Origin of the sequence: Kitasatospora sp. NPDC015120 (assembly GCF_043080305.1) — a bacterium.
Taxonomy (GTDB): domain Bacteria; phylum Actinomycetota; class Actinomycetes; order Streptomycetales; family Streptomycetaceae; genus Kitasatospora.
On sequence record NZ_JBIBVJ010000011.1, the window covers coordinates 115344 to 172191 of the forward strand.

General features: G+C 73.2%; 54 protein-coding genes and 1 pseudogene (2 of these 55 only partly in view). 33 read left to right on the forward strand and 22 right to left on the reverse strand.

Annotation, left to right across the window (positions count from 1 at the left end):
- From ACF1AK_RS23755 to ACF1AK_RS23765, 3 genes are all read right to left on the reverse strand, one after another.
- On the reverse strand, positions 1-246 hold the beginning of the coding sequence (locus ACF1AK_RS23755; protein WP_391500830.1) for an HRDC domain-containing protein. Its footprint begins 999 nt before the window's first position; only the first 246 of its 1245 coding nucleotides appear in the window; its start codon is at positions 244-246; the stop codon falls past the left edge of the window.
- Positions 247-409: 163 nt separating this feature from the next.
- Positions 410-1126 carry a LuxR C-terminal-related transcriptional regulator gene (locus ACF1AK_RS23760; RefSeq protein WP_391500831.1) on the reverse strand — a complete coding sequence of 239 codons (717 nt, stop codon included), beginning with the start codon at positions 1124-1126 and terminating at the stop codon, positions 410-412.
- A gap of 317 nt (positions 1127-1443) precedes the next feature.
- A complete protein-coding gene (locus ACF1AK_RS23765) occupies positions 1444-2106 on the reverse strand; it encodes a DUF3000 domain-containing protein (RefSeq protein WP_391500832.1) in 663 nt (220 codons plus the stop codon).
- Positions 2107-2365: 259 nt separating this feature from the next.
- On the opposite strand from ACF1AK_RS23765, the gene hemE reads away from it, so the two are divergent.
- Entirely contained in the window at positions 2366-3379 is a 1014-nt protein-coding gene (gene hemE, locus ACF1AK_RS23770; RefSeq protein WP_391500962.1) for a uroporphyrinogen decarboxylase, read from the forward strand.
- Positions 3380-3447: 68 nt separating this feature from the next.
- On the opposite strand, the gene ACF1AK_RS23775 is transcribed toward hemE, so the two are convergent.
- Positions 3448-4467: a DUF4349 domain-containing protein gene (locus ACF1AK_RS23775; protein WP_391500833.1), complete on the reverse strand. Its 1020-nt coding sequence runs from the start codon at positions 4465-4467 to the stop codon at positions 3448-3450.
- 136 nt (positions 4468-4603) lie between these two features.
- On the reverse strand, positions 4604-5044 hold the full coding sequence (locus tag ACF1AK_RS23780; protein ID WP_391500834.1) for a DUF523 domain-containing protein: 441 nt from the start codon (positions 5042-5044) through the stop codon (positions 4604-4606).
- A 380-nt stretch (positions 5045-5424) separates the two neighbouring features.
- On the opposite strand from ACF1AK_RS23780, the gene ACF1AK_RS23785 reads away from it, so the two are divergent.
- Genes ACF1AK_RS23785 through hemQ form a run of 3 tightly spaced genes read left to right on the forward strand, consistent with a single transcriptional unit; the run spans position 5425 to position 7775 of the window.
- On the forward strand, positions 5425-5595 hold the full coding sequence (locus ACF1AK_RS23785) for a hypothetical protein (RefSeq protein WP_391500835.1): 171 nt from the start codon (positions 5425-5427) through the stop codon (positions 5593-5595).
- Positions 5596-5616: 21 nt separating this feature from the next.
- Positions 5617-7053, forward strand: a complete 1437-nt coding sequence (hemG, locus tag ACF1AK_RS23790; RefSeq protein WP_391500836.1) for a protoporphyrinogen oxidase — start codon at positions 5617-5619, stop codon at positions 7051-7053.
- Positions 7050-7775 carry a hydrogen peroxide-dependent heme synthase gene (hemQ, locus tag ACF1AK_RS23795; RefSeq protein ID WP_391500837.1) on the forward strand — a complete coding sequence of 242 codons (726 nt, stop codon included), beginning with the start codon at positions 7050-7052 and terminating at the stop codon, positions 7773-7775. Before hemG ends, hemQ begins: the two co-directional genes overlap by 4 nt.
- A 57-nt stretch (positions 7776-7832) precedes the next feature.
- On the opposite strand, the gene ACF1AK_RS23800 is transcribed toward hemQ, so the two are convergent.
- The 3 genes and pseudogenes from ACF1AK_RS23800 to ACF1AK_RS23810 form a co-directional block, all read right to left on the reverse strand.
- Positions 7833-8609, reverse strand: coding sequence for a TIGR04222 domain-containing membrane protein (locus tag ACF1AK_RS23800; RefSeq protein ID WP_391500838.1), 777 nt, complete (start codon positions 8607-8609; stop codon positions 7833-7835).
- Between the two features lie 86 nt (positions 8610-8695).
- On the reverse strand, positions 8696-9772 hold the full coding sequence (locus tag ACF1AK_RS23805; RefSeq protein WP_391500839.1) for a TIGR04222 domain-containing membrane protein: 1077 nt from the start codon (positions 9770-9772) through the stop codon (positions 8696-8698).
- A 124-nt stretch (positions 9773-9896) separates the two neighbouring features.
- A pseudogene (locus tag ACF1AK_RS23810) lies at positions 9897-11266 on the reverse strand (DUF692 domain-containing protein).
- Positions 11267-11533: 267 nt separating this feature from the next.
- Between ACF1AK_RS23810 and ACF1AK_RS23815 the strand changes: the two are divergent.
- The 8 genes from ACF1AK_RS23815 (at position 11534) to ACF1AK_RS23850 (ending at position 19268) form a co-directional block, all read left to right on the forward strand.
- Positions 11534-12457, forward strand: a complete 924-nt coding sequence (locus ACF1AK_RS23815; RefSeq protein WP_391500840.1) for a GNAT family N-acetyltransferase — start codon at positions 11534-11536, stop codon at positions 12455-12457.
- Between the two features lie 170 nt (positions 12458-12627).
- Positions 12628-13374 carry a hypothetical protein gene (locus tag ACF1AK_RS23820; protein WP_391500841.1) on the forward strand — a complete coding sequence of 249 codons (747 nt, stop codon included), beginning with the start codon at positions 12628-12630 and terminating at the stop codon, positions 13372-13374.
- A gap of 142 nt (positions 13375-13516) precedes the next feature.
- Positions 13517-14524, forward strand: coding sequence for an MBL fold metallo-hydrolase (locus ACF1AK_RS23825; protein WP_391500842.1), 1008 nt, complete (start codon positions 13517-13519; stop codon positions 14522-14524).
- A gap of 75 nt (positions 14525-14599) precedes the next feature.
- Complete coding sequence (locus tag ACF1AK_RS23830; protein WP_391500843.1) at positions 14600-16603, forward strand: ATP-binding protein; 2004 nt, start codon at positions 14600-14602, stop codon at positions 16601-16603.
- A gap of 11 nt (positions 16604-16614) precedes the next feature.
- Positions 16615-17067 (forward strand): roadblock/LC7 domain-containing protein, encoded by a 453-nt coding sequence (locus ACF1AK_RS23835; RefSeq protein ID WP_391500844.1) that lies wholly within the window; start codon positions 16615-16617, stop codon positions 17065-17067.
- Entirely contained in the window at positions 17064-17426 is a 363-nt protein-coding gene (locus tag ACF1AK_RS23840) for a DUF742 domain-containing protein (protein ID WP_391500845.1), read from the forward strand. The genes ACF1AK_RS23835 and ACF1AK_RS23840 overlap by 4 nt, the downstream gene beginning before the upstream one ends.
- On the forward strand, positions 17404-18039 hold the full coding sequence (locus ACF1AK_RS23845; protein ID WP_391500846.1) for an ATP/GTP-binding protein: 636 nt from the start codon (positions 17404-17406) through the stop codon (positions 18037-18039). Before ACF1AK_RS23840 ends, ACF1AK_RS23845 begins: the two co-directional genes overlap by 23 nt.
- Positions 18036-19268, forward strand: a complete 1233-nt coding sequence (locus ACF1AK_RS23850; protein ID WP_391500847.1) for a cytochrome P450 — start codon at positions 18036-18038, stop codon at positions 19266-19268. Before ACF1AK_RS23845 ends, ACF1AK_RS23850 begins: the two co-directional genes overlap by 4 nt.
- Before the next feature lie 74 nt (positions 19269-19342).
- Here the strand turns inward: ACF1AK_RS23850 and msrB are convergent, their stop codons facing one another.
- The 4 genes from msrB to ACF1AK_RS23870 form a co-directional block, all read right to left on the reverse strand.
- Positions 19343-19747, reverse strand: coding sequence for a peptide-methionine (R)-S-oxide reductase MsrB (msrB, locus tag ACF1AK_RS23855; RefSeq protein WP_391500848.1), 405 nt, complete (start codon positions 19745-19747; stop codon positions 19343-19345).
- Positions 19748-19768: 21 nt separating this feature from the next.
- Complete coding sequence (murC, locus tag ACF1AK_RS23860) at positions 19769-21172, reverse strand: UDP-N-acetylmuramate--L-alanine ligase (RefSeq protein ID WP_391500963.1); 1404 nt, start codon at positions 21170-21172, stop codon at positions 19769-19771.
- 122 nt (positions 21173-21294) lie between these two features.
- Positions 21295-21756, reverse strand: coding sequence for an indole-3-glycerol phosphate synthase (locus ACF1AK_RS23865; protein ID WP_380288579.1), 462 nt, complete (start codon positions 21754-21756; stop codon positions 21295-21297).
- A gap of 141 nt (positions 21757-21897) precedes the next feature.
- Complete coding sequence (locus ACF1AK_RS23870) at positions 21898-22665, reverse strand: pyrimidine reductase family protein (protein WP_391500849.1); 768 nt, start codon at positions 22663-22665, stop codon at positions 21898-21900.
- Positions 22666-22729: 64 nt separating this feature from the next.
- Between ACF1AK_RS23870 and zapE the strand changes: the two genes are divergently transcribed.
- The 4 genes from zapE (at position 22730) to ACF1AK_RS23890 (ending at position 27990) form a co-directional block, all read left to right on the forward strand.
- Positions 22730-23782: a cell division protein ZapE gene (gene zapE, locus ACF1AK_RS23875; protein ID WP_391500850.1), complete on the forward strand. Its 1053-nt coding sequence runs from the start codon at positions 22730-22732 to the stop codon at positions 23780-23782.
- 36 nt (positions 23783-23818) lie between these two features.
- Positions 23819-25918 carry an excinuclease ABC subunit UvrB gene (gene uvrB / locus ACF1AK_RS23880; RefSeq protein WP_391500851.1) on the forward strand — a complete coding sequence of 700 codons (2100 nt, stop codon included), beginning with the start codon at positions 23819-23821 and terminating at the stop codon, positions 25916-25918.
- 268 nt (positions 25919-26186) lie between these two features.
- Complete coding sequence (locus ACF1AK_RS23885; RefSeq protein WP_391500852.1) at positions 26187-26768, forward strand: TerD family protein; 582 nt, start codon at positions 26187-26189, stop codon at positions 26766-26768.
- A gap of 229 nt (positions 26769-26997) precedes the next feature.
- The gene (locus tag ACF1AK_RS23890; protein WP_391500853.1) at positions 26998-27990 is read left to right on the forward strand and encodes a TerC family protein; all 993 of its coding nucleotides are present in this window, start codon (positions 26998-27000) and stop codon (positions 27988-27990) included.
- A 93-nt stretch (positions 27991-28083) separates the two neighbouring features.
- Here the strand turns inward: ACF1AK_RS23890 and ACF1AK_RS23895 are convergent, their stop codons facing one another.
- The gene (locus tag ACF1AK_RS23895; RefSeq protein WP_391500854.1) at positions 28084-28833 is read right to left on the reverse strand and encodes a GntR family transcriptional regulator; all 750 of its coding nucleotides are present in this window, start codon (positions 28831-28833) and stop codon (positions 28084-28086) included.
- Between the two features lie 103 nt (positions 28834-28936).
- Between ACF1AK_RS23895 and ACF1AK_RS23900 the strand changes: the two genes are divergently transcribed.
- Together ACF1AK_RS23900 and ACF1AK_RS23905 are read left to right on the forward strand one after the other, a co-directional pair.
- The gene (locus tag ACF1AK_RS23900; protein ID WP_391500855.1) at positions 28937-29200 is read left to right on the forward strand and encodes a hypothetical protein; all 264 of its coding nucleotides are present in this window, start codon (positions 28937-28939) and stop codon (positions 29198-29200) included.
- Entirely contained in the window at positions 29197-29415 is a 219-nt protein-coding gene (locus ACF1AK_RS23905) for a hypothetical protein (protein WP_391500856.1), read from the forward strand. Before ACF1AK_RS23900 ends, ACF1AK_RS23905 begins: the two co-directional genes overlap by 4 nt.
- Positions 29416-29457: 42 nt before the next feature.
- Here the strand turns inward: ACF1AK_RS23905 and ACF1AK_RS23910 are convergent, their stop codons facing one another.
- Entirely contained in the window at positions 29458-30111 is a 654-nt protein-coding gene (locus ACF1AK_RS23910) for an MBL fold metallo-hydrolase (protein WP_391500857.1), read from the reverse strand.
- 57 nt (positions 30112-30168) lie between these two features.
- Entirely contained in the window at positions 30169-30915 is a 747-nt protein-coding gene (locus tag ACF1AK_RS23915) for a maleylpyruvate isomerase family mycothiol-dependent enzyme (RefSeq protein WP_391500858.1), read from the reverse strand.
- 279 nt (positions 30916-31194) lie between these two features.
- Here ACF1AK_RS23915 and uvrA point away from each other — a divergent pair, with 279 nt between their 5' ends.
- From uvrA to ACF1AK_RS23970, 11 genes are all read left to right on the forward strand, one after another.
- Positions 31195-34125 carry an excinuclease ABC subunit UvrA gene (uvrA, locus tag ACF1AK_RS23920; protein WP_391500859.1) on the forward strand — a complete coding sequence of 977 codons (2931 nt, stop codon included), beginning with the start codon at positions 31195-31197 and terminating at the stop codon, positions 34123-34125.
- A 112-nt stretch (positions 34126-34237) separates the two neighbouring features.
- Positions 34238-34672 (forward strand): Rieske (2Fe-2S) protein, encoded by a 435-nt coding sequence (locus tag ACF1AK_RS23925; RefSeq protein WP_391500860.1) that lies wholly within the window; start codon positions 34238-34240, stop codon positions 34670-34672.
- A 51-nt stretch (positions 34673-34723) separates the two neighbouring features.
- A complete protein-coding gene (uvrC, locus tag ACF1AK_RS23930; protein WP_391500861.1) occupies positions 34724-36793 on the forward strand; it encodes an excinuclease ABC subunit UvrC in 2070 nt (689 codons plus the stop codon).
- Between the two features lie 199 nt (positions 36794-36992).
- The gene (gene rapZ, locus ACF1AK_RS23935; RefSeq protein WP_350567636.1) at positions 36993-37823 is read left to right on the forward strand and encodes an RNase adapter RapZ; all 831 of its coding nucleotides are present in this window, start codon (positions 36993-36995) and stop codon (positions 37821-37823) included.
- A 138-nt stretch (positions 37824-37961) separates the two neighbouring features.
- Positions 37962-39035 (forward strand): uridine diphosphate-N-acetylglucosamine-binding protein YvcK, encoded by a 1074-nt coding sequence (yvcK, locus tag ACF1AK_RS23940; RefSeq protein WP_391500964.1) that lies wholly within the window; start codon positions 37962-37964, stop codon positions 39033-39035.
- Positions 39026-40006: a DNA-binding protein WhiA gene (gene whiA / locus ACF1AK_RS23945; RefSeq protein WP_209411690.1), complete on the forward strand. Its 981-nt coding sequence runs from the start codon at positions 39026-39028 to the stop codon at positions 40004-40006. The genes yvcK and whiA overlap by 10 nt, the downstream gene beginning before the upstream one ends.
- A 306-nt stretch (positions 40007-40312) precedes the next feature.
- Positions 40313-41317, forward strand: a complete 1005-nt coding sequence (gap, locus tag ACF1AK_RS23950; protein ID WP_391500862.1) for a type I glyceraldehyde-3-phosphate dehydrogenase — start codon at positions 40313-40315, stop codon at positions 41315-41317.
- 151 nt (positions 41318-41468) lie between these two features.
- Complete coding sequence (locus tag ACF1AK_RS23955) at positions 41469-42671, forward strand: phosphoglycerate kinase (RefSeq protein ID WP_391500863.1); 1203 nt, start codon at positions 41469-41471, stop codon at positions 42669-42671.
- A gap of 7 nt (positions 42672-42678) precedes the next feature.
- On the forward strand, positions 42679-43464 hold the full coding sequence (tpiA, locus tag ACF1AK_RS23960) for a triose-phosphate isomerase (RefSeq protein WP_391500864.1): 786 nt from the start codon (positions 42679-42681) through the stop codon (positions 43462-43464).
- An 87-nt stretch (positions 43465-43551) separates the two neighbouring features.
- Positions 43552-43788: a preprotein translocase subunit SecG gene (gene secG, locus ACF1AK_RS23965; RefSeq protein WP_391500865.1), complete on the forward strand. Its 237-nt coding sequence runs from the start codon at positions 43552-43554 to the stop codon at positions 43786-43788.
- Positions 43789-43945: 157 nt separating this feature from the next.
- Positions 43946-44281 carry an RNA polymerase-binding protein RbpA gene (locus tag ACF1AK_RS23970; protein WP_380288538.1) on the forward strand — a complete coding sequence of 112 codons (336 nt, stop codon included), beginning with the start codon at positions 43946-43948 and terminating at the stop codon, positions 44279-44281.
- A 63-nt stretch (positions 44282-44344) separates the two neighbouring features.
- Here ACF1AK_RS23970 and pgl read toward each other — a convergent pair whose 3' ends face one another.
- The 5 genes from pgl to tkt all read right to left on the reverse strand — a co-directional run bounded on the left by pgl (position 44345) and on the right by tkt (position 51147).
- Positions 44345-45133, reverse strand: coding sequence for a 6-phosphogluconolactonase (gene pgl, locus ACF1AK_RS23975; RefSeq protein ID WP_391500866.1), 789 nt, complete (start codon positions 45131-45133; stop codon positions 44345-44347).
- A complete protein-coding gene (gene opcA, locus ACF1AK_RS23980; RefSeq protein WP_391500867.1) occupies positions 45130-46206 on the reverse strand; it encodes a glucose-6-phosphate dehydrogenase assembly protein OpcA in 1077 nt (358 codons plus the stop codon). The genes pgl and opcA overlap by 4 nt, the downstream gene beginning before the upstream one ends.
- Positions 46203-47759 (reverse strand): glucose-6-phosphate dehydrogenase, encoded by a 1557-nt coding sequence (gene zwf / locus ACF1AK_RS23985; protein WP_391500965.1) that lies wholly within the window; start codon positions 47757-47759, stop codon positions 46203-46205. Before zwf ends, opcA begins: the two co-directional genes overlap by 4 nt.
- Before the next feature lie 58 nt (positions 47760-47817).
- Entirely contained in the window at positions 47818-48957 is a 1140-nt protein-coding gene (tal, locus tag ACF1AK_RS23990) for a transaldolase (protein WP_380288532.1), read from the reverse strand.
- A gap of 93 nt (positions 48958-49050) precedes the next feature.
- Positions 49051-51147: a transketolase gene (gene tkt, locus ACF1AK_RS23995; RefSeq protein ID WP_391500868.1), complete on the reverse strand. Its 2097-nt coding sequence runs from the start codon at positions 51145-51147 to the stop codon at positions 49051-49053.
- Between the two features lie 498 nt (positions 51148-51645).
- Here tkt and ACF1AK_RS24000 point away from each other — a divergent pair, with 498 nt between their 5' ends.
- Positions 51646-52587, forward strand: coding sequence for a heme o synthase (locus ACF1AK_RS24000; protein WP_391500869.1), 942 nt, complete (start codon positions 51646-51648; stop codon positions 52585-52587).
- A gap of 78 nt (positions 52588-52665) precedes the next feature.
- On the opposite strand, the gene ACF1AK_RS24005 is transcribed toward ACF1AK_RS24000, so the two are convergent.
- Positions 52666-53307: a DUF2461 domain-containing protein gene (locus ACF1AK_RS24005; protein WP_391500870.1), complete on the reverse strand. Its 642-nt coding sequence runs from the start codon at positions 53305-53307 to the stop codon at positions 52666-52668.
- A gap of 72 nt (positions 53308-53379) precedes the next feature.
- Between ACF1AK_RS24005 and ACF1AK_RS24010 the strand changes: the two genes are divergently transcribed.
- Positions 53380-53718, forward strand: a complete 339-nt coding sequence (locus ACF1AK_RS24010) for a hypothetical protein (protein WP_391500871.1) — start codon at positions 53380-53382, stop codon at positions 53716-53718.
- Positions 53719-53794: 76 nt separating this feature from the next.
- On the opposite strand, the gene ACF1AK_RS24015 is transcribed toward ACF1AK_RS24010, so the two are convergent.
- Positions 53795-54784, reverse strand: a complete 990-nt coding sequence (locus ACF1AK_RS24015) for a heme A synthase (RefSeq protein WP_391500872.1) — start codon at positions 54782-54784, stop codon at positions 53795-53797.
- 258 nt (positions 54785-55042) lie between these two features.
- Here ACF1AK_RS24015 and ACF1AK_RS24020 point away from each other — a divergent pair, with 258 nt between their 5' ends.
- Together ACF1AK_RS24020 and ACF1AK_RS24025 are read left to right on the forward strand one after the other, a co-directional pair.
- The gene (locus ACF1AK_RS24020) at positions 55043-56431 is read left to right on the forward strand and encodes a choice-of-anchor A family protein (protein ID WP_391500873.1); all 1389 of its coding nucleotides are present in this window, start codon (positions 55043-55045) and stop codon (positions 56429-56431) included.
- Positions 56432-56759: 328 nt separating this feature from the next.
- Positions 56760-56848 carry the start of an LAETG motif-containing sortase-dependent surface protein gene (locus ACF1AK_RS24025; RefSeq protein WP_391500874.1) on the forward strand. Its footprint extends 679 nt past the window's final position, so only the first 89 of its 768 coding nucleotides appear in the window; it begins with the start codon at positions 56760-56762; its stop codon lies beyond the right edge, outside the window.

Here is a 56848-nt window from a genome sequence, read left to right on the forward strand (position 1 = left end):
GATCGGGTCGATCAGCGCGGTCCCGGCGCCCGCGCGGCGCAGCTGGATGAGGTACGCCCGCTGGCCGTAGCGGTAGCCGGAGGCCCGCTCGGCGTCGACGGCGACCGGTCCGGTTCCCGCGGCGAAGGCGGCGATGGTGGCGGCCAGCGCCTGCTCGTCCGCCACGACCGGAGGGATCCCCTCCTTCGGTTCGAGGAGCGGGACCGGGGCTGCTTCTTCTGGGATGGCTGCTACGGCGTCGGTCACCCCCCAAGGGTACGACGGTCCCCGCGACCGGGAGTGTTGTCGGACTGGTCAGACCGATGGAGGAGGACCGCCGGCCGGCCCCGGGGTGGAGCGGGCCCTGACGGCAGCACGGCGCGGCGGCCCCGGAGGAAACGTTCCTCCTGGGCCGCCGCGCCGACAGGGATCAGTGGATGATGCCGGTGCGCAGCGCGACGGCGACCATCCCGGCGCGGTCGCCGGTGCCGAGCTTGCGGGCGATCCGGGCGAGGTGGCTCTTCACGGTGAGCGCCGACAGGCCCATCGCCACGCCGATCGCCTTGTTGGACTGGCCCTCGGCCACCAGCCGCAGCACCTCCACCTCGCGCCCGGACAGCTCGCGGTAGGCGGCCTGCTGGGCACCCGGCGCACCGTGCGTCCCCGGGGCGCCCGGCGCCCCGTGCGCGCCCGGCATGCCCGGCATTCCGGGCCGGCGCATCCGTCCGGCCAGCCCGGCGGCGCCGAGCGGCAGTCCGGGGCGGCCCGGCATGGCGACATTGGTGCGGGTACCGGTGACCACGTAGCCCTTCACCCCGCCGGCCAGCGCGCTGCGCACGGCGCCGATGTCGTCGGCGGCGGAGAGCGCCAGCCCGTTGGGCCAGCCGGCCGCGCGGGTCTCGGCGAGGATGGTCAGTCCGGAGCCGTCGGGGAGATGGACGTCGGCGACGCAGATGTCGCGCGGGGTGGAGACCCGGGGACGGGCCTCGGCGATCGAGGACACCTCGATCACGTCCCGGACGCCGAGCGCCCAGAGGTGACGGGTGACGGTGTTTCGGACGCGGGGATCGGCGATGACCACCATGGCGGTGGGCTTGGTCGGGCGGTAGGCGACCACGTTTGCGGGGTGCTCAAGAAGGACCGACACCAGGCCTCCTGCGGGAGTGGCGGACGGAACCCCGAGGGGGCGGTCGGAGTGTTCCGCGTTCGGAAAGGGTCACAGTCTGCTTCGGCAGCATCTGTGCCCGGCTTTAGCGAAAGATCACGATCTAGTGAGTCACAATACGGACAAATCGCGCAGATGACTGATGAGACATGCCTGGAAATCGCACAAAATCGATCAGACTCGACGCAAAGCGGTCAGTTCCGAGCGCTTTATTGACGGAGAGCCGCACCGAAGTCACACTCTGTCAGCCTTGGGGGTGGCGCGGCGCGCACCGGTGACGATCCGGCGGGCGCCACTCCTCAGTGCGAACGGGGGCGTCGCCGCGCGGGCATCGGGACCACTCCACCGAGTGACGTGACGTCCGCCGGGGAGTGCGGGGACGGCGCGGCCGGCGGCAGGCCCGCGCTGATGCACAGCAGGTCCCCCCAGGCCGCGAGGTGCCGCTCGAAGCGGCCGTCGGCCGGCGTCCAGGACGCCCGGATCTCGATCTCGGTGCTCGACGCCCGGTCCGCCAGTCCGCCGAAGTACTGGGAGGCGCACAGCGTCACCGTGCCGGAGGGCTCCGCGTACCCGGCGCCGTGCGCCTGCAGCGCGTCCAGCAGCCAGGCCCAGCCCACCTCGGACAGCATCGGGTCGCCGGCCATCTCCGGCTCCAGCTCGGCCCGGGTCATGGTGACCACCCGGAAGTCCCCGTTCCAGGCCTCCTGCCCGTCCGGGTCGTGCAGCAGCACCAGCCGGCCGTCGGCCAGCTCCTCGCCGTCCACCTCGACGGCGGCGGTCAGGGCGAACGCGTGCGGCGCCAGCCGGCGGGGCGCCGGGGCGGGGGAGAGGGCGACCTCGGGGCGCAGCCGGGCCTCGGAGAGTGCCTCCACGGCAGCCCGGAACTCGCTCGGCGCCGCCTCCCGACCCGTTCCGCCACCTGCTCCGCCACCCTGTGCGGGGTGCCCTCCGACCGCTGCCATGACCCGAAGACTAGGTCGAAAACGCGGGTAATCGCCGCAACTTCTTCCCGCGCGGCGCGCCGGGGCGGCAATCCGGCCAGATCTTGGAGGAACCGACGAGGCCACCGGGACGGACGGGTCCGGGCCGCGTGCGAAGATTTGGAGCGTGAGCGAGACGACGGCAGACACCACGGCAGCCACCCCGGCAGTCCCCCCGACCGGTGCCACCCCCGGTCAGCAGCCCGACGCGCGCCGCGGCGCCGCGTACGACTCGGCGTTCCTGCGCGCCTGCCGGCACGAGCCGGTACCGCACACCCCGGTGTGGTTCATGCGGCAGGCCGGCCGCTCGCTGCCCGAGTACCTGAAGGTCCGCGAGGGCATCCCCATGCTGGAGTCCTGCATGCGGCCCGAGCTGGTCAAGGAGATCACCCTCCAGCCGGTGCGCCGGCACAAGGTGGACGCGGCGATCTTCTTCAGCGACATCGTGGTGCCGCTCAAGGCGATCGGCATCGACGTCGACATCAAGCCCGGCATCGGCCCGGTCATCGCCGACCCGGTCCGCACCGCCAAGGACCTGGAGCGGCTGCGCCCGCTGGAGCCGGACGACGTCCCCTACATCACCGAGGCCGTCGGCCTGCTCGTCGAGGAACTCGGCAGCACCCCGCTGATCGGCTTCGCCGGTGCCCCCTACACGCTGGCGAGCTACCTGGTCGAGGGCGGCCCGTCCAAGAACCACGAGAACACCAAGGCCATGATGTACGGCGAGCCCGAGCTGTGGGCCGCCCTGGTCGACCGGCTCGCCGACATCACCTCCGCCTTCCTGAAGGTGCAGATCGAGGCCGGCGCCTCCGCGGTCCAGCTGTTCGACTCCTGGGTCGGCTCGCTGGCCCCGGACGACTACCGCCGCTCGGTCATGCCGGCCAGCACCAAGGTGTTCGACGCGGTGGCCGGCTACGGCGTGCCGCGGATCCACTTCGGTGTCGGCACCGGTGAGCTGCTCGGCCTGATGGGCCAGGCCGGCGCGGACGTGGTCGGCGTCGACTGGCGGGTGCCGCTGAACGTCGCCGCCGAGCGGGTCGGCCCCGGCAAGGCCCTGCAGGGCAACCTCGACCCGGCGGTGCTGTTCGCGCCGACCCACGCCGTCGAGACCAAGGCCCGCGAGGTGCTGCACGCCGCCCAGGCGCTCGGCACCAGCGGTCACGTCTTCAACCTCGGCCACGGCGTGCTGCCCAGCATGGACCCGGACGCGCTCTCCCGCCTGGTCGCCTTCGTGCACGAGACCAGCGCCCGCTGATCCGCCGCGACGGCGGCGGGCCCGTCCGGGGAACCGGAGGGGCCCGCCGCCGTCGTCGTTCCCGGCGGTCAGGGCATCGGCTGCTCCTCGTCCCGCTCGTCCTCCTCGTCCTCCTCGTCCTGCTCGCCCGCCTGGACGGCCGGCTTCCCGGCGGCCCGTGCCGCCCGCGACCACCGCCGGCGCGCCGCCCACACGGCCGCCGCCACCGCCACCAGCACCAGCAGGAACGGCAGCACCGCGGCCACCGCCACGACGAGCCCGCGCGTGATCAGGAACAGCACGTGCCAGCCGCCGCCCAGCGCCGAGCCGACCGACGCCCAGAAGCCGTCGTCATCCTCCCGCGGGGCCGGGGCGTCGGGCGGGGTGTCGTTCTCCTTCTTCCGCACGTCCAGGGTGACGGTGGACAGCGAGGTCCGCGCCGACAGCTCCTTCACCTGCTTCTGCAGCGACTCCAGGTCCGCCTCCCGGCGGCTCAGCTCGCTCTCCAGGCTGACGATCTCGGCCAGCGTCTTCGCCTGCGCCATCAGCGCCCGCACCCGGTCCACGCTCGCCTGCTGGCTCTGCATCCGGCTGTTGACGTCCGCGACCTGCTGGGTGAGGTCGTCCGCCTGACTGCGCCGGGAGATCACTTCGCCGAGCCCGGCCAGCTGGTCCAGCGTCTGCTGGAACGCCGCCGACGGCACCTTCACCGTGATCTGCCCGCCCTGCCCGGTGCCGGACGACCCGGCCGCGCCGGGGCCGCCGCCGGGTCCGCCGCTCACCGTCTCGCTCGCCACGTAGCCGCCCGCGGCGGCGGCCAGCGCACGGGCCCGCGCCAGCGCCGCGTCCACCTCCGCCGTCCGCACCGTCAGCTGCGCGGAGTACGCGATCTGCCGGGCGTCCACCGTGGGCGCTGCCGAGGCGGCCGCCTGGGGCGCACCCGGCACGGCGTCCCCCTTGGCCGCCTCCCCGCCGGCGGCCCGGGCCGGGGCGGCCGCCGACATGTCCTTGGCACTGCCGCGGTCCCCGTCCGCGCTGCACCCCGCGGCCAGCGCCGCCGTCACGGCCACCGCCGCCAGTGCCCCTGCTCTTCGCCGTGCTCGTCCCACCGTCCGGCCCTCCCCTTGTCGACTGCCCGGCGCCCCCGTTCGGAGGGCCCGGACCATTCGACGGGCAGCGGCCCGGATCGGATCCGCCCGGGACGTCGCGGCTTGATCACGGATCGGCCGCGGACCGGACAAGGCGTCAGACGGCGTCGACCGCGATTCCCGCGCGCCGCAGCAGCGCCGCCGTCACGCCGTCGCCGGGCCGCAGCGTGCCGCCGAAGGTCCCGTCGTACACCTGCCCGCAGCCGCAGGATGGACTGCGGGCCGTCAGCAGCGCCCGCCGCGCCCCCGAGGCCTCGGCCGCGGCGAGCGCCGCCCGGGCCCCGGCCGTGAACTCCTCCGTGCAGTCCGTTCCGGCCGCGTCCACCACCCGCGCCCGGCCGTCCAGCACGTCCGCGCCGTCCCCGCCGACGATCTCCGCCGCCGGCCGCGGCGTCGGCAGCCCGCCCGCCCCCTCCGGACACACCACGACCGCCCGCCCCCCGGCCACCAGGTCCTCCACCACCCGCGCCGTCCTCGCCCGCCCGTCGTACCGACACGGCACCCCGGCCAGACACGCACTCACCAGCACCTTCTCCATGCGGGTGAGCCTAACGAGCCCTTGCACCCGCCCCGGAGCCGCCACCGGTGACCTCGGCCGCGTGCCGCAGGCGCCGCGCCGCACCGGACCGGACCGGTCGACGGGGCACTGGTTCTCCCACCGCCCCCGCCGCGCCCCCGGCACGGCAAGGCGGGGTCGTCGCCGACCGCGGTGGCGCAACCGCCCCGGACCCGGTCGTGCGGTCACCACCGCCGCGTACGACCCCGCTCGGACCTGCTGCGCGGCTGCCGACGCGCTGCTCGCCGGCGAGGCCGTCCCGCCCGAGTCCGAGGAGCGGGACCGATCCGCCGAGCTGCGGGAGTGCGCCGAGGCCGGACCTCCCGCACGACCGGCCGGTCGAGGAGGAGGGCGGCCTGCCGGTGGTCCACGTCCACGTCCACGAGCGTGACGCCGACGTGCCGGCCGGCGCCCCGGCCGGGATCTTCCGCAAGAGACCGGAGCGGCCGGTGCCGCTCACTCCCGGCATCGACCTCGCCGCGCTCGTCCCCGGCCCCGGGCGAAGGGTGCAGCGGATTGAGGCAAAGGTGTAAAGACCTGCGAGACTGCGAGGCATGGCGCAATCACATGTCGTGGTGATCGGTGGCGGTATCGCGGGACTGACCGCTGCCGCCGTGCTCGGCGGGGGCGCGGGGGAGCCGGCCCGGGCCCGGGTGACGCTGCTGGAGGCGTCGGAGCGGCTGGGCGGGAAGCTGTGGGGCGGGGAGGTCGGCGGGGTCCGGGTGGACCTCGGGGCCGAGTCGATGCTGGCCCGGCGTCCGGAGGCGGTCGAGCTGGCGCGGGCCGTCGGGCTCGCGGAGCGGCTGGAGCCGCCCACCACCGCCAAGGCCGCGATCTGGACCCGCGGCGGGCTGCGTCCGCTGCCCCGCGGGCAGGTCATGGGCGTCCCCGGGGACCTCGCCGCGCTCGCCGACTCCGGCGTGCTGAGCCCCGAGGGGCTGGAGCGGGCCCGGCACGAGGTGGCCGGGGACGCGGTCGGGGACGACGTCGCGATCGGCCGCTACGTCGCCGAGCGGCTCGGCCGCGAGGTGGTGGACCGGCTGGTGGAGCCGCTGCTCGGCGGCGTCTACGCCGGGCACGCCGACGAGATCTCGCTGCGCGCCGCGGTGCCCGCGTTGCTGGAGGTGGCCCGGGGCGGCGGTTCGCTGATCGAGGGCGTGCACGAGCTGGCCAACCGGCCGAAGACCGTCGGCACCCCGGTCTTCCAGGGCCTGCAAGGCGGCCTCGGCACCCTGCCCACGGCGGTCGCCGCGGCCTGCGCGGAGGCGGGCGTCGAGCTGCGCACCCGCACCGAGGTGAGCGGGCTGCGCCGCACCGCCGACGGCTGGCGGGTGACCACCGGCGACGGCGGGACCCTGCACGCGGCCGCCGTGGTGCTCGCCGTGCCCGCGCCCGTCGCCGCCCGGCTGCTGCGCGCCGACGTGCCGGCCGCGGCCGCCGAGCTGGACGGCGTCCAGTACGCCGGGATGGCGCTGGTCACCCTGGCCTTCCGCCGCACCGACCTGCCCGAGCCCCCGGCCGGCAGCGGCTTCCTCGTCCCGCCGGTGGACGGCCGCCGGATCAAGGCCTCGACGTTCTCCTCCAACAAGTGGGGCTGGCTGGAGCGCTCGGCCCCGGACACCTTCGTGCTGCGCACCTCGCTGGGGCGGCTGCACGAGGACGAGCCGCTGGAGCTGGAGGACGAGGAACTGGTCGCCCGTTCGCTGGCCGACCTCGGCGAGGCGATCGGACTGACCGCCCGCCCCTACGACACCGCCGTCACCCGCTGGCGGGCCGGGCTGCCGCAGTACCCGGTCGGCCACCTGGACCGGGTCGCCCGGATCCGGGCGGCCGCGGACCGGGCCGGTGCGCTGGCACTGTGCGGGGCGGCGTACGACGGCGTGGGCATCCCGGCGTGCATCGCGAGCGCCCGGGCGGCCGTCGCCGGGCTCGACAGAGTGCTGACCCCGCTGACCGGGGCGAACGTCACGGAGAGGACAATGGGCGCATGACTGAGACCGTTGAGCAGCAGGCCGCCGAGCAGCCCGCGAAGAAGAAGGCGCGGGACCTGAACCAGGTCATCCGCTACACCATGTGGTCGGTGTTCAAGCTCAAGGGCGCCCTGCCCGAGGACCGCACCGGTCTGGCCGCGGAGGTCGACGAGCTGTTCGCCCAGCTCGCCGCCAAGGACGTCACGGTGCGCGGCACCTACGACGTGTCCGGTCTGCGGGCCGACGCCGACCTCATGGTCTGGTGGCACGCCGAGGACTCCGACGACCTCCAGGAGGCGTACAACCGCTTCCGCCGCACCGGCCTGGGCCGGCTGCTGGAGCCGGTCTGGTCGAACATGGCGCTGCACCGCCCGGCGGAGTTCAACAAGTCGCACATCCCGGCGTTCCTCGCCGACGAGCGCCCGCGCGACTACGTCTGCGTCTACCCGTTCGTCCGCTCCTACGAGTGGTACCTGCTGCCGGACGCCGAGCGGCGCGCGATGCTCGCCGAGCACGGCCAGATGGCGCGCGGCTACCCGGACGTGCGGGCCAACACGGTCGCCTCGTTCGCGCTGGGCGACTACGAGTGGCTGCTCGCCTTCGAGGCGGACGAGCTGCACCGGATCGTGGACCTGATGCGCGACCTGCGCCCGTCCCGCGCCCGGCTGCACGTCCGCGAGGAGGTGCCGTTCTTCACCGGCCGCCGCAAGCCCGTCGCCGAGCTGCTCAACGGCCTGGTCTGAGCGCACGACGCACCCGGGCAGGGGCCCCGTCCACGCCGGACGGGGCCCCTGCCCGCTTCAGTGCCGGCGCAGGGCCGCGCGCAGCCGGGCGTCCGGGAGGGCGGCGGGGCCGTTCATGGCGACGGCGGTGAGCAGTTCGCGCTCCTCGTCGTCGGTCAGCCCGTGCTGGCGCGGCGGGCGGACCTCGCGCAGCACCTCCTGGCCGACCGGCGAGGCCCAGCGGGTGTAGGGGTAGACGTCGATGCGGGCCATCAGCAGGGTGCCCGAGGTGAGCACCAGCGGCAGCGAGAACCAGGCCAGCGGGGTCAGCGCGTCACCGTCCAGCAGGCCGCCGACGACCAGCGCGACGACCAGCAGCACCAGCGAGAGCAGCAGCGCCTGCCGGACCTGGCGGACCACCAGCACGGTGTGCCGCTGGACGGCCGCCGGGGTGGCCAGCCCGGCCAGCGAGAGCCGGCTGCCGATCTCCAGCACGGTGGGGTGGGCGGCCATCGCCGCCCGCAGGTCGTCGGTGCGGCACTGGCCCTCCGGGCCGACGGTGGCGATCACCGCGCGCTCCAGCCGGCTGCGCCCGCGCGGGTCGACGACGGTGGTCCAGCCGGTGTGGGCGAGGTGCAGCCGCCCCCGGGAGGCCATCAGGACGAGGGCGAGTTCGACGACCCGGTCCGGCCCGCCGGCCAGGTAGGCCGTCTCGTACAGCCCGATGCCGACCGCCTCGGCCGGCCGGAGGCCTTCCTGGCCGGTGAACGCGTCGGCGGCGGCGGTCATCCGGACCAGCCGGATGCAGGAGAGCACCGCGGCGACGCAGGCCGGGAGCAGGAAGAGCAACCACATGGGCTTGTTGTAGTCCCGGCCGCGCCGCACGCGGAACGTGTTCCCGGAGCGCGATACCGAACTGTGACGTCCGGTGCGCCCGTCGGTCAGGAGCCGCAGCCTCCGCCGCAGCCGGACCCGCAGCTGGAGGACGAGGACGACCCGCAGCCGGAGGACCCCGAGGAGCAGCTGGACCCGGAGCCCGAGGAACTGCCGCCGCAGCCGGTGCTCCCGCCGCAGCCGGAGCCGGAGGAACCGGAGGAACCGGAGGAGTCCGAGGAGTCCGAGGAGCCGCACCAGACCGTCGGACCGGAGCTGCAGGAACCGCCGGAGGAACCGCCCGTCTGGCCGGAGCCGGCGGAGGACGCGGACGCGCTCGCCCGGCCGGTCTGGTCGGCGACCGCCGAGGCGAGCAGCGCCTGCTGGAGCTCCTCGTCGGCGAACTCGGCGGCGCCGACGGCGGCCAGGCCGCCGAGCGCGATCGCGCCGAGCAGGGCGGCGTCGGCGTTCCGGGCGCCGTTGCGGGGCGTCCACGGCTTGCCGTCGTCCACCAGCCCGAGCTGGCGGCGCCCGGCCGGGGTGATCCGGCCCTTGGGGGGCCGGGTGGAGAGCAGGGAGACCAGGCCGACGCCGAGCAGCACCAGCGGGATCCACAGCGCGGGCCGCTCGCGGCCCGGCTCGTCGGAGGCGAGCAGGTGGGCGGCGGCGGTGAAGGCCGCCGAGACCAGCAGGGCGAGCCATATCGTCCGGTGCGCGCTGCGCGCCCGGCGCAGCTTGACGGGGTTGCGCAGCAGGCCCCGGCCGGCCAGCTCGTCGCCGATCGCCTGGACGGCCGGCGAGCGCATCACGGCGGTGCGCAGTGAGCCGAGGTCGCGGCTGCGGGTCGGGCCGATCGCGTCGACGATCTCGCGCTCGACCTTGTCGTACGGCTTGTCGGTGGTGAGGGTGACCAGGCGGGCGCGGCTGACCACGACGTGGCCGGCCCGGTGCATCCGGACCAGGGCGGTGTCGAAGACCCGGCCGGGGCCTCCGGAAAGGAAGGCGGCGTCGAGCAGCGGGATGCCGCGGCCGGGCAGCCCCTTGGGGTGGGGGACGCGCTGCGCGTCCTGGCGGGCCCGGGAGGCCCGGATGACGGCGCCGGCCAGCAGGACGCCGGGGATCAGGTAGTAGGTGTCGTGCCACATGGGCGGTTCCCCCGGTGGTGAGAGGTGGTTCCGGCGCGTGCGGCGCCGCGGGTCGGGCGGTTCGGGCGGTTCTGGGGTGCGGGTGCGCGGGTGGCGGACCGGCCCGCGGGGGCGGGGCGTCGCCTCAGGCCTCGCGGGCGGGCCGCAGGGCGCGCCTCAGCCGGGCGAGCGGGCCCGGCGGCCGTTCCGGGGCCGGGTCGAGCCACCGTGCCAGCGACCGGCGGGCGGCGGCGTCCAGGCCCTCGCCGTCGGCGAGCGCCCAGGCGGCGAAGGTCCGGGCGTCGGCGTGGTAGCCGCCGGTCTGCGGGTGGCTGCGGGCGTAGGTGAGGAACAGCGGGCCGTACCGGGTGCCGAGCAGGCGGGGCAGGTCCGGGGCGACCTTGGCGGCGGTGTCGCGCCGCTTGGCGGCCAGGCCGGCGGCCTGCGCGCGCACCTGGGCGGGGTCGAAGCCGGGCGGCACCGGGCCGCCGGCCACCAGGGCGGTGAGCAGCGCGGTCTGCCGGGCGGCGAGCCGGGCGCGGGCGGCGTCGGTGTCCCGGACCGCGGCGGGGACGGCGGTGCCGGTCATCGCGCACCCCCGTCGGGCGCCCGGCCGCCGTCCAGCACCCGCCGGATGGCATCGAGTTCGGCGGCCAGCTCGGCGGGCGGCGGGAACGCGGCGTCGCGCTCCAGCAGCACCCCGGGCGGGGCGACCCGGGCGCACAGCTCGGCCAGCACCTCCAGCACCGGTTCGGTGACCGGGTGGGCGTGGGTGTCGTGCCAGACGCCGTCGACCATGGTGCCGCCCGCGACGTGCACGTAGGCGAGCGCCTCCAGCGGCAGGCGGTCCAGTTCGGCGACCGGGTCGAGGCCGAGGTTGACCCGGTTGGTGTGCAGGTTGGCGACGTCGATCAGCAGCCGCACACCGGTCCGTTCGACCAGTTCGGCGAGGAACTGCCCCTCGGTCAGCTCGTCGTCCGGCCAGGCCAGCTGGGCGGCGACGTTCTCCAGGGCCAGCGGCACCGGCAGCTGGTCCTGGGCGATCCGGACGTTCTCGGCGATCACCCGCAGGGCGTCGCGCGAGCGCGGCACCGGCAGCAGGTGGCCGGCCTCCAGGCCGCCGGCCCGGACGAACGCCAGGTGCTCGGTGACCAGCGGGGAGCCGAGCGCACCGGCGGTCCCGGCGAGCCGGGCGAGGCGGGCCGGGTCGGGCCGGTCGGCGCCGCCGAGGCCGAGTGCGACGCCGTGCGGGACCACGGTCAGGCCGCGGTCGAGCAGGATCCGCAGGGATTCCGGGAGGTGGCCGGCGCAGACGTTCTCGGCGACCACCTCGACCCAGTCCAGGCCGGGCTGCCGTTCGACCACGGTGTCGATCTCGCTGCGCCAGCCGAGGCCGACGCCGAGCCGGCGGGCGGCCCCGGTGCCGGGGGCGGTGCCGGGGGCGGTGCCCGTCGTCGGTGCCGACGTATGCGGTGCGGATGCGTGCGGTGCGTCGTGCAGGGCGGGGGAAGTCATCGGTGCGCCCCCTTCGGAGGGCCGGGTGGGAAGGCCGTCGGTCGGCCGGGCTTCGTCGCCGGGGCCGCCGGGCTGTGCTGGTGAGCATCTCCCCGGGTGCCGCGGCTGCCAAGCCTGGACCGGTCATCTCAGAGCATTACTTGAGCTTGGCGTCGCGTCAATGAGCGATCAGTCCCGGGCGGCTGCGGCATCACCGCAGGTGGGGCCCGGTCCGACGGGAAAATCCAGGGGCGGACGGGCCGCCCGTCGGGCTACTGTGACGCTCCTATGACATCTTTGACGATCCGTGACTTCCGCCCCGAGGACGCCGACGCCGTCGCGGCGGCCCACCGCGCCGGGCGTGAGCACCTGGTGCAGACACCGGAGATGTTCGCCTGGCGCGCGGCCCGGCAGGCGAAGGGCGCCCACGACCGCGTCCTCGTCGCCGAACTGGACGGCCGGGTGGTCGGCGCGGTGCGCTGCGGGGTGGTCGTCGGCACCAGCACCGTCGGCGCCGGTCACGCCAACGGCAGCGTGCTGCCCGGGTACCGGCGGCGCGGGGCGTTCACCGCCCTGCTGGCCGCCGCCGAACGGCACCTGGCCGGGCACGGCGTCACCGAACTGCACAGCTGGGTGGACGACGAACCCGGCTCGCTCGCCTTCGCCGCGGCCCGCGGCTTCACCGCCGGGCGGACCGCCCACTTCGCGGGGCGGGACCTCACCGTGCCGCTGCCGCCGGCCCCGCCGCTGCCGGCCGGCGTCGAGCTGCGCCCGGCGAGCGACTTCGCGGCCGACCCGTACCCGCTCTTCGAGATCGACGCGGACGCGGCCCGGGACGAGCCGGGCGAGGTCGTGATGGACGCCGCCGAGTACGACGAGTGGCTGGCGGGGGAGTGGAACCGTCCGGACCTCGACCGCGAGCTGACCGTGGTCGCCGTGGTGGACGGCACGCCGGCCGCGTTCAGCTCCGCCACCACGGACGGCGCGGACCGCTACTGGTCGGCGTTCACCGCCTGCCGCCGGGAGTACCGCGGGCGGGGGCTGGCCAAGCTCGCCAAGTCGGAGTCGCTGCGCCGCGCCCGCGCCGCCGGGCTGCGCCGCGCCTACACCTCCAACGACGCCGGGAACGCGCCGATGCTCGCGATCAACGCCTGGCTGGGGTACGAGCGCTGCGCGAGCGAGCGGAAGTTCATCAAGCGCCTGGACGGCTGAGCCCGCGGCCGCGGTGACGGAGCGGGGGAGTCACTCCGCCGGGCGGGTGAACCGGGAGCGTTCACGGGCGTGCGCGCCGGAAGGGATGCGGGGACGGGAGTTCCCGTCGTCCCACGGGGCATCACCTTCGCGCAGACTGTTCGTGCCCGAGTCTTCGCACGGGGGACGCCGTGGAGATCCTGCTCCAGATCCTGATCGGGTTCGTCCCGGCCGTGATCGGCTTTCTCGCCGCCCGCTCGCTCGCCCGCACCCGCCTCTTCCTGCGCTACGGCTTCCTGCGGGTGCTGCTCGGGCCGTACGGCCGGGTGCAGATCGTCACCCCGAGCATCGAGGCGGCCGAGTTCGCGTACGCCAAGGACGGCTGCCGGCTCACCAGCCGGGGGCCGCGGAACGTGCTCTTCATGCCGATGGCCGAGGCGCGGGCCATCGCCCAGCTCACCGACCTGCTGCGGAAGATCAACCGCAAGGCGGCCATAGAGCTGGTCACCGCCGGAGCGCAGGACCCCCGGATGCCGACCTTCTCGGTCGGCGGGCCCGGCGTCAACGCCTACTCGGCGGGCGTCCTGGCGGCGGGCTTCCCGGACTTCCGGCTGGAGCACCCGCAGGCGGCCCGGGCCCGCTGGGGCGGCATGGCCTTCGAGGCGCAGTACAACGCGGCCGACGAACTCGTCCGCGACCACGGCTTCGTGTTCGTCACCCGCACCTCCCGGCAGGCGCCCTGCGTGGTGCTCTGCGGGGTGTTCGCGTTCGGCTCGGCGATGGCGGTGGAGGCGCTGGCGGCCGCCGGACGGCAGTCCCCGCTGGCCGCGCTGTTCCGCTCGGGGGAGAAGGGGTTCGTCGCGGTCGAGGGCCGGGTGATCGGCCTGGACACCGTGGACGTGACCGTCGAGGTCTGCCGCATCCTGCCGTCACCCTAGGCATCCGGCGCGCGAGGGGGGCGGGATCCGGCCCCCGGGGAGGGGAGCAAACGGGACGGTCCGGGAGACTTCCGGGCAGGAAGTGGCCGGAAGTGCAACGCTTTTGCTCCATGACTGTCACATCATCGGCATAATCGCGCCCATGACGATCCACCGCGCGAACGTGAGCGCGATTGCCGAGGACCTGTACGTCTGGCTCCCGCCGAAACGGGGCTGGGGCCTGGCCAACTGCGGGCTGCTCGCCGGCCCGCGGACGGCCCTGTGGATCGACACGCCCTACGACCCCTCGCTGGCCGCCGAGTTCCTCGCCGAGAGCCGCGCCCGGCTGGCCGACGGCGTCACCGTCGACCGGATCGTCGTCACCCACGCCAACGGCGACCACCTCTGGGGCGCCGGCGTGCTGCCGGACGCCGAGGTGATCGCCACCCGCGAGGCGCTGGAGCACATCCACTGGGAGCCGACGCCCCAGCAGACCCACGGCCTGGTCGTCGGCAGCGACCCGGACTCCCCGCTCGGCGGCTACCTCCGCCGCCACTTCGGGCAGTTCGACTGGTCGCGGACCGAACCGGTCCACCCGGACACCGTCTTCCACGGCGAGTTGGAGCTGCGGGTGGGCGCCTACCCGGTGCAGATCACCGGCCTGCCCTCGGCCCACACCGGCGGCGACCTCATCGTCCACCTCCCGCACCAGCGCACGGTGTTCACCGGCGACGTGATCTTCGGCTCGACCGCCGCCCAGCCCGGCGACCACCCCTCGCACTGGGCCGGCCCGCTGGAGAACGTCATCGCCGCCTGCGAGAGCGTCCTGGCCACCGGCGCCGAGATCATCGTCCCCGGCCACGGCCCGGTGCTCGACCGGGCGGGCGTCCGGGAGCACATCGCCTACCTCGGGTACGTCCGCGAGCGCGCGCACGCCCTGCACCGGGCCGGCCTGCCCGCCCTGGACGCGGCCCGCCGGATCATCGCCGAGCAGCGCTACCCCGAACTCGGTCTGCCCGAGCGGCTGGTGCTCACCGTCGCCGCCGAGTACCGCCACCTGGACGGCTCCGAGGTACCGAACGTCCTGGAGGCGATGAGCCAGGTGGCCCTGGTCGCCCGGGAGCTGGACGAGGGCGCCGACCGGCGCGGGCCCCGCCCGCCCGCCGCCTGAGCCCACCCCGGACCGTCGCCTGCCCCGCACCGCCCCCCGATCCGCTCTTCGTACAAGGAAACTCCGAGGACGTCGATGACGCAGCTGCTGGTCCCGGCCCTGGCGCTGATCGCGCTGGCCGCGCTCGCCGCGGCCGGGTGGCTGGCCCGGGCCCGCTCCGGCGCGCTCGCCCGGGCCACCGCCGCCGAGGCCGCCACCGGCCTGGCCGAGGAACGCGCCCGGGTCGCCGAGGGCCGGGCCGGCCGGGCCGAGCAGCAGGCGCGCGAGGCCCGGGACGAGGCGCACGCCGCGGCCGAACAGGCGCGCGGCTCGGCCGACCGCGCGCTCGCCGCCGAGGACCGCGCCCACCGCGCGGAGGAGCGGGCGGCCGAGGGCGAGCGCCGGGCCGCCGAGTCCGGGCGGGCGGCTGCCGACTCCGGGCGGGCGGCCGCCGAGGCGGCGGAGCGGGCGGCCGGGGAGGGACGGCGCGCCGCGGCGGCCGAGCGGCGCACCGCCGCCCTGCTGGCCGAGATCGGCCACCTCGCCACCGAACGGGTGGCCGCCGCCGCCCTGCGCCTGAGCCACCCCAACGCCCCGATCGCCGGCCCGCTGGACGCCACGGCCGTGGGCCCGGACGCCGTGCAGGCCCTGCAGGCCGTCCTGGACGCCGCCTCCGCCGCCGTCACCGACGAGCGGGAGCGGGTCGACGCCGCCGCCCGCTCCGCGATGCGCGGCGCCACCTCCAAGATCCAGACCCTGCTCTACCAGATCCAGAGCCTGGTCCAGCAGCTCCAGCACGACAACGACGACCCCCGGCTGCTGGAGGTCGACTTCCGCAACGAGGTCGCGCTGCGCCGCATCCAGACCGTCGCCGTGCTCTGCGAGGCCTGGCCGGGTCTGGCCCGCACCGACTCGCCGCTCGCGGAGGTGGTGGTCGGCGCGCTCTCCCGGGTGCCCGGCTACGCCCGCATCAAGGTGGCCAACCACCTGCGCGAGGACCGCCTCGCCGTGGTCGCCCGGGCCGCCGAGCCGGTGGCGATCGCCGTCGCCGAACTGCTCGCCAACGCCACCGCGTACTCGCACCCGGAGACGGACGTCCCGGTCACCGTCCAGCAGGGCGGCCGGGGCGCGCTGGTGATCGTCGACGACAGCGGCATCGGCATGGAGGAGGACCAGCTGCGCCGGGCCCGGCGGCTGCTGGCCGGCCCGCCCGAGGTCCTGCTCACCGAGCTGGGCAACCCGCCCAGGACCGGGTTCGCGGTGGTCGGCAAGCTGGCCCGGCAGTACGGCTTCTCCTGCCACGTCGAGCCCTCCCCGTACGGGGGCATGCGCGCGCTGGTCCGCATCCCGGCCGGGCTGCTGACCGTGGTGGACGAGGAGCAGCCGCTCTCGGTGCTCACCCCGCTGCCGCTGCGTGCCGCCACCGTGCCCGCCGCGCCGTCCGCCTCCGGACCGGGCCCGGCGGGTGGCCGCCGCGACGGCGCCCCGGCCATCCGGGTCGTGCCTCCGGTGCCGGACGCGGTGGACCCGACGGACGCGACGGACGCGCCGGAGACGGCGGGCGGTCCGGACGCCCCGGGCCCGTCCGGACCGCCCCCGGTGCACGCCGTGCCGCCGGTGCGCGCCGTCCCCGACGGTCCCGCCGCGCCGGACGACGGCACCGGGCTGCCCAGCCGCCGCCGTCGCCGGCCGCTGGCGCCGAACGCGTCGCCCCGGGCCACCCCCGACGGAGCCCCGGGCCCGGCCGCCGCCCGGCCAGTGCGGACGCCCGAGCAGGCCGCCGCCCGCTGGCAGGCGCTCCAGCACGGCACCGACTCCGGCCGGGTCGCCGTCGCGGAGGCCACCGGCGCCCGCACCGGCGCCCGCACCGACGCCCGCACCGGCGCCGACAGCGGCACCGAGGTCGGCACCCCGGCCGGCCGGGAAGCCGGCAACGACACCGGCAACGAGGCCGGCACCACCCCCAGCCCCCGCCCCCCGTCCCCCGCGGCGACCGGCCCCACCGGCGCCGACCGCGCGGCCCCGCCCCGCCCCGACGCCGCCCGCACCGGCGCCGGCCCCGCGGACGCGTCCGGCCGCCGCACCACCCAGACCCCCTGAGGAGCCGCGCTGTGAGCAGCACGCCCAGCCCCACCAGCACCACGCCCAGCCCGACCGAGACCGACGGGATCGCCTGGGTGCTGACCCCGCTCCTGGAACTGCCGGGCGTGGTGCACGCGGTGGTCGCCACCGGCGACGGCCTGGTGGAGGCCGCCTCGGACGGCCTCGCCCGCGCCTCCGCCGAGCGGGTCGCCGCGATGACCGCCACCGTGCACGCCGCCGCCCGGGCGTTCACCACCGCCTTCACCGACGCCGAGCAGCCCCGGCTGGCCCAGACCGTCGTGGAGTCCGAGCTGGGCTTCGCGGTCGTCGTCCCGGCCGGCGAGAACACCTCGCTCGCGGTGTTCACCACCCCCGACGCCCAGCTCGGCAACGTCGCCTACCAGATGCAGGTCCAGGTCGCCGCGCTGGGCCGGGCACTGGCGAGCCCGGCCAGGCGGCAGGACGCCCCCGCGCGGTCATGACCGCCACCCCCCGCAGGCGGATGGTGCCCGCCTACCTGGCCACCGGCGGCCGGACCCGCCCGGGCGCCGACGGCTTCGAACGGCTCACCGTGCTGTTCGTGGCCGGCGACGGGCAGCCGCCCGCGCTCGCCGGGCTGGAGGCGGAGCACCGCCGGCTCTGGGACCTCTTACGACCCGGCGCGCTCACCGTGGTGGAGGCCGCCGCGCACCTGCGGCTGCCGGTCAGCGCCACGGTCTTCCTCGCGGCCGATCTGGTCGAGGCGGGCTGCCTGCGCGCCCGCGCGCCGATCCCCCGCGCCCAGCAGACCGACCGCTCCCTCGTCGAGAGGCTCCTCGTTGGACTCCGCACTCTCCGGTAACCCGTCCGGTCCGGGGCGGCCGGACCGGGTGGGCTACCTGCCCGACCCCGAACAGACCCTGATGAAGCTGGTGGTGGCCGGCCCGTTCGGGGTCGGCAAGACCACCTTCATCCGCACCCTCTCGGAGATCCCGACCCTGCACACCGAGGAGGCGATGACCGAGACCGGCGCCCCGGTCGACGACGTCGCCGGGCTGCCCGGCAAGACCACCACCACGGTCGCCGTCGACTTCGGCCGGCTCACCCTGCCCGGCGAGGTGGTGCTCTACATGTTCGGCACCCCCGGCCAGCGGCGGTTCTTCCCGCTCTGGCAGGACATCGCGCGCGGCGCCATCGGCGCCCTCGTGCTGGCGGACACCCGCCGGCTCGCCGACTCCTTCGAGATCATGGACATGGTCGAGGAGCAGGGACTGCCCTACGCGGTCGCCGTCAACCGCTTCCCCGACTCGCCGGTCCACCCGGCCGCCGTCCTGCGCAGCCACCTCGACCTGCACCCGAGCACCCCGCTGGTGCTCTGCGACGCCCGGGAACGCGGCTCCAGCCTGGACGCCCTGATCGCACTCACCGAGCACGTCCTGCACGGCCTCCCCGCGTCCGCCCCGGAGCAGCCATGACCACCACCCCCGCGCACCCCCCGGCCGCGCACCCCCCGGCCGCCCTGCACGGCCCCGCCTTCGCCGCCGATCCGCAGGCCGTCTACGAGCGGCTGCGCCGGCAGGGCCCGGTCGCCGAGGTGGAGATCGCGCCCGGCGTCGCGGCCCTGCTGGTCACCGACTACCAGGCCGCCCTCGACCTGCTGCGCGACACCGACACGTTCTCCAAGGACTCCCGCGCCTGGCAGCGGACCGTCCCGGCGGACTCCCCGCTGCTGCCGGTGCTCGGCTACCGGCCGACCGCCCTGTTCAGCGACGGCGCCACGCACGCCCGCTACCGGCAGGTGATCACCGACGGCCTGGCGCTGCTGGAGCCGCACCAGCTGCAGCGCCGGGTCGCCGAGGTCGCCCACCGGCTGATCGACGCCTTCGCGCGGAGCGGCTCCGCCGACCTCATCGCCGACTACGCCCGCCGGCTGCCCGTCCACGTCCTCACCACCGGCTTCGGCGTGCCCGAGGAGCACCGGGAACGCCTGGTGGCCGGCATCGTCGGCTCGATCGAGTCCACCCGGCAGGCGGTGGCCGCGTACACGGACCTCGTCGAGGTGGTCACCGCCATGGTCGCCGAGCGCCGCGAGCGCCCCCGGCACGACCTGACCTCGTGGTTCCTCACCCACCCGGCGGGGCTGGACAACGACGAGGTGGTCCGGCAGATCACCCTGACCATGATCGCCGGCAACGAGCCGACCACCAACCTCATCGGCAACGCGCTGCTGCGCCTGCTCACCGACGCCCGCTACGCGGGCTCGCTGTTCGGCGGGGCGATGACGGCGCATCAGGCGATCGACGAGGTGCTCTGGCACGAGCCGCCGCTCGCCAACCTCTCCGCCCACTACCCGCGGGTCGACGTCACCCTCCACGGCCGCGCCATCCCGGCGGGCTCGCTGGTCCTGGTCTCCTACGCGGCCGCCAACTCCCAGGCCGCCCCGCCCGCCGCCACCGCCGACGGCGCGGACACCGCCGGCGTGCGCAGCGGCGAGTCCGCCCACCTGGCCTGGGCGGCCGGCCCGCACGCCTGCCCGGCCCGCGACCCGGCCCTGCTGATCGCGATCACCGCGATCGAGCAGCTGACCAGCCGGATCGGCGACCTCGAACTCGCCGAGCCCGCGGACACCCTCCACTGGCGCCCCGGCCCCTTCCACCGCGCCCTGGTCCGCCTCCCGGTCCGCTTCACCCCGGCCGGCGGATAGCGCGGGGCCCGGGCACCCCACGGATGCCCGGGCCCTTCACGCGTTCACGCGTTCACGCGTTCACGCGCTCCTCGTCACTCCGCCGGCCTCAGCGTGAGCGAGACCGAGTTGATGCAGTAGCGCTGGTCGGTCGGCGTGCCGTAGCCCTCGCCCTCGAAGACGTGGCCCAGGTGGCCGCCGCAGCGGGCGCACCGGACCTCGACCCGGCGCATGCCGAGCGAGGTGTCCTCGATGTACTGGACGCGGTCCCCGGCCAGCGGCGCGTAGTAGGACGGCCAGCCGCAGTGGCTGTCGAACTTGGTCTCGGAGCTGAACAGCTCGGCGCCGCAGGCCCGGCAGGCGTAGACGCCGACGGTCTTGGTGTCGGTGTACTCGCCGGTGAACGGGCGCTCGGTGCCGGCCTCCCGGAGGACGTGGTACTCCTCCGGGGTGAGCTCGGCACGCCATTCGGCGTCGGTCTTCTCGATCTCGTAGCTCATGACGGCTCCCGGTCGGGGGACTCAGACGTTGGTGGCAACGTTCGCGAGGCGCTCCAGGCCCCTCTCCAATTGTTCCAGGATGGCCTCGCCCAGGTCGGTGACGTCACCCGCGCCCATGGTGAGCAGCAGATCGCCCGGGCGGGCCAGGCCGGCCAGCACCGCGGGGGCGGCGGCGAAGTCGTGCTCGGCGGTGACCTCGGCACCGGCGCGGCGGGCCGCGTCGATGATCAGCTCGCTGGTGACCCCCGGGATCGGGTCCTCGCGGGCCGGGTAGATGTCGAGCACCACGGAGGCGTCGGCCAGCGCCAGCGCGGCGCCCATCTCCTCGGCGAGCTGCTGGGTGCGGCTGAACAGGTGCGGCTGGAAGACGACCAGGACCCGCCCCTCGGCGGCCTCCCGGATCGCCTCCAGGTCGGCGGTCATCTCGGTCGGGTGGTGGGCGTAGGAGTCGATCACCTGGACGCCGCCCGCCTCGCCCTTGAGCTGGAGCCGGCGGCGCACCCCGGTGTAGGCGCCGAGCGCCTTGGCCAGGTCGGCGGCCGGGACGCCCAGCGCCACGCCGGCGGCCAGCGCGGCGACCGCGTTGTGGGCGTAGTGCCGGCCGGGCACCGAGACGGTGAAGGTCAGCTCCTCGCCGTCCAGCAGCACGGTGACCTCGCTGGTCATGCCGTGCGGGACGACCGACAGGATGCGCAGGCCGGCGTCCTCGGCGGCGCCGACGGTGACCACGTTCAGGCCGGCCCGGCCGGCCACCCGGGCGGTCAGCTCGCGGGCGCCGTCGTGGTCGGCGGAGACGACCAGGGTGCCGCCGGGCACGATCCGGCCGACGAAGGTCTCGAAGGACTCGTGGATCTCGTCGATCGAGGCGTAGTTGGCGTGGTGGTCCAGCTCCACGTTGAGCACGATCGCCACCTCGGGCGCGTACTTGTGGAAGCTGCGGTCGCTCTCGTCGGCCTCGGCGACGAAGATCTCGCCGGCGCCGTGGTGGGCGTTGGAGCCCGGTGCGTCGAGGTCGCCGCCGATCGCGTAGGACGGCTCCAGGCCCAGCTCGCCGAGGGCGACCGCGAGCATGCTGGTGGTGGTGGTCTTGCCGTGGGTGCCGGCCACGGCCAGCGCCCGGCGCCCGCCCATCAGCGCGGCGAGCGCGTCGGAGCGGTGCACCACCGGGATGCCGCGCTCGCGGGCGGCGGCCAGCTCCGGGTTGTCGGAGCGGATGGCGCTGGAGACGACGATGCTGCTCGCGCCGTCCGGCACGTGCTCGGCGGCGTGCCCGATGTGCACGCTGGCCCCGAGGGCGCGCAGCGCGCGGACGGTCTCGGACTCCTTGGCGTCACTGCCGGAGACGCTGGCCCCGCGCACCGCGAGGATCTTCGCCAGGCCGGACATCCCGGCGCCACCGATGCCGATGAAGTGCGGGGCGTGCAGGTCGTGCGCGGCGTCGTTCAAGGCGGGGCTCCGTACGGACGGGGATCAGGGGAGGCGGACGACGTGCGAATCGTCCTCGCGGCCGGACCGCAAGGACGATTCTGCACCACGCCGGGGCTTGTTCAGGAGTCGCTGGCGAACAGCCGCAGCACCGGGACGCCCACCTTGTGGCGGGCCTGGGAGGCCCAGTCGCGGTGGAAGAACTCCTCCACGAAGTGCGGCGAGGTGAGCACCACCACCTCGTCGGCCTGGTGCTCCTCGACCACGGCGCGCAGCCGGTCCAGCGGCTTCTCCTCGACCAGCTCGCCGACCGCCTCGGCCCCGGCCTGCCGCAGGTGGCGCAGGCTGTGCTCCAGCGACTCGGTGGCGAGCGTCGGCCCGCTCTCGGACTCGTCGTGCTCGCGCACCACCTTGTCCAGGTGGCCGAGGGCGACGTCGTCCAGCGCCCGCAGCAGCTCGTCCTGCTTGCCGCGCGGCTGCATCAGGACGACGAAGGACACCTTCTCCTCGCTGTGGAGCGTGGTGACCAGCTCCACGTCCGCGTCGGAGAGCGCCTTCTCGATCATCAGTACCGTCTTGAACACGTGAGTCCCTTCCAGTCACCGGCCCCCGGGCTCCGGTTTCGCTTCCCATACTGCCCGGCGGAAGCTTTCCGCACGCTCCCCACCCGGCACACGGGCCACGCGGGGGACGCCCGGAGTGGGAGCGGGATCACGTTCCGGAGATCAGGGGGCGGCCGGACGCAGGTAGCGGGTGAAGAGGAATCCTTTCTCCTCGACCAATGAGACCAGCCGCATCCGCTGCACGTCGGGCATCCGCGCGTCGTGCAGGATGCGCGGCGCGTCGCCGCCCGTGAGCAGCGGTGCCAGCGACAGGCACAGCTCGTCCAGCAGGTCCTCGGCGGCCAGCTGCCCCAGCAGCCGGGGCCCGCCCTCGGTCAGCAGGCGGGTCCAGCCCCGGTCGGCCAGTGCCGCGACCGCCGCCCGCAGGTCCACCGAGCCCCGGCCCACCGCGATCACGTCGGCCACCTCGGTGACCGCCGCCAGGCTGTGCACCGGCGCGTCCTCGGTGGTGATCACCACCGTGCGCACCAGCGGCTCGGTGAACAGCGGCGCCGAGAGGTCCAGCCCGAGCGAGCGGCTGACCACCGCGATCGCCGGCGCCGGGGCCTGCCCGGCCGCCCGGCGCGCCTCGGCGAAGTCGGCCCGCGCCCGGGCCGGCCGGTAGCCCTCCGCGCGCACCGTCTCGGCGCCCACCAGCACCACGTCCGACAGCGCCCGCAGCACACCGAAGATCCGCTTGTCGGCGTCGCCGGAGAGGCCCTCGGAGAGCCCGTCCAGCCGGGCCCCGCCGTCCAGCCCCGCCACCATGTTGGCCCGCAGCCAGGGCCGCCCCCGGTTCACCTGCCCGGGGTACGCGTAGACGGCGGCCAGCGCCGCGAGCGAACTCGGATCGTCGAAGGTCTCCGTCACCGGGCTGATCAGCTGTTGCATGCCCCCAGTGTTCCACCGGGTGCAGGTCCCGGGGCCCGTGCGGGCAGGCGTACCCTTTATCACCGTGCCCGCAGCTTCCCGCCCCGCCACCGCGACCGAGCCGATAGCCCTCACCTCCCGGCGTCCCGTCGTACCCGCCGAGCGCCTGGTCGCCGAGATGGTGCCGCCGCCGCGCTTCTCCGACGTGAGCTTCGGGACGTACATCCCGGACCAGGCCCAGCCCAGTCAGTACGAGGCCGTGCAGGTCCTGGAGCAGTTCGCCGGCACGCTCAACAGCGGAAACGGTTCGGCGCCCAAGCGCAGCTGGTTCCGCCGCAGCGCCCCGGCCCCGGCCGGCCCGGCCGGCATCTACCTCGACGGCGGCTACGGCGTCGGCAAGACCCACCTGCTCGCCTCGCTCTGGCACGCCGCCCCCGGCCCCAAGGCCTTCGGCACCTTCGTCGAGCTGACCAACCTGGTCGGCGCGCTCGGCTTCCAGCAGGCCGTGCAGACCCTGTCCGGGCACACGCTGCTCTGCATCGACGAGTTCGAGCTCGACGACCCGGGCGACACCGTCCTGGTCTCCACCCTGCTCGGCCGCCTGGTGGAGAACGGCGTCAAGCTCTGCGCCACCTCCAACACCCTGCCCGAGAAGCTCGGCGAGGGCCGCTTCGCCGCCGCCGACTTCCTCCGCGAGATCCAGGGCCTGTCCGCGCACTTCCGCCCGATGCGGATCGACGGCCAGGACTACCGCCACCGCGGTCTGCCGGACGCCCCGCCGCCCTACCCGGCCACCGAGGTCGAGGCCGTCGCCGCCCGCACCCCGGGCGCCTCCCTCGACGACTTCGACGCCCTGCTCGCCCACCTCTCCGCCGTCCACCCCAGCCGCTACGGCGCCCTGCTGGACGACGTCACCGCCGTCTGCCTGCGCGGCGTGCACCAGGTCGACGACCAGTCCACCGCCCTGCGCCTGGTCGTCCTCGCCGACCGCATGTACGACCGCGAACTGCCCGTCACCGCCTCCGGCCTCCCCTTCGACCAGGTCTTCCCCGAGGAGATGCTCCGCGGCGGCTACCGCAAGAAGTACCTCCGCGCCGTCTCCCGCCTCGTCGCCCTCGCCCGGGACAGCGCCCGGTAGTCCCCGGTTGTCGGTGGTGGGTCGTACCGTGGAGGCGTGCGACCCATCACGAGTATTGAGCGGTCAGAGGCGCCCTTCGAGGTCGTCAGTCCCTACCGGCCCAACGGCGACCAGCCGGCGGCGATCGCGGAGCTGGAACGGCGGATCCGGGGCGGGGAGAAGGACGTCGTCCTGCTCGGCGCCACCGGTACCGGCAAGTCGGCCACCACGGCCTGGATGATCGAGAAGCTGCAGCGGCCCACCCTGGTGATGGCGCCGAACAAGACGCTGGCCGCGCAGCTGGCGAACGAGTTCCGCGAGCTGCTGCCGAACAACGCGGTCGAGTACTTCGTCTCGTACTACGACTACTACCAGCCCGAGGCGTACGTCCCGCAGACGGACACCTACATCGAGAAGGACTCCTCGATCAACGAGGAGGTCGAGCGGCTGCGCCACTCGGCGACCAACTCGCTGCTCACCCGCCGGGACGTGGTCGTGGTCGCGTCCGTCTCCTGCATCTACGGCCTCGGCACCCCGCAGGAGTACGTGGACCGGATGGTGCGGCTGAAGGTCGGCGAGGAGATCGACCGGGACGTCCTGCTGCGGCGCTTCGTCGACATCCAGTACACCCGCAACGACCTCGCCTTCACCCGCGGCACCTTCCGGGTGCGCGGCGACACCATCGAGATCTTCCCGGTCTACGAGGAGCTGGCCGTCCGGATCGAGATGTTCGGCGACGAGATCGAGGCGCTGTACACGCTGCACCCGCTCACCGGCGAGATCATCAGCCAGGACGACTCGGTCCACGTCTTCCCGGCCTCGCACTACGTGGCGGGCCCGGAGCGGATGGAGCGCGCGGTCAACGACATCGAGAAGGAGCTGGAGGAGACCCTCGCCCGGCTGGAGAAGCAGGGCAAGCTGCTGGAGGCCCAGCGGCTGCGGATGCGCACCACCTACGACATCGAGATGCTCCGCCAGATCGGCACCTGCTCCGGCGTGGAGAACTACTCGATGCACTTCGACGGCCGCGAGCCCGGCTCCCCGCCGAACACCCTGCTGGACTACTTCCCCGACGACTTCCTCCTGGTGATCGACGAGTCGCACGTCACCGTCCCGCAGATCGGCGCGATGTACGAGGGCGACGCCTCCCGCAAGCGCACCCTGGTCGAGCACGGCTTCCGGCTGCCGTCCGCGATGGACAACCGCCCGCTGAAGTGGGAGGAGTTCCTGGAGCGGATCGGCCAGACCGTCTACCTGTCGGCGACCCCGGGCCCGTACGAGCTCTCCCGGGGCGACGGCCAGGTCGAGCAGATCATCCGTCCGACCGGCCTGATCGACCCCGAGGTGATCGTCAAGCCGACCGAGGGCCAGATCGACGACCTGGTGCACGAGGTCCGCAAGCGGGTGGAGAAGGACGAGCGCGTCCTGGTCACCACGCTCACCAAGAAGATGGCCGAGGACCTCACCGACTACATGCTCGGCCTGGACATCCGGGTGCGGTACCTGCACAGCGACATTGACACGCTGCGCCGGGTGGAGCTGCTGCGCGAGCTGCGGGCCGGTGAGTACGACGTGCTGGTCGGCATCAACCTGCTCCGCGAGGGCCTGGACCTCCCGGAGGTCTCCCTGGTGGCGATCCTGGACGCGGACAAGGAGGGCTTCCTGCGCTCCGGCACCTCCCTGATCCAGACCATCGGCCGTGCCGCCCGCAACGTCTCCGGCCAGGTCCACATGTACGCGGACCGGATCACCCCGGCGATGGAGAAGGCGATCGAGGAGACCAACCGCCGCCGGGCCGTGCAGCAGGCGTACAACAAGGAGCACGGGATCGACCCGCAGCCGCTGCGCAAGAAGATCGGCGACATCCTGGACACCCTGGCCCGCGAGGACGTGGACACCGGCGAGCTGCTGTCCAGCGGCTACCGGGGCGCGGGCGGCGCGAAGGGCGGCAAGGCCCCGGTGCCGGCGCTGGGCGCCGAGCGCAAGCCGGCGAAGTCGCGGCCGGCGGCCGAGCTGGCCGAGCTGATCCAGTCGATGACGGAGCGGATGCACGCCGCCGCGGTGGACCTCCAGTTCGAGGTGGCGGCCCGGCTGCGCGACGAGGTCAAGGAGCTGAAGAAGGAGCTGCGGCAGATGCGCGAGGCCGGTATCGCCTAGCGGTCCCCGGCTGCACCCCGCAGCCCCCGTGCGCCCCGCCGGGCGTGGCCGGTTCCGTCCCCGGCCGGGCCCGGCGGTGTCTCGGCCCTGCCGCGAACGGGTACAGGGCGGGCAGCGCGTTCGACCGCAGGCCCTAGGCTGGCCTGCGGTGGCCGCCCGGGGACGGGGCGGCCGGAAGAGGGGGCCTCAGCCGGGGGACGGCAACGGGGTGTTCCACCGTGGAGCCGGCGCGGGGTTCCCGCGCGGCCGGGCAGAGAGGACATGCGCCGTGTCGGTGAACCTTGCCAAGGGCCAGCGGGTCAGTCTGCAGAAGGGGCCGGGGGAGACGCTCACCGTGGTCCGGATGGGCCTGGGCTGGAAGGCGGCGCCCCGGAGGGGCCTGTTCGGCAGCCGGACCCGGCAGATCGACCTGGACGCCTCGGCGCTGCTGTACACCGGGCGGACCCCGTCCGACGTGGTGTTCTTCCAGCACCTGGAGAGCTCCGACGGCTCCGTCCGGCACACCGGGGACAACCTGGTCGGCGGCGCGGGGGCGGGGGAGGACGACGAGTCGATCCTGGTGGACCTGGTGCACGTGCCGCCGCAGGTCACCCAGGTGGTGTTCACGGTCAGCTCGTACACCGGGCAGACCTTCGCGGAGGTGCAGAACGCGCACTGCCGGCTGGTGGACGAGTCGACCGGGCTGGAGCTGGCCCGCTACGAGCTGACCGGCGGCGGCCCGCACACCGGCCAGGTCATGGCGAAGGTGTTCCGGGACGGCAACGGCGGCTGGGAGATGCAGGCGATCGGCGCTCCGGCCAAGGGGCGGACCTTCCAGGACCTGCTGCCGGCCATCGAGCCCTACCTCTGAGCGAGGCGGAGCCCTGACGGGCCTTTACCTTCTTTACCTTTCTTTGGGAATGCTGTTACCCTTCTTGCAGCGGAGGGGAGTATTCCCACGCAGCCGTCCCCGTCATCACGGGCATCCGTCGCGGTGCCCCGGGGCGCTGGTCCGCGGGCGCGCCGTCGTGCGCCCGACGGGCGGAAGAGACCTCCGGCAGTGACGATGACTGTCTCGCCTACCTGCCGGAGGAGCAGTAGTGGACGTTTCCGTAAGCCTCTGGGCCGGCACCATTGTGGTGCTGCTGGCCCTGATCACCGCCGATTTCTTCATCGGCGGCCGCAAGCCGCACGAGGTGTCGATCAAGGAAGCCGGCATCTGGACCACCGTCTGGATCGTGCTGGCGGCGGTCTTCGGCGGTTTCCTCTGGTGGCACTCCGGCGCGACGCCCGCCGGTGAGTTCTTCGCCGGCTACATCACCGAGAAGTCGCTCAGCGTCGACAACCTCTTCGTCTTCATCCTGATCATGGGCAAGTTCGCGGTGCCCAGGATCTACCAGCAGCGCGTGCTGATGTTCGGTGTGATCATCGCCCTGGTGCTGCGCGCGGTCTTCATCGCCGGCGGCGCCGCGCTGGTCGCCCAGTTCTCCTGGGTCTTCTTCATCTTCGGCGGCTTCCTGATCTGGACGGCGTGGAAGCTGATCAAGGAGGCGCGGGCCGACGAGGAGGACGAGGAGTTCGAGGAGAACCGCCTCCTCAAGTCGATCGAGAAGCGCTTCCCGTCGACCGACACGTACCACGGCACCAAGCTCTTCATCCGGGAGAACGGCCGCCGGCTGATGACGCCGATGCTGATCGTCATGCTGGCGATCGGCACCACCGACGTCCTGTTCGCGCTGGACTCGATCCCGGCGATCTTCGGCCTGACCCAGGACCCGTACATCGTCTTCACCGCCAACGCCTTCGCCCTGATGGGCCTGCGCCAGCTGTACTTCCTGATCGGCGGCCTGCTGAAGAAGCTGGTCCACCTCTCGTACGGCCTGTCGGTGATCCTCGGCTTCATCGGCGTGAAGCTCGTGCTGCACGCGCTGCACGAGCAGGGCGTGCACGTGCCGGAGATCGGCATCCCGTTCTCCCTGGGCTTCATCGTGGTCGTCCTCGGCGTCACCACCGTGACCAGCCTGATGGCCTCCAAGCGGGCCGCCCTGGCCGAGCCGGGCGAGCGGGACGAGCCGCAGAAGCTGGACGCCTGACGGGAAACCTCCCCCCGTACCGGGGCGGGCCCGCGACCGAGCAGCGGTCGCGGGCCCGCCTCTTTCCCGCGTCCGCTGCCGGTGCTCTGCGGACTACGGGCGTTGACCGTACTCGGCGATCCAGCGCGATCCGAGCAGCACGATGTCGGCGGTCTCGACCGGCCGGCCGGTCGCCTGGTCGTAGTAGGTGCGCTCGATCGCCATGACGGGCACGGCCGGTGCGATGCCGAGGTTCTGGGCCTCGGCCCGTGTCGCCTGGCGGGCGGTGACCCGCTCGACCGGAGTGCCGACGTCGATGCCGATGAGTGCCATGCGATCGGCGACACCGATACCGGCGTGCGAGCCGGCCTCCGGCAGGACGATCAGACTGCCGCCGGTGATCGCCATGGGCTCCCAGCTCTCGGCGAGCTGAGCGGGCTCGCCGTCGGCCAAGTAGGCGTAGCTGGTGTGCATCACCGGATCGCCGGGCTGGATCTCCAGCCGGGCCGCGATCCGGATGTCGGCGGCACGAGGCTGCGACTCGTGCCGCCACGTGCCGGCCACGCCCTGCCGCGCGAGGGCGGCCTCGGTCGGGGAGCCGTCGCCGGGCGCCACACGCTGGCGCCGGACCAGGACGGCCGGCGGCTCCTGGGATTTGACGTAATAGCCGGCGCCCGGGCGGGCAAGCACGAGCCCTTCGTCGATCAGTACGGCGTAGGCCCGCTGGATCACGCCTGTCGAGACTGCGTGCTCGCGCTGGAGCGCACTGATGGACGGCATCCGATCGCCTGGCTGAAGTCGCCGGGAGGTGATGTGGCCGCGCAATGCGTCCGCGACGTGCAGGTAAGAGGGTGTGTCGCTCACGCCTCGGCCTCCTCGCTCCGAATGGTGCGTTGCGGCTGACACCGTAACGCTCGTGGCGCTACTCTATCGATACGATTTCACCGTTCCGATAAGGGGAGCGTCGGTGCAGATCAGCATGCGCACGAGCCTGCTCAAGGCCACTCTCGGTCAGGCCGCCGGGGCTCCCGTGCGAATCACCAAGGGAAGGGCCGGCCGCGTCCGGCTCTCGACGACCGCACCGGCCGACACGTCGTCCACCCAATGGGCCGAGGTGCTCGACATCCTGCGGTCGGGCTGCGAGTGGGGCTCCACCGATGCCACCGGCGAGATCATCGTCTGGGTGGAGTTGGAGGACTTCGCCGTGGCGGACCTGGGGGCGTGGTCGTGACCGCCGTGACCCGCCGGCCCGACTCGTCCGCCGTCGTCGTGATCCGCTTCGACCTGGCCAGGGCCGGGCGCTACGTCAGTGCCGAGTGCCAGTTGGATGCGCACTGGGCCTGTCCCGGCGGTATCCGCGAGGTGTCCGGGGCCGTTGCGCTGGTGTGTCTGTGCACGGCGGCGGGTTGTGCCTGTGCCCGCCATCTCTCGGGCGGCGGGCCGTGAGGGCCGGTCGGCTCCGGGCGGAGCCGACCGGCCCGGGTTCCGTCACCAGCCGCGCTCGCGCCACTCGGGCAGGTGCGGGCGCTCGGCGCCGAGGGTGGTGTCGTTGCCGTGGCCGGGGTAGACCCAGGCCTCGTCCGGCAGGGCGTCGAAGATCTTCTCGTTGACGTCCCGGAAGAGGCTCGCGAAGGCCTCCTTGTCGCCCCAGGTGTTGCCGACCCCGCCCGGGAAGAGGCAGTCCCCGGTGAACACGTGCGGGTGGCCCTGCGGGTCGTCGTAGACCAGCACGACAGCCCCGGGCGTGTGGCCGACCAGGTGCCGGACGGTCAGCGCGCAGCGGCCCACCGTGAGGGTGTCGCCGTCCGCGAGCGGCAGCGCGGTGGGCACCTCGATGCCCTCGGCGTCGTGCTCGCCGGCCGCGGTGCGCGCGCCGGTGGCGGCGACCACCTCGGCCAGGGCGCTCCAGTGGTCGCGGTGCCGGTGGGTGGTGACCACGGTGGCCAGGTTCTCGCCGACCGTCTCCAGCAGCACCGGCGCGTCCGCGGCCGCGTCGATCAGCAGCTGCTCGTCGGTGTCGCGGCAGCGCAGCAGGTAGGCGTTGTTGTCGTACGGGCCGACCGCCACCTTGGTGATGATCAGATGCGCCAGCTCGCGCACGTCCGGCGGTCCGCCGACCTTGACCGCTCCGTGGTACGTCATCCGTCCGCTCCTTGTCGGGTCTACAGGGTCGAGGTCATCTTCGCGCCTGGCGGCCGCTCAGCCCAGCGGGGGGAGGGCGGGCAGGGCGGTGTCGGGGGTGCGGCGCAGGCCGTCGCCGTCGGCGCGGCCGGAGAGCCAGGCGAGCAGGGCGCGGACCGGGCCCTCGACGGTCAGCGCGGGGGTGCCGGTGCCGATCACCGCGCGCTCGGCGGTGTCCTCGGCGAAGAGTTCGACGGCGGGCAGGCCGGCGCCGGCCAGCTTGCCGGACAGGCGGCGGAACTCGGCGGAGGCGAACTCGGCCGGCCAGTGCGCGGGGGTGTAGCCGGCGTCCAGGTCGACGTGGTGGTACTCGACCTCCATCAGCCGCTTCCAGGGGATCTCGTAGGCCGGGAAGAGGTGGCCGCTGCGGTGGCGGACCTCGGCGGCCCAGGCCCCGTCGGGCAGCAGCGCGGCGGCCGCGGCGAAGCGACCGCCGGTGGCGCGCAGGTCGGCGAGCTGGACCTCCGCCGGGCGGGGCGCGCCCTCCTCGATGCCCCGGTCGCGGGCCTCCTCGCTCGGGTACTGCGGGATGTCGGTGCCGGTGCGGGCGCCGTCCAGCAGGTTGACCAGGGAGTCGGCATTGCGGGCGAGGTGGGCCAGGACGTGGCCGCGGGTCCATCCCGGCAGTGCGGAGGGCTCGGCGACGGCGTCGGGCTTGAGCTCGCCGACGGTGTGCAGCAGGTGCCGGGTGCTCTCCTCGACCAGCGCGAGGGAGCGCGCGGCGCGGGCGGCGGCTCCGGAGGCGGCGGACTGCGGGTCGGTCATCGGATCGGCCTTCCGTGGATGGCGGCGCGTTGCCCGCGCGGGGCCCCGCTCGTTGAGGGTGTGGCGCTGCGGGTGACGCTACCGTCGTTCCCCGGTGCTGAGCAGGGGCTTTCGCGGACCGCGCGTCAAGGCTTCGCGAGCCGTCCTCACTCGTTCGGGTGGACCCGGCTGGACATGGTCGTTAATCGAACGCGTGAGCTAGTAGGCTGACTGCCGCATCCTGGAAGAAGTACACCTTTCGTTCCAGCCCTCTCGCCCCGGAGAAAGGCGCCAGAAGCAGTGGCCGACCGCCTCATCGTCCGCGGTGCTCGCGAGCACAATCTCAAGAACGTCTCGCTCGACCTGCCCCGCGACTCCCTCATCGTCTTCACGGGCCTCTCCGGCTCCGGCAAGTCCTCGCTCGCCTTCGACACCATCTTCGCCGAGGGCCAGCGCCGCTACGTCGAGTCGCTGTCGTCCTACGCCCGCCAGTTCCTCGGCCAGATGGACAAGCCCGACGTGGACTTCATCGAGGGCCTCTCCCCGGCCGTCTCGATCGACCAGAAGTCCACCAACCGCAACCCGCGGTCGACCGTCGGCACCATCACCGAGGTCTACGACTACCTCCGTCTGCTGTTCGCCCGGATCGGCAAGCCGCACTGTCCGCACTGCGGCCGCCCGATCGCCAAGCAGTCCCCGCAGGCCATCGTCGACAAGGTGCTCGAACTCACCGAGGGCACCCGTTTCCAGGTCCTCAGCCCGGTGGTCCGCGAGCGCAAGGGCGAGTTCGTCGACCTCTTCGCCGACCTCCAGTCCAAGGGCTACGCCCGGGCCCGGGTGGACGGCGAGACGGTCCAGCTCGCCGAGCCGCCCAAGCTGAAGAAGCAGGAGAAGCACACCGTCGAGGTGGTGATCGACCGCCTCACCGTCAAGGAGAGCGCCAAGCGCCGGCTCACCGACTCGGTGGAGACCGCCCTGCGGCTGAGCGGCGGCATGGTCGTGCTCGACTTCGTCGACCTCCCCGAGGACGACCCCGAGCGCGAGCGGATGTACTCCGAGCACCTCTACTGCCCCTACGACGACGTGTCGTTCGAGGAGCTGGAGCCGCGCTCGTTCTCCTTCAACTCGCCGTTCGGCGCCTGCCCGGACTGCTCCGGCCTCGGCAACCGGATGGAGGTGGACCCGGAGCTGGTGGTGCCCGACGAGGAGCGCTCGCTGGACGAGGGCGCCATCCACCCGTGGTCCGGCGGCCACACCAAGGAGTACTTCCAGCGGCTGATCGACGCCCTCGCCGGAGAGCTGGGCTTCCGCACCGACATCCCCTGGGCCGGGCTGCCGGCCCGCGCCAGGAAGGCGCTGCTGTACGGGCACAAGCACCAGGTGCAGGTCCGCTACCGCAACCGGTACGGGCGCGACCGCTCCTACAGCACCGGCTTCGAGGGCGCGGTGCCGTTCATCCAGCGCCGCCACCAGGAGGCCGAGAGCGACTCCAGCCGCGAGCGCTTCGAGGGCTACATGCGCGAGGTGCCCTGCCCGACCTGCCGCGGCACCCGGCTCAAGCCGGTGGTGCTCGCGGTCACCGTCGAGGGCCGGTCGATCGCCGACGTCTCCTCGATGTCGATCAGCGACTGCTCGGACTTCCTCGGCGCGATGAAGCTCAACGCCCGGGACAAGCAGATCGCCGAGCGCGTCCTCAAGGAGGTCAACGAGCGGCTGCGGTTCCTGGTCGACGTCGGCCTGGACTACCTGTCGCTGGACCGCGCGGCCGGCACCCTCTCCGGCGGCGAGGCCCAGCGCATCCGGCTCGCCACCCAGATCGGCTCCGGCCTGGTCGGCGTGCTCTACGTGCTGGACGAGCCGTCCATCGGCCTGCACCAGCGCGACAACCACCGGCTGATCGAGACCCTCGTGCGGCTGCGTGACATCGGCAACACGCTGATCGTCGTCGAGCACGACGAGGACACCATCAAGATGGCCGACTGGGTGGTCGACATCGGCCCCGGCGCCGGCGAGCACGGCGGCAAGGTGGTGCACTCCGGCTCGCTGAAGCAGCTGCTCGCCAACAAGGAGTCGCTCACCGGCCAGTACCTCGCCGGCAAGCGCTCCATCCCGGTCCCGGACACCCGGCGCGCCCGGGACCGCAAGCGCCAGCTCACCGTGCACGGCGCCCGCGAGCACAACCTGAAGGACGTCACGGTCGGCTTCCCGCTCGGCACCTTCACCGCGATCACCGGTGTCTCCGGCTCGGGCAAGTCCACCCTGGTCAACGACATCCTCTACACCCACCTCGCCCGGGAGCTGAACGGCGCCCGCACGGTGCCCGGCCGGCATACCCGGATCACCGGCACCGACCTGGTGGACAAGGTGGTGCACGTCGACCAGTCGCCGATCGGCCGCACCCCGCGCTCCAACCCGGCCACCTACACCGGCGTGTTCGACCACGTCCGGCGGCTCTTCGCGGAGACCCAGGAGGCCAAGGTCCGCGGCTACCTGCCCGGCCGGTTCTCCTTCAACGTCAAGGGCGGCCGCTGCGAGAACTGCTCCGGCGACGGCACCATCAAGATCGAGATGAACTTCCTGCCGGACGTCTACGTGCCGTGCGAGGTCTGCCACGGCGCCCGGTACAACCGGGAGACGCTGGAGGTCCACTACAAGGGCAAGTCCATCGCCGAGGTGCTGGACATGCCGATCGAGGAGGCGCTCGGCTTCTTCGAGGCCGTCCCGGCGATCGCCCGCCACCTGCGGACGCTCAACGACGTCGGCCTCGGCTACGTCCGGCTCGGCCAGTCTGCGCCGACCCTCTCCGGCGGCGAGGCCCAGCGCGTCAAGCTCGCCTCCGAGCTGCAGAAGCGCTCCACCGGCCGGACCGTCTACGTGCTGGACGAGCCCACCACCGGTCTGCACTTCGAGGACATCAGCAAGCTGATCAAGGTCCTCACCGGCCTGGTGGACAAGGGCAACACAGTCATCGTCATCGAGCACAACCTCGACGTCATCAAGACCGCCGACTGGATCGTCGACATGGGCCCCGAGGGCGGCTCCGGCGGCGGCAGCGTGGTCGCCGAGGGCACCCCCGAGGAGATCGCCGCCGTTCCGGAGAGCCACACCGGCAAGTTCCTGCGCGACATCCTCCCGGGCGAGTTCACCGACGCCCCGGTCAACGCCCCGGTCAAGGCCGCCCCGGCCAAGGCCCGGGCTCCGCGCAAGCGGGCCGCCGCGGCGAAGAAGTAGCAGGACACGTCCACGGCCGCCCCCGGACGCACCGGGGGCGGCCGTCGTCGGGCCGCATAGACTGCCGGGCGGCCCGCAGCCGCAGGCCACCGCGCGACCAGGAGCGAAGCCCATGCCCGAGGCCCCCGAGAGCCCCGCCCCCACCCGCCGCACCCTGCTCTGCGGAGCCGCGGCCGTCCTCGCCGCCGGCGGCGCCGTCGCCGTCACCGGCTGCTCCTCGTCCGCCTCCGACTCCGGCTCCGCCGCCAGGACCCCGGTCGACGTCGGCCCCGCCTCGGCCGTCCCGGTCGGCGGCGGCACCGTCTACCGCGAGAAGAAGATCGTCGTCACCCAGCCCGCCGAGGGCCAGTACAAGGCGTTCAGCGCCAAGTGCACCCACGCCGGCTGCATCGTCGACCAGGTCAGGAACCAGAAGATCCAATGCCCCTGCCACGGCAGCCTGTTCGGCATCGCCGACGGCGCCGTGCTGGACGGCCCGGCCCCCGCCCCGCTGCCCGAGTACGCCGTGGAGGTCGAGGGCGGCAACCTCAAGGTGACCCCGCGCTGAAGCAGTTGATCTCCCGCACGCACCCCCGGCCCGAGTCGGTACGGTGGACCCATGGCTGACCCGTCCACCTACCGCCCGGCGCCGGGCGCCATCCCGCTCTCGCCCGGGGTCTACAAGTTCCGCGACGCCCACGGGCGGGTCATCTACGTCGGCAAGGCCAAGAGCCTGCGGCCCCGGCTCTCCTCCTACTTCCAGGACCTCGCCGGGCTGCACCCGCGCACCGCCACCATGGTCACCACCGCCGCCTCGGTGGAGTGGACCGTCGTCGCCACCGAGGTCGAGGCGCTCCAGCTGGAGTACTCCTGGATCAAGGAGTTCGACCCCCGGTTCAACGTCAAGTACCGCGACGACAAGAGCTATCCGGAACTCGCCGTCACCCTCAACGAGGAGTACCCGAGGGTCCAGGTGATGCGCGGCGCGCACAAGAAGGGCGTGCGCTACTTCGGCCCCTACGGCCACGCCTGGGCGATCCGCGAGACCGTCGACCTGCTGCTGCGCGTCTTCCCCGTCCGCACCTGCTCCAACGGCGTCTTCAAGCGCGCCCGGCAGGTCGGCCGCCCCTGTCTGCTCGGCTACATCGGCAAGTGCGCCGCCCCCTGCGTCGGCCGCGTCTCGGCCGAGGAGCACCGCGCCCTGGCCGAGGACTTCTGCGACTTCATGGCCGGGCGCACCGGCAACTACCTGCGCCGGCTGGAGACCGAGATGCAGGAGGCCGCGGCCGGCCTGGAGTACGAGAAGGCCGCCCGGCTGCGCGACGACATCGGCGCGCTCAAGCGGGCCATGGAGAAGAACGCCATCGTCCTCGCCGACGCCACCGACGCGGACCTGCTCGCCGTCGCCGAGGACGAACTGGAGGCCGCCGTCCAGATCTTCCACGTCCGCGGCGGCCGGGTCCGCGGCCAGCGCGGCTGGGTCACCGACAAGGTCGAGGACGTCGACACCGCAGGCCTGGTCGAGCACGCCCTCCAGCAGCTCTACGGCGGCGGCACCGAGTCCGTCCCCCGCGAGGTGCTCGTGCCCGCCCTGCCCGACCCCGTCGAGCCGGTCCGCGACTGGCTGGGCGGCCTGCGCGGCGCCCAGGTGGACCTGCGCGTCCCGCAGCGCGGCGACAAGAAGGACCTCATGGCCACCGTGCAGCGCAACGCCCAGCAGGCGCTCGCGCTGCACAAGACCAAGCGCGCCTCCGACCTCACCACCCGCAGCCGCGCCCTCCAGGAGATCGCCGAGGCGCTCGGCCTGGACAGCGTCCCGCTGCGCATCGAGTGCTTCGACATCTCCCACCTCCAGGGCGAGGACGTGGTCGCCTCCATGGTGGTCTTCGAGGACGGCCTGGCCCGCAAGAGCGAGTACCGCCGCTTCCAGATCAAGGGCTTCGAGGGCCAGGACGACGTCCGCTCGATGCACGAGGTGGTCGGCCGCCGCTTCCGCCGCTACCTCCAGGAGCGCGAGCAGACCGGCGAGTGGGCCGTGCCCGAGCAGGCCGAGGGCCCGGAGGACGACCGGCAGAGCGGGGACGGACAGCACCCCGAGGACGGCCCGCGCACCGAGGACGGCCGCCCCAAGCGCTTCGCCTACCCGCCGCAGCTGCTCGTCGTCGACGGCGGGCAGCCCCAGGTCGCCGCCGCCCGGCGGGCCCTGGACGAACTCGGCATCGACGACGTCGCCCTGTGCGGCCTGGCCAAGCGCCTGGAGGAGGTCTGGCTGCCCGGCGAGGACGACCCGGTCGTGCTCCCGCGCAGCAGCGAGGGCCTCTACCTGCTCCAGCGGGTCCGCGACGAGGCCCACCGCTTCGCCATCACCTACCAGCGCGGCAAGCGTTCCAAGCGACTCACCGCCGGAGAACTGGACTCCGTCCCCGGCCTCGGCGAGACTCGCCGTCAGGCGCTGCTCAAGCACTTCGGCTCGCTGAAGAAGCTCCGGGCGGCCACCGTCGACGAACTCTGCGCCGTCCCCGGCATCGGCCGGCGGACGGCGGAGACCGTTGCGGCGGCGTTGTCGTCCCGTACACCTGCCGCACCCGCCGTGAACACCGCCACGGGCGAGATCATCGAGGACGGCGCCGACGAGCCGGCGCCCGCGGCGCCCGAGCCCGAGACCGCACCCATCCAGGAGACGCCATGACGGCCGACGCCGCCCGTCAGCCGGCGCGCCCCGGACCCACTCGTCCGAGTGAGCCGGGGAAGCATGCCCGTGCGACGCGCGTTCTCCACAGCAGAACCACCGAGAGCGGGGAACCGAAGTGACCGTGTCCGATTACGGGGGCACCGCCAGGCCCGAGGCCGGCGGCGAGAACACCCCGGAGCTGGTGATCATCTCCGGCATGTCCGGGGCCGGCCGCTCCACCGCCGCCAAGTGCCTGGAGGACCTGGGCTGGTTCGTGGTGGACAACCTCCCGCCGGCCCTCATCCCGACCATGGTCGACCTCGGCGCCCGCTCCCAGGGCAACGTCGCCCGGATCGGCGCCGTCGTGGATGTCCGCGGCCGGCAGTTCTTCGACGACCTGCTGACCTCGCTGGACGAGCTGGAGAAGCGCGGCGTGCGGCTGCGCGTCGTCTTCCTGGACTCCTCCGACGAGGCGCTGGTGCGCCGCTTCGAGAGCGTGCGCCGCCCGCACCCGCTCCAGGCCGACGGCCGGATCGTCGACGGCATCGCCCAGGAGCGCGACCTGCTGCGCGAGCTGCGCGGCGAGGCCGACCTGGTGATCGACACCTCCAACCTCAACGTCCACCAGCTGCGCGCCAAGCTCGACGCCCAGTTCGCCGACCACGACGAGCCCGAGCTGCGCGCCACCGTGATGTCCTTCGGCTTCAAGTACGGCCTGCCGGTCGACGCCGACCTCGTGGTGGACTGCCGCTTCCTGCCCAACCCGCACTGGGTGCCCGAACTCCGCGCCCGCACCGGCACCGACGCGGACGTCGCCGACTACGTCTTCCAGCAGCCCGGGGCCAACGAGTTCCTCAACGGCTACGCCGAGCTGCTGCGCATCGTCACCGAGGGCTACCGCCGCGAGGGGAAGCGTTACATGACCCTTGCCGTAGGCTGCACCGGTGGCAAGCACCGCAGCGTCGCGATGTCCGAGCGCCTGACGAAGCGTCTCATCGCGGACGGAGTGGAAACGGTGCTCGTCCACCGTGACATGGGACGGGAGTAGCCGCCGCGCCCTGCCGGGCCGCCGGCGGAGGCCGGCGGCGGGCAACAGGAACGCGAGGTAGGTGTGACGGGATACGTGCCCGGGCGGCAGTTCCAGAACAAGACCGCCGACCGGAACGGGGCCCCGGCCCGGTCCACCGTGACCGGCCGGCCCCGGTCCGGGGCGGCCCGCACCGGCCCGGCCCGTCCCCACCCGGCCCCCCGGACCAGTCAGACGGCCCGGACCAACCAGGCGCCGAGGATCACCGCGCTCGGCGGCGGCCAGGGGCTGTCCGCCTCGCTCTCGGCGCTGCGCCGGCTCACCACCGACCTCACGGCCGTGGTCACCGTCGCGGACGACGGCGGTTCCAGCGGCCGGCTGCGCGAGGAGCTCGGCGTGCTGCCCCCCGGGGACCTGCGCAAGGCGCTCGCCGCGCTCTGCGGCGACGACGACTGGGGCCGCACCTGGTCCGAGGTGATCCAGCAGCGCTTCACCGGCACCGGAGAGCTGGGCGGCCACGCCGTCGGCAACCTGCTGATCGTCGCGCTCTGGGAGAAGCTCGGCGACCCGGTCGCCGCCCTGGACTGGGTCGGCCGGCTGCTCAACGTGCAGGGCCGGGTGCTGCCGATGTCGGCGGTGCCGCTGGACATCGAGGCCGTGGTCCGCGGCCACGACCCGGCCCGCCCGGCCGAGCTGGCCGCCGTCCGCGGCCAGGCCAGCGTCGCGGTCACCCCCGGCACCGTGCAGTCCGTGCGGCTGCTGCCGGCCGAGCCGCCCGCCGTGCCGGAGGCGGTCACCGCCGTCCGGGAGGCGGACTGGGTGGTGCTCGGCCCCGGCTCCTGGTTCACCAGCGTGCTGCCGCACCTGCTGGTGCCCGAGCTGGCGAAGGCGCTGGTGGAGACCCGCGCCCGCCGGCTGCTCACCCTGAACCTGGCCCCGCAGCCCGGCGAGACGGAGGGCTTCACCCCCCAGCGCCACCTGGAGGTCATCGCCGACCACGCTCCGGACCTCGCGGTGGATGCGATCCTGGTGGACGAGCGCGCCGTCACCGGCGGCGCCTTCGGCCAGGCGGACCTGGCCGGACTGGAGAAGGCCGCCGAGCGGATGGGGGCGGCCCTGGTGCTCGGCCGGGTGGCCCGCACCGACGGCACGCCGCGACACGACCCGGAGCTCTTGGCGGCGGCGTACGACCGGATTTTCCGGACACATGGAAGGATCGGGCCATGGCGATGACTCCAGCGGTGAAGGACGAAATCAGCCGGCTCCCGGTCACCCGGGCCTGCTGCCGCAAGGCGGAGGTGTCGGCGATCCTGCGATTCGCGGGCGGGCTGCACATCGTGAGCGGCCGGATCGTGATCGAGGCGGAGCTCGACACCGGCGCGGCCGCGCGGCGGCTGCGCAAGGACCTGCTGGAGATCTTCGGACACTCCTCGGACCTGGTCGTGATGGCCCCCGGCGGCCTGCGGCGCGGCAGCCGCTACGTGGTCCGGGTGGTCAAGGACGGCGAGCTGCTCGCGCGCCAGACCGGCCTCGTGGACGGCCGCGGGCGCCCGATCCGCGGTCTGCCCCCGGCCGTGGTCTCCGGCGCCACCTGTGACGCCGAGGCGGCCTGGCGCGGGGCCTTCCTGGCGCACGGCTCGCTCACCGAGCCCGGCCGCTCGTCCTCGCTGGAGATCACCTGCCCCGGCTCGGAGGCCGCCCTCGCCCTGGTCGGCGCCGCCCGCCGGCTCGGCATCCCGGCCAAGGCCCGCGAGGTGCGCGGGGTCGACCGGGTGGTGATCCGCGACGGCGACGCGATCGGCGCGCTGCTCACCCGGCTCGGCGCGCACGAGTCGGTGCTGGCCTGGGAGGAGCGCCGGATGCGCCGCGAGGTGCGGGCCACCGCCAACCGGCTGGCCAACTTCGACGACGCCAACCTGCGCCGCTCGGCCCGGGCCGCGGTGGCGGCCGGCGCCCGGGTGCAGCGGGCGCTGGAGATCCTCGGCGACGAGGTGCCCGAGCACCTGGCCGCCGCCGGCCAGCTGCGGATGCAGCACAAGCAGGCCTCGCTGGAGGAACTGGGCGCGCTCGCCGACCCCCCGCTGACCAAGGACGCGGTGGCCGGCCGGATCCGCCGGCTGCTGGCGATGGCCGACAAGCGCGCCTCCGAGCTCGGCCTGCCGAGCACCGAGGCCAACCTCACCGACGAGATGGCGCTCAACTGACGCCGACGGCCGCACCCGCCGCCGAACCCTCCGCCGGTGTCCGCTCGCGCGGGCACCGGCGGAGCCGTGTCCGGGGGGTGGGACGGGGCCGCGCGCCCGGGCCCGCGCGGGGCCGGGACCAACTGCCCGGGAGAGCAAGGCCGGACGACCCGGAATTGTTGTGAACACGCGCCACGCCAGGGGTTGCGCGGGCGCCTGATGTGCTCTACCCGGCCTCGGAGGGGTAGGGTCATAGGCGGTCGGGGACATCCCAAAATTCCACCCCGTCGGCATAGCGTCCGGCGTACCTAACGAGGAGATCGGTTCGTGACGATCCGGGTAGGCATCAACGGATTCGGCCGCATCGGCCGCAACTTCTTCCGTGCGGTTCAGGCCCAGGGCGCGGACATCGAGATCGTCGGTGTCAACGACCTGACCGACACCAAGACCCTGGCGCACCTGCTCAAGTACGACTCGATCCTGGGCACCTTCCCGGGCGAGGTGTCGCACACCGCGGACAGCATCACCGTCGACGGCAAGACCTTCAAGGTCATCGCCGAGCGCGACCCGGCCAACCTCCCCTGGGGCGAGCTGGGCGTCGACATCGTCATCGAGTCGACCGGTATCTTCACCAAGGCCGAGGCGGCGAAGAAGCACGTCACGGCCGGCGCCAAGAAGGTCATCATCTCCGCGCCCGCCACCGACGAGGACATCACCATCGTCATGGGCGTCAACGACGAGAAGTACGACGGTGACAAGCACACCGTCATTTCCAACGCCTCCTGCACCACCAACTGTGTGGCGCCGCTGGCCAAGGTGCTGAACGAGAACTTCGGCATCGTCAAGGGTCTGATGACCACGGTCCACGCGTACACCAACGACCAGGTCACCCTGGACTTCCCGCACAAGGACCTGCGTCGCGCCCGCGCCGCGGCCCTCAACATCATTCCGACCTCGACGGGTGCCGCCAAGGCGACCGCGCTGGTCCTGCCGGAGCTCAAGGGCAAGCTGGACGGCACCTCGCTGCGCGTCCCGGTCCCGACCGGCTCGATCACCGACCTGGTCGTCACCCTGGAGCGCGACGTCACCGTCGCCGAGGTCAACGAGGCCTTCAAGAAGGCCTCCGAGACCACCCTCAAGGGCATCCTGCAGTACACCGAGGACCCGATCGTCTCCTCCGACATCGTGAACTCGCCGTTCTCCACGATCTTCGACTCGCTGATGACCATGGTCCAGGGCAACCAGGTCAAGGTCTTCGGCTGGTACGACAACGAGTGGGGCTACTCGAACCGCCTCGTCAACCTGACCACCCTCGTCGGTGCCGGGCTCTGACGCAGCGGGAGCTGACGTGAAGTAGGGGGGAGGGCCCGGAAGGCATGTGCGAAGCCGACCGGGCCCTCCGTCTGCGCACCCTCAACTCCCCATGGACGGCACAACGTTGTGTCGTCCCCTGCTCCACCATCTCGCCAGGAGACCGAAGACCGTGAAGACCATCGAAGATCTGGACGTCGCCGGTGCGCGCGTGTTCGTGCGCGCCGACCTCAACGTTCCGCTTTCCGACGGCACGATCACCGACGACGGCCGGATCCGTGCCGTCGCCCCGACCATCGCCAAGCTCGTCGAGCGCGGCGCGAAGGTCGTCGTCGCCTCCCACCTCGGCCGCCCCAAGGGCGCGCCGGATCCGCAGTTCTCCCTCGCGCCGGTGGCCGTCCGCCTCGGCGAGATCCTCGGCAAGCCGGTCTCCTTCGCGACCGACACCGTGGGCGAGAGCGCGAAGGCCACCGTCGCCGCCCTGGCCGACGGCGAGGTCACGCTGCTTGAGAACCTGCGTTTCAACGCCGGTGAGACCAGCAAGGACGACGCCGAGCGCACGGCGTTCGCCGGTCAGCTGGCCGCGCTGGCCGATCTCTACGTGGGCGACGGCTTCGGCGCGGTGCACCGCAAGCACGCCTCGGTGTTCGACCTGCCGGCGCTGCTGCCGCACGCGGTCGGCGACCTGATCGCCACCGAGGTGGGCGTGCTCAAGCGCCTCACCGAGGACGTCGCGCGCCCCTACGTGGTGGTGCTCGGCGGCGCCAAGGTCTCCGACAAGGTCGGCGTGATCGAGAACCTGCTGCAGAAGGCCGACCGGATCCTGATCGGCGGCGGCATGGCGTACACCTTCCTCAAGGCCCAGGGCCACGAGGTCGGCATCTCGCTGCTGCAGGAGGACCAGATCCCGACGGTCCAGGGCTACCTGGCGGAGGCGAAGGAGCGGGGCGTCGAGTTCGTCCTGCCGACGGACGTCCTGGTCTCCACCGAGTTCCCGGACCTCAAGACCAAGGCCCCGGCCGCCTTCTCGGTCGTCGCCGCGGACGCGATCCCGGCCGACCAGGAGGGCCTGGACATCGGCCCGGAGACCCGCGAGCTGTTCGCGGAGAAGCTGGCCGACGCGAAGACGGTGTTCTGGAACGGTCCGATGGGCGTCTTCGAGCACCCGGACTACGCCGGCGGCACCAAGGCCGTCGCGCAGGCCCTGCTCGACAGCGACGCGTTCTCCGTGGTCGGTGGCGGGGACTCCGCCGCGGCCGTCCGCATCCTGGGCTTCGACGAGACGAAGTTCGGGCACATCTCGACCGGCGGTGGCGCGAGCCTGGAGTACCTGGAGGGCAAGCAGCTCCCCGGTCTCACCGCCCTGGAAGGCTGAATCACGCATGACTGAGCGTCTCCCGCTGATGGCGGGCAACTGGAAGATGAACCTCAACCACCTTGAGGCCATCCAGCACACCCAGAAGCTGGCCTTCGCGCTGGCCGACAAGGACTACGAGTCGGTCGAGGTGGCCGTCCTGGTGCCGTTCACCGACCTCCGCTCGGTGCAGACCCTGGTCGACGGCGACAAGCTGAAGATCAAGTACGGCTCGCAGGACATCTCGCAGCACGACGGCGGCGCCTACACCGGCGAGGTCTCCGGGCCGATGCTGTCCAAGCTGAAGTGCACCTACGCGGTGATCGGCCACTCGGAGCGCCGCCAGTACCACGGCGAGAACGAGGAGATCGTCAACGCCAAGGTCAAGGCCGCCTACCGCAGCGGGATCACCCCGATCCTGTGCGTCGGCGAGCCGCTGGAGGTCCGCAAGGCGGGCACCCACGTCGAGTACACCCTGGCCCAGCTCGACGGCGCCCTCCAGGACGTCCCGGCCGCGCAGGCCGAGTCCGTCGTGGTCGCCTACGAGCCGGTCTGGGCGATCGGCACCGGCGAGGTGGCGACCCCCGAGGACGCCCAGGAGGTCTGCGCCGCCATCCGCGCGCGGATCGCCGAGCTGTACGACGCCGGGCTGGCCGGCAAGGTCCGGGTGCTCTACGGCGGTTCGGTGAAGGCGTCGAGCGCGGCCGGCCTGATGGCCAAGCCGGACATCGACGGCGGCCTGATCGGCGGAGCCTCGCTGGACGCCGACGAGTTCGTCAAGATCGTGCGGTACCGTGAGCAGGCAGTAGGCTAACGCCGCCGCAGCAACGTAGGCTTTGGGGCCGGACCACCCGACGTGGTCCGGCCCCTTCGCCGAAGATACGAGAGAGTTGGTCCCGTCGTGGTTATCGGGTTCTCGATTGCCCTGATCGTCTTCAGCCTGTTGATGATCCTCCTGGTGCTGCTGCACAAGGGGAAGGGCGGTGGCCTGTCGGACATGTTCGGTGGCGGCGCGATGTCCACCGGCGGCGGCTCGGCGGTGGCCGAGCGCAACCTGGACCGCATCACGATCGTGGTCGGCCTCGCCTGGTTCGCCTGCCTCGTGGTGCTCGGCCTGGTGCTGAAGTACAAGGGCTGACATAACTCTGACGCCCCGTCGCCCCGCGGCCTATTCTGGAAAGGTCCGGGGCGGAGCCGGTGGTGGCGCATGCTTAACTCCTGCTTACACTAGGACGACTTTCGCCACCGATGCGCATCGCGCGCGTCGGCGCACCAGCACGCAGGGGAGTCAGACCGTGGCAAGTGGCAACGCCATCCGTGGCAGCAGGGTCGGAGCCGGCCCGATGGGTGAGGCGGAGCGCGGCGAATCCGCCCCCCGCAACCGGATCTCCTTCTGGTGCGCGAACAAGCACGAGACCCGGCCGAGCTTCGCCGCCGACGCGGTGATCCCGGAGACCTGGGACTGCCCGCGGTGCGGCTTCCCGGCCGGCCAGGACGAGCACAACCCGCCCGCGCCGTCCCGCAACGAGCCGTACAAGACCCACCTCGCCTACGTCCGCGAGCGGCGCACCGACGCCGACGGCGAGGCGATCCTGGCCGAGGCGCTGGCCAAGCTGCGCGGCGAGATCTGAGCACAGGCGAACGCCGGAGGGCGTCACCCCCGCGGGGGTGACGCCCTCCGGCGTTCCCGGGCCTCAGGCCGAGGCCGGGGGGTACAGCTGGGCCGGCAGCCGGGACGCCGCGGCGCGGTCGAGCAGCCACAGGGTGCGGCCGGTGCCGTGCGCGCCGGAGGCCGGCGCCTGGAGCTCGCCGGGGCCGGACAGCGCCACCGCCACCGCGCCGGCCTTGTCCTCGCCGGCCGCCAGCAGCCAGACCTCGCGGGCCGCGCGGATGGCCGGGAGGGTGAGCGAGATCCGGGTCGGCGGCGGCTTCGGCGCGCCGCGCACGCCGATCACCGTCAGCTCGGTCTCCCGCACGCCCGGGTGCTCCGGGAAGAGCGAGGCGACATGGGTGTCCGGGCCGACGCCGAGCAGCAGCACGTCGAAGGCCGGGACGCCGGCCCGGTCGCCCGGTCCGGCGGCCTTCGCCAGCTCCTGCGCGTAGCGGGCCGCCGCGGCGTCGACGTCCGAGCCGTCGGCGCCGTCCGAGGCGGGCATCTCGTGCACCCGGGCCGGGTCGAGCGGGACGGCGTCCAGCAGCTCGGCGCGGGCCTGCACGGCGTTGCGCTCCGGGTCGGCGGAGGGCAGGAACCGCTCGTCGCCCCACCAGAGGTCCAGCCGCGCCCAGTCGACCGCGTCGCGCGCCGGGGAGGCGGCGATCGCGGCCAGCAGGGCGTTGCCGTTGCGTCCGCCGGTGAGCACCACCGAGGCGGTGCCGCGGGCGGCCTGGGCGTCCACGATCCGGGTGATCAGCCGGGCCGCGGCGGCCTGGGCCATCAGCTCCTTGTCCCGGTGGACGACCAGCTGCGGGGTGGCCGCGGTCATGCGTCCGCCTTCTTGGCGTTGCGCTTGCCGGCGGTCCGCTTCGCGGTGCCGGCGGCCGGCTCGGCGGTCGCCGGGTCGGCGACCTGCTCGCCGCCCTGCGCGGCGGCCTCGTCGCCCGCCGCGGCTGCCGCCTGCTCGGCGTTGTCCGGCTCCTTGAGCCGGTCCACGGGGGTGCGCACGGCGGCCGCGTAGATGTCGTCCGGGTCGAGCCGGCGCAGCTCCTCGGCGATCAGCTCCGAGGTCTCGCGCCGCTTGAGCGCCACCTGGCGGTCCGGCGAGCCGGGCATGGAGAGCGTGCCCATCAGGCCGTCCGGGCGGTCCAGGGTGATGTCCCCGTCCTTGGTGCGCAGGTGCACCGCGGTGATGCCCGGGCCGTTGGTGACGACCCGCTCGACCGGCGCGTGCAGCCGGGTGTGCAGCCACAGGCCGAGCAGTTCGACGCTGGGGTTGTACGACTCGCCCTCGACCACCGCGGAGGTGATCGTCGAGGGCCGCTGGTCCAGCGCGGCGGCCAGCATCGAGCGCCAGCCGGTGATCCGGGTCCAGGCCAGGTCGGTGTCGCCCGGGGTGTAGCTCTGGGCCCGCTGGGCGAGCTGGCCGACCGGGGACTCGGCGGTCACCGCGTCGGTGATCCGGCGCTGGGCGAGCGCGCCCAGCGGGTCCTGCGCCGGGTGCAGCGGCGCGTTGTCGGGCCACCAGACCACCACCGGGGCGTCCGGCAGCAGCAGCGGCAGGACGACCGACTGGGCGTGCGCGGCGAGTTCGCCGTGCATCCGCAGGATGACCGTTTCTCCGGAGCCGGCGTCGGAGCCGACCAGGACCTCGGCGTCCAGGCGGGTCTCGGCGCGGGCCCGGGGCGAGCGCCCGGCGCGCTTGATGACCGCCAGGGTGCGCGAGGGGTGCTCGCGGGAGGCGTCGTTGGCCGCCTTGAGGGCGTCGTAGGCGCTGCCCTCGTCGGTCACGATCACCAGGGTGAGCACCATGCCGGCGGCGGTGGCGCCACTGCCCCGGCGGGCCTCCATGAGCGCTGCGTTGATCTTGCCGGACGTGGTGTTCGTGAGGTCGATCTTCATGGCCGGCGCCAGCTCCTGCCGTCTCGTGCGAGCATCTCGTCCGCCTCGGCCGGGCCCCAGGTGCCGGCCGCGTACTCGGCGGGCTTGCCGTGGGTGTCCCAGTACTTCTCGATCGGGTCGAGGATCTGCCAGGAGAGCTCGACCTCCTGGTGGCGGGGGAAGAGGTTGGCGTCACCGAGCAGCACGTCGAGGATGAGCCGCTCGTACGCCTCCGGGGAGGACTCGGTGAAGGACTCGCCGTAGGCGAAGTCCATCGTGACGTCCCGGACCTCGAAGGAGGTGCCCGGCACCTTGGAGCCGAACCGCACGGTGACGCCCTCGTCCGGCTGCACCCGGATGACCAGGGCGTTCTGCCCCAGCTCCTCGGTGGCGTAGGAGTCGAACGGCAGGTACGGGGCGCGCTGGAAGACCACCGCGATCTCGGTGACCCGCCGGCCCAGCCGCTTGCCGGTGCGCAGGTAGAACGGCACGCCCGCCCAGCGGCGGTTGTTGATCTCCAGCTTGATGGCCGCGTAGGTGTCGGTCTTGGACTCCGGGTCGATGCCGTCCTCGTCGAGGTAGCCGCTGACCTCCTCGCCGCCCTGCCAGCCGGCCGTGTACTGGCCGCGCACGGTGTGCCGGCCGAGGTCGGCCGGGAGCTTGACGGCGCTCAGCACCTTGAGCTTCTCGGCCACCAGCGCCTTCGGGTGGAAGGACGCCGGCTCCTCGATGGCGGTGAGCGCCATCAGCTGGAGCAGGTGGTTCTGGATGACGTCACGGGCGGAGCCGATGCCGTCGTAGTAGCCGGCCCGGCCGCCGATGCCGATGTCCTCGGCCATGGTGATCTGCACGTGGTCGACGTACGACCGGTTCCAGATCGGCTCGAACATCTGGTTGGCGAAGCGCAGCGCCAGGATGTTCTGGACGGTCTCCTTGCCCAGGTAGTGGTCGATCCGGAAGACCTCGTCCCGGGGGAAGACCTCGTGGACGATCCGGTTCAGCTCCTGGGCGGACTCCAGGTCGTGGCCGAACGGCTTCTCGATGACGGCGCGCCGCCAGGAACCGTTCGGCGGGTCGGCCAGGCCGTGCTTCTTGAGCTGCTGGACGACCGTCGGGAAGAACTTCGGCGGGACGGACAGGTAGAAGGCGAAGTTGCCGCTGGTGCCCTGCGCCTTGTCCAGCTCGTGGATGGTCTCGCGGAGCTTGTCGAAGGCCTCGTCGTCGTCGAAGGTTCCGTGGACGAAGCGCATGCCCTTGGCGAGCTGCTGCCAGACCTCCTCGCGGAAGGGGGTGCGGGCGTGCTCCTTGACCGCGTCGTGGACCTCCTGGGCGAAGTCCTCGTCCTTCCACTCGCGGCGGGCGAAGCCGATGAGCGAGAAGCCCGGCGGCAGCAGGCCGCGGTTGGCCAGGTCGTAGATGGCCGGCATCAGCTTCTTGCGGGACAGGTCACCGGTGACCCCGAAGATGACCAGGCCGGACGGCCCCGCGATGCGCGGGAGCCGCCGGTCGGAGGGGTCGCGAAGCGGGTTGACGGGGGCGGACGGGAGGTCTTCCGCGTCCGACTCCGACGTCAACTCGGGGAAATCAGTGCTCACTTGATGGGCTCCGCTTTCGTGCGCTGTGAGCAGGGGGTCACTTCTCGTCGGCGAAGGAGGCGAGCGAGGCGGTGACGGTGTCGAGCAGTTCCTTCCAGGACTGCTCGAACTTCTCCACACCCTCGTCCTCCAGCACCTGGACCACGTCGTCGTAGTCGACGCCGGCGGCGGCGACGGCGTCCATCACGGCCTTGGCGTCGGCGTAGTTCGGGACGATGGTGCCGCCGGTGACCACGCCGTGGTCGTCGGTGGCGTCCAGGGTGGCCTCGGGCATGGTGTTGACGGTGCCGGGGGCGATCAGCTCGGTGACGTACAGGGTGTCCGGCAGGGCCGGGTCCTTGACGCCGGTGGACGCCCAGAGCGGGCGCTGCGGCTTGGCGCCGGCGGCCTCCAGGGCCTTCCAGCGGGCGGTGCCGGCGGTCTTGCCGTCGACGGTGCCGAAGACCTCCTCGTAGGCCTGGTAGGCGAGGCGGGCGTTGGCGAGGGCGGCCTTGGAACGCAGGTCCTTGGCGTCGCCGCCGATCTTCTCCAGGCGCTTGTCGATCTCGGTGTCGACGCGGGAGACGAAGAAGGAGGCGACCGACTCGATCTGGGAGAGGTCCAGGCCCTTGGCCTTGGCGGCCTCCAGACCGGTCAGGTAGGCGTCGATGACGGCCTTGTAGCGCTCCAGCGAGAAGATCAGCGTGACGTTGACGCTGATGCCCTTGCCGATGACCTCGCTGATCGCGGGCAGGCCGGCCTTGGTGGCGGGGATCTTGATGAAGACGTTCGGGCGGTCGACCAGCCACCACAGCTGCTTGGCCTCGGCGACGGTGGCGGCGGTCTCGTGGGCCAGCCGCGGGTCGACCTCGATGGAGACCCGGCCGTCGCGGCCGTTGGAGGCGTCGTAGACCGGGCGCAGCACGTCGGCGGCGTCACGCACGTCCGAGGTGGTGATCATGCGGATGGCCTCGTCGGTGGTGACCTTGCGGACGGCGAGGTCGCGCAGCTGGCCGTCGTAGGAGCTGTCGCCCCCGCCGATGGCCTTCTGGAAGATGGTCGGGTTGGTGGTCACGCCCACCACGTGCTTGTGCTGCACCAGCTCGGCGAGGTTCCCGGTGTTCAGCCGCTTGCGGCTGAGGTCGTCCAGCCAGATCGCCACGCCTTCGTCGCTGAGGCGCTTCAGTGCGTCAGTCATGGTGCTTCCGTCCCTTAGTGCTTCTTCTTGCTGTGGTCTGGGGGGAGGCGGGCCGGGGCGCCGGTGTGCGGTCGGCGCCCCGGCCCGGTGCCGCTAGCGGTTGACGGCTTCGAGCGAGCGCAGCGCGTTGTGGGCCTCGGCGACCACGCGCTCGGCGGTGATGCCGAACTCCTCGAAGAGCACCTTGTAGTCGGCGGAGGCGCCGAAGTGCTCCAGCGAGACGATCCGGCCGTGGTCGCCGACCAGCTCGCGCCAGCCCTGGGCGATGCCGGCCTCGACCGAGACGCGGGCCTTGACCGACGGCGGCAGCACGCTGTCGCGGTAGGCCTGGTCCTGCTCCTGGAACCACTCGAAGGACGGCAGCGAGACGACGCGGGTGGCGATGCCCTCGGCCTCCAGGACCTCGCGGGCCTTGACGGCGAGCTGGACCTCGGAGCCGGTGCCGAGCAGGATCACCTGCGGGGTGCCGGTGGACGCCTCGGCCAGGACGTAGCCGCCCTTCGCGGTGTCCTCGGGGTTGCCGTAGGACGCCCGGTCGAAGGTCGGGACGTTCTGGCGGGTGAGCGCCAGGCCGACCGGGCCGGGGTGGGTGGTCTGGCGCTCGATGATGGTGCGCCAGGCGACGGCGGTCTCGTTGGCGTCGGCCGGGCGGACCACCGACAGGCCGGGGATGGCGCGCAGCGAGGCCAGGTGCTCGACCGGCTGGTGGGTCGGGCCGTCCTCGCCGAGACCGATGGAGTCGTGGGTCCAGACGTAGGTGACCGGCAGCTTCATCAGGGCGGCGAGGCGGACGGCCGGGCGCATGTAGTCGGCGAAGACCAGGAAGGTGCCGCCGTAGACGCGGGTCTTCCCGTGCAGCGCGATGCCGTTCATGGTGGAGCCCATGGCGTGCTCGCGGATGCCGAAGTGGATGGTGCGGCCGTAGGGGCCGGCCGTCTTCAGCGGGTTGCCCTCGGGGAGGAAGGAGCTGTCCTCGTCGATGGTGGTGAGGTTGGACTCGGCGAGGTCGGCCGAGCCGCCCCACAGCTCCGGGATCACCGCGCCGAGGGCCTTGAGGGTCTCGCCGCTGGCCTTGCGGGTGGCGACGTCCTTGCCGGCCTCGAAGACCGGGACGGCCTTCTTCCAGCCGTCGGGCAGCTCGCCGGCCTGGATGCGGTCGAACTCGGCGGCGCGGCTCGGGTTGGCCGCGCGCCAGGCGTCGAAGGACTGCTGCCACGCGGCGCGGGCGGCCTTGCCGCGCTGGACGACCAGCCGGGCGTGCTCGATGACCTGGTCGCTGACCTCGAAGGTCTTCTCCGGGTCGAAGCCGAGGACCTTCTTGGTGGCGGCGATCTCGGCGGCGCCGAGCGCGGAGCCGTGGGCCTTGGCGGTGTTCTGGGCGTCCGGGGCCGGCCAGGCGATGATCGTGCGCATGGCGATCATCGACGGGCGGGAGGTCTCGGCCTTCGCGGCGGCCAGCGCCTCGGCCAGCGCGGCGACGTCGATGTCGCCGTTGGCCTTCGGAGTGACGCGCTGGACGTGCCAGCCGTACGCCTCGTAGCGCTTGAGGACGTCCTCGGAGAAGGCGGTCTCGGTGTCGCCCTCGATCGAGATGTGGTTGTCGTCGTAGAGGGCGACCAGGTTGCCGAGCTTCTGGTGGCCGGCCAGCGAGGAGGCCTCGGCGGAGACGCCCTCCTCCAGGTCGCCGTCGGAGACGATGGCCCAGATGGTGTGGTCGAAGGGCGACTCGCCGGCCGGGGCGTCCGGGTCGAACAGGCCGCGCTCGAAGCGGGCGGCCATCGCCATGCCCACCGCGTTGGCGATGCCCTGGCCGAGCGGGCCGGTGGTGGTCTCGACGCCGGCGGTGTGCCCGTGCTCGGGGTGGCCGGGGGTGCGGCTGCCGGCGACCCGGAAGGCCTTGAGGTCGTCGAGCTCCAGGCCGTAGCCGGAGAAGTAGAGCTGCGTGTACAGCGTCAGGCTGGTGTGACCGGGGGACAGGACGAACCGGTCACGGCCGACCCAGGACGGGTCGGTGGGGTCGTGGCGCAGGAAGCGCTGGAAGATCAGGTAGGCGGCCGGGGCCAACGACATGGCCGTCCCGGGGTGCCCGTTCCCGACCTTCTGGACCGCGTCCATCGCCAGGACCCGGGCCGTGTCGACGGTCCGCTCGTCGAGGTCCGACCACTCGAATGCATTCGGCGTCGTGCTCACCCTGTCTCAGGGCTCCTTCCATGGTGAAGAGTGACCCCGTGAGGGACCGGGTCGGCCACGTCGCTGGGGCCGGACGCTGTGGTGGTGCCGGTCACGGAGGGTAGATCCCGCTTCTGTGGGCGAGCCTACCGTCCGGGCCGGGGCTCACCCTCCGTGGTGGGACAACTCAGGCATGTTGGCCGTCATTCCCCGGACGGTCCGTGGACGACCCGGGCCCGGCGGGGAGGTCCCTTCGTCCACCCTCGCCCGGATCCGTCCGGTTCGCCTCCCGGGGTGCGGGACGGGGGAGCGGCGGCCCCGCGCGGCCCCTCGGGCAACGTTCCAGGTGGGGGCGGCGGGGGTTCACCCGGGGGTGTGCGTTCCGCCCCGCCGGGGCACCCCCGGGGCCGGTGGGGAGATATGGAGCGTCTAAGGTGGCGTGGTACGCGCAGAGCGGACGATTCGGGAGACAACGTTCCGGTGGCCGCCTGCGAGGATTCATCTTCAGTTGGGGTGTTAGTGACCGCCGTCGAATCCCGTCCCGCCGGGGTCACCGGGGCGACGCCTGCGCAACGGCCGTTCGGGGCCCGTGTCGGCGCCTTCGTCGCACTGACCAAACCGCGGATCATCGAGCTGCTGCTGATCACCACGGTTCCGGTGATGTTCCTGGCGGAACGCGGCGTGCCGAACCTGCTGCTGGTGCTGAAGGTGGTCCTCGGCGGGTACCTCTCGGCGGGCGGCGCCAACGCCCTCAACATGTACATCGACCGCGACATCGACGCGGTGATGTCGCGCACCGAGCGGCGGCCGATCGTCACCGGCATGGTCTCGCCGCGCGAGGCGCTGGTGTTCGGCATCACGCTCGGTGTGCTGTCGACGGTCTGGCTGGGCGTCCTGGTCAACTGGCTGTCCTCGGCGCTGGCGCTCGGCGCCCTGCTGTTCTACGTGTTCGTCTACACGCTGGGACTCAAGCGGCGCACCGCGCAGAACATCGTCTGGGGCGGGATCGCCGGCTGCATGCCGGTCTTCGTCGGCTGGGCGGCCGTCACCAACTCGGTCTCCTGGTCGGCCCTGGTGCTCTTCCTGGTGATCTTCTTCTGGACGCCGCCGCACTACTGGCCGCTGTCGATGAAGGTCCGCGAGGACTACGCCCGGGCCGGGGTGCCGATGCTCCCGGTGATCAAGGGCAACCTGGCCGTCGCCCGGCAGATCGTCGCCTACTCCTGGGTGATGGTGGGGGTCTCGCTGCTGCTGTGGCCGCTGGCCGGCACCAGCTGGCTCTACCCGGTCTCGGCGGTGCTGCTCGGCGCGGCCTGGCTCAAGGAGGCGCACGCGCTGCACGGGCGGGCCAAGGCCGGTGTGGTGGGGGCCAAGCTCAAGGAGATGCGGCTGTTCCACTGGTCGATCACCTATCTGACGCTGCTGTTCGTGGTGATCGCGGTGGATCCGTTCGTGAAGTGATCCGAAGCGATGTGGTGAGCGGGGCCCCGGTCGATCCGACCGGGGCCCTTCTCGTTGCCCGCTCGGCTTCCGTCCCGCTCAGCGGGCGGGGAGCTCCGACGGGCCGACGTGGTCGTCCAGCCAGTCCTTGAGCGGCTGCGAGGCGCGCAGGAAGCCGGCGATCCGGTCGTACGCGGCCCGGGTGCCCAGCCAGGGCCCGGGGGCCCACTCCTGCCAGGCGATCAGCCCCTTGTGGCGCAGCAGCCCGATCCGGGGGTGGTCCTTGGGGTAGCCGCGCGGGGCGGACTTCAGGGAGTCCCGGCCGACCACCTCCGGGCCCGCCTCGCGGACCCGGGCGACCACCCGCTCCAGCTCGGCGCCGGAGACGTCCTCGGCGACGGCGGCGCGGTAGCGCTCCAGCTGGTCGGCGGCGAGCTGGTACAGCCCGTTGCCGCAGGCCAGTCCGTCGGCGGAGAGCTGGACGTAGCCGCCGGCCCGCAGGTGGGCGCCGATGTGGGTCTTGTACGGGGACTTGTCGGCGCTGAACCGCACGTCGCGGTTGGGGCGGAAGATCTTCCCCGGCCCGAACTCGGGTTCCAGTTCGGCGAGCAGCAGCTCCATGGGCTCCCGCACCGCGTGCTCGTACCGGTCCTTGTGGGACTGCCAGAAGGTCTTGGAGTTGTCGGCTTCGAGGTGCTCGTAGAAGTCGAGCGCCTCGGCCGGCCAGCCGTCGAAGGTCACCCCCTCAGTATGTGGTCCGGTGCACACGGCGCTCCCGTCGCCAGCACCCCTACCGCTGGGTAGCATGCGGGCATGAGCAGCGCAGAGACCGCCACCCCCGCCGCGCCGGACGCCCGCGCCGAGCGCCGCGCCAAGCGCATCGCCAAGAACCTGACCGCCTTCGCCGCGCAGCACGGCGGCAGCGCCGACGGCGTCGTCGAGTACGTCGGCGCGGTCGCCACCCGGATCGTGGTGGTCGGCGCCGACGGCGCCTGGGGCGACCAGGTCGCGCCCAGCTACGCGGTGGGCCGCCGCGCCGCCGAGCTCGCCGGGATCACCCTGCACGACTCCTTCGAGGGCGAGCTGGGTCTGAAGGTGAAGACCGGCGCCTACGAGTGGAAGCGGATGGCCGGCATCCAGCTCGGCGGCTGACCCGCCGCCCGCCCGTGGAGACGCCGAAGGGCCCCGGTCGTGGGCGACCGGGGCCCTTCGCGGTGTCCGGGAGCCGTCAGACGGCCGCGGCCTCGGGGGTGCGGGCGGCGGGGGCGCCGGCGGTGACGGGGGCGGCGTCGCGGGTGCGCAGGGCGAGCGGGATGCGCAGGGCGGCGATCCAGATCAGGGTGGCGCCGAGCATGTGCAGGCCGACGAGGAGCTCGGGGACGTCGGTGAAGTACTGGACGAAGCCGATCACGCCCTGGAGCAGCAGGCCGGCGAGGAGTTCGCGGGCCCGGGCCTTGGCGGCCGGCGGGGCCTTGACGGCGGCGAACACGAAGATCACCGCGATCGACAGGCCGATCGAGACGAAGGCCAGGTCGGCGTGGGCCTGCGCGAGGCGGTCGTAGTCCAGCGGGATGCGCGGGACCATCTTGTTGTCCTTGGGCGTGCCCGGGTGGTGGCCGGCGCCGGTGACCAGGGTGCCGGCGGCCACCAGCAGGCCGATCACGCCGACCAGGACGTAGCCGAGGCGCTTGATGGGCTCGGCGACCAGCGGGCGGGCCGGGCCGTCGCCCTCCTTGCTGCGCTCCCACATCAGGGTGGCGACCCAGACCAGGGCCATCGCGGCGATCAGGTGCAGCGCCACGGTGTAGGGGTTGAGGCCGGTCAGCACGGTGATGCCGCCGAGCACGGCGTTGCTCATCACCAGCCAGAACTGCGCCCAGCCGAGCCTGGTCAGACCGTGCCGCCAGGGGCGGTGGCAGCGGGCGGCGAGGATCGCCCAGCCGACGGCGGCGCTCAGCACGTAGGTGAGCATCCGGTTGGCGAACTCGACGACGCCGTGGAAGCCCATCTCGGCGGTCGGGGTGAGGCTCTCGTCGGTGCAGCGCGGCCAGGTGGTGCAGCCGAGGCCGGAGGCGGTGAGCCGGACGGCGCCGCCGGTGACGACGATCACCACGCTCATCACCAGCGCGGCGAACGCGGCGCGCTTGACCGTGGCGGCGGAGGGCTGCCAGCGCTCGGCGAGCAGGGAGAAGGGGGTGGTGTTAGGCACGGCGTCCATGGTATGCGGCCTTACAGCCGATCTTGGGGCGGGGCGGTGGGCGGGGCGGTCGGGCCCGCGGCGGCCGAACGGCGGAGTCTTCCCGTGTCGACATAGCGGTAAACCCGCCAGTCGTAAAGGGGTGGCAAAAAGGACTGTTCGGGCAAGCCGGTCATTGGTCTTGACCAATCACCCATTTGGCCGAAAGAGTGCGGGTTGGTCCATACCTTTTTCAGGTGGACCCCTCCCACCCCCCGCACGTAAGCGGAGAACCTGCACATGCGCATATCCGTACCCGCCGCAGCGCTCGCGCTCGGTGGATCTCTCGTTCTGGCCGGGCTGGTAGCCCCGGCCGCCCAGGCCGCCGACCCGAACCAGTGCCTGAGCCTCGGGGTCGCCAATCTCTACGGCGAGTTCGTCGAGACCGACGACACCCACACGCCGGACGCCGAGGGTGCGGTGGCGGTCGGCGGCAACGCCGACTTCACTGGCGGCTTCTCGGTCGGACAGGAACTGACCGCCGACCAGGTCAAGGCGCTGCCGGGCGGCAACGCCCTGGTCGTCGCCGGCAAGCTGACCGGTGGCAACACCCAGGTCATGAAGGGTAACGGCATCTACGGCTCGGCCGCGCCCGGTGCCGTGATCCAGGCCCATCAGGGCAGCACCGGCCAGGGTGCCTCGCCGATCGACTTCGCCGCCGAGTTCGCCAGGGCGCGCGCCGTCGCGACCACGCTGGCGGGGCTGCCGCAGACCGCCGGGGCCACCGTCGAGGCCAAGGGCAAGGAGCTCTACCTCACCAGCGGTGACGCGAAGTTCAACAGCTTCACCGTCCCCGCGGCCACCCTGCAGGGCGCCACCGACATCTTCGTGAAGGTGCCGGCCGGCGCGGTCACCGTGGTCACCGTGACCGGTGCCTCGTACGACCAGGCCGCTGCGAAGACCACCGGCTTCCACCTGTGGGACGAGGGCAGGAAGGGCTACGTCCTCGACGACAAGGCGCAGAGCGCGCACGGCGGCGCCGTCCGCTCCAAGCTGCTCTGGAACTTCCCGACCGCCACCAAGGTGGTCAAGAGCAGCCTGGCCGCCTGGTCCGGCACCGTGCTGGCGCCGAACGCGGCGTTCGACCTCGGCTCGGCCGCGCCGGTGAACGGCTCGGTCATCGTCAAGTCGCTGACCGGCAAGGGCGGTGCGGAGACGCACCACTACCCGTTCACCGGCTGCCTGCCGGGCGTCGTGCCGCCCACCACGCCACCGACCACGCCGGCCACCACGCCGCCGGTGGTGGTGCCGACCGGTACGCCGTCCGCCACCACCACGCCGTCGACGCCGGCCACCCCGGGCACCACCGGGACCCCGAGCACCCCGCCGGCCACCCCGGGCACCACCGCTCCGTCGGTGACGCCGTCCGCCTCGGGCAGCCCGTCCGCCCCGGGCACGGCCGCGCCGTCCGCGAGCGCCTCGGCGAGCCCGTCGGCCTCCGCCTCCGGTGCGGCGGTCGTGCCGTCCGCCTCGGCGAGCCCGTCGGCCCAGGCCAACGCCGGGGGCGACCTCGCCCACACCGGCTCCGGCCCGGTCGTGCCGCTGGCGATCGGCGGCGCGGTGGTCATCGCCGCCGGTGGCGCGCTGGTCCTGGTCGCGCGTCGGCGCAAGGCGGCCGGCCAGGTCTGAGTCCGCCCCGGGAAAGTGTCGGATCGTCAGTGATCCGCATTGCCCGATCAGGCACCCCCGGTGATCGCGAACGATCACCGGGGGTCGCGCTTTTCGGCCACTGTGACGGAGTTCATTCCGTGTTGGCCGAAGTGGCGTCCTCCGAGGCAGCGGGTGTGATGGGGTACCGATGCACATGCGCAGGCGGACGGACAGAGGAATTCCGGCCGCGCAGCGGGGTGTGGAGAGGTGCGGGAGTGCCGGTAGAGTCCCCCGGACAGTCGTAGCGGGCCACCGCTGTTCCACTCAACACGCCTGCTGCACAAGACCATTCGGAGGGGACAACGAGATGGCGCGACAGCGGCGGCAGACAGTGATCGGAACCGGCGCGGCGGTGGCGGGCACGGCGGCGGCCGCCGTCCTGCTGCCGGTGGTGCT

Coding starts and splice junctions, on each gene's coding strand:
- ACF1AK_RS23765 (WP_391500832.1), bottom strand. CDS start 2,106: ATGGCAGCGGTCGGAGGGCACCCCGCACAGGGTGGCGGAGCAGGTGGC.
- ACF1AK_RS23780 (WP_391500834.1), bottom strand. CDS start 5,044: ATGGAGAAGGTGCTGGTGAGTGCGTGTCTGGCCGGGGTGCCGTGTCGG.
- hemG (WP_391500836.1), top strand. CDS start 5,617: ATGGCGCAATCACATGTCGTGGTGATCGGTGGCGGTATCGCGGGACTG.
- hemQ (WP_391500837.1), top strand. CDS start 7,050: ATGACTGAGACCGTTGAGCAGCAGGCCGCCGAGCAGCCCGCGAAGAAG.
- ACF1AK_RS23800 (WP_391500838.1), bottom strand. CDS start 8,609: ATGTGGTTGCTCTTCCTGCTCCCGGCCTGCGTCGCCGCGGTGCTCTCC.
- ACF1AK_RS23805 (WP_391500839.1), bottom strand. CDS start 9,772: ATGTGGCACGACACCTACTACCTGATCCCCGGCGTCCTGCTGGCCGGC.
- ACF1AK_RS23815 (WP_391500840.1), top strand. CDS start 11,534: ATGACATCTTTGACGATCCGTGACTTCCGCCCCGAGGACGCCGACGCC.
- ACF1AK_RS23825 (WP_391500842.1), top strand. CDS start 13,517: ATGACGATCCACCGCGCGAACGTGAGCGCGATTGCCGAGGACCTGTAC.
- ACF1AK_RS23830 (WP_391500843.1), top strand. CDS start 14,600: ATGACGCAGCTGCTGGTCCCGGCCCTGGCGCTGATCGCGCTGGCCGCG.
- ACF1AK_RS23840 (WP_391500845.1), top strand. CDS start 17,064: ATGACCGCCACCCCCCGCAGGCGGATGGTGCCCGCCTACCTGGCCACC.
- ACF1AK_RS23850 (WP_391500847.1), top strand. CDS start 18,036: ATGACCACCACCCCCGCGCACCCCCCGGCCGCGCACCCCCCGGCCGCC.
- msrB (WP_391500848.1), bottom strand. CDS start 19,747: ATGAGCTACGAGATCGAGAAGACCGACGCCGAATGGCGTGCCGAGCTC.
- ACF1AK_RS23870 (WP_391500849.1), bottom strand. CDS start 22,665: ATGCAACAGCTGATCAGCCCGGTGACGGAGACCTTCGACGATCCGAGT.
- ACF1AK_RS23910 (WP_391500857.1), bottom strand. CDS start 30,111: ATGACGTACCACGGAGCGGTCAAGGTCGGCGGACCGCCGGACGTGCGC.
- ACF1AK_RS23915 (WP_391500858.1), bottom strand. CDS start 30,915: ATGACCGACCCGCAGTCCGCCGCCTCCGGAGCCGCCGCCCGCGCCGCG.
- ACF1AK_RS23925 (WP_391500860.1), top strand. CDS start 34,238: ATGCCCGAGGCCCCCGAGAGCCCCGCCCCCACCCGCCGCACCCTGCTC.
- uvrC (WP_391500861.1), top strand. CDS start 34,724: ATGGCTGACCCGTCCACCTACCGCCCGGCGCCGGGCGCCATCCCGCTC.
- rapZ (WP_350567636.1), top strand. CDS start 36,993: ATGTCCGGGGCCGGCCGCTCCACCGCCGCCAAGTGCCTGGAGGACCTG.
- whiA (WP_209411690.1), top strand. CDS start 39,026: ATGGCGATGACTCCAGCGGTGAAGGACGAAATCAGCCGGCTCCCGGTC.
- tpiA (WP_391500864.1), top strand. CDS start 42,679: ATGACTGAGCGTCTCCCGCTGATGGCGGGCAACTGGAAGATGAACCTC.
- pgl (WP_391500866.1), bottom strand. CDS start 45,133: ATGACCGCGGCCACCCCGCAGCTGGTCGTCCACCGGGACAAGGAGCTG.
- opcA (WP_391500867.1), bottom strand. CDS start 46,206: ATGAAGATCGACCTCACGAACACCACGTCCGGCAAGATCAACGCAGCG.
- tal (WP_380288532.1), bottom strand. CDS start 48,957: ATGACTGACGCACTGAAGCGCCTCAGCGACGAAGGCGTGGCGATCTGG.
- ACF1AK_RS24010 (WP_391500871.1), top strand. CDS start 53,380: ATGAGCAGCGCAGAGACCGCCACCCCCGCCGCGCCGGACGCCCGCGCC.
- ACF1AK_RS24015 (WP_391500872.1), bottom strand. CDS start 54,784: ATGGACGCCGTGCCTAACACCACCCCCTTCTCCCTGCTCGCCGAGCGC.
- ACF1AK_RS24020 (WP_391500873.1), top strand. CDS start 55,043: ATGCGCATATCCGTACCCGCCGCAGCGCTCGCGCTCGGTGGATCTCTC.